Genomic DNA, 57,671 nt, shown 5'->3' on the forward strand with positions numbered 1-57,671 from the left:
ATTTGCCTGGCGGCAACAGCGCGGTGGTCCCACCTGACCCCATGCCGAACTCAGAAGTGAAACGCCGTAGCGCCGATGGTAGTGTGGGGCCTCCCCATGCGAGAGTAGGGAACTGCCAGGCATCAAATTTAGTGTGCTGATATGGCTCAGTTGGTAGAGCGCACCCTTGGTAAGGGTGAGGTCCCCAGTTCGACTCTGGGTATCAGCACCAGTTATGGCATGAGTTCGGTTTAAAAGAATTTGCCTGGCGGCAACAGCGCGGTGGTCCCACCTGACCCCATGCCGAACTCAGAAGTGAAACGCCGTAGCGCCGATGGTAGTGTGGGGGCTCCCCATGCGAGAGTAGGGAACTGCCAGGCATCAAACACGAAAGCCCTGAACATCTGTTCAGGGCTTTTTTGTTTTCCGCGATGACCTTAATCTCAATAAAACGCTCAATAAAATCCACAGACATAAAAAAGCCCCTGCCATGCTGGCAAGGGCTGAATGATGCGGCGAATTGTGTTCGCTTAGTGGATAACCTGCGACAGAAACGCCCGGGTCCGCTCGGATTTCGGATTTGCAAAGAACTCCTCCGGCGGCGCCATCTCCACGATTTCACCGCGATCCATGAAGATCACCCGATCGGCAACCGTACGCGCAAAGCCCATCTCATGCGTCACACACAGCATCGTCATCCCGTCTTCCGCCAGACCGATCATGGTATCCAGCACCTCTTTAACCATCTCAGGATCGAGCGCGGAGGTGGGCTCATCGAATAACATAATCTTCGGTTTCATACACAGCGAACGGGCAATGGCCACGCGCTGCTGCTGTCCGCCAGAGAGCTGCCCGGGAAACTTATGGGCATGCTCAGCAATGCGCACGCGCTGCAGATAGTGCATCGCCAGCTCTTCGGCCTCTTTCTTTGGCATCTTGCGTACCCACATCGGTGCCAGCGTGCAGTTCTGCAGGACGGTCAGATGCGGGAAAAGATTGAAGTGCTGAAAAACCATGCCGACTTCAGTGCGCACGCGTTCAATATTGCGTACGTCATCATTCAGGTGGATGCCGTCTACGACAATCCGTCCCTGCTGATGCTCTTCCAGATGGTTGATGCAGCGAATGGTGGTGGATTTACCGGAACCCGAAGGGCCGCACAGCACGATACGCTCGCGCGGTTTCACCTGCAGGTTGATATCTTTCAGCACGTGGAATTGACCGTACCATTTGTTCACGTTTTCGAGCGTAATCATCATGGCGTTAGCCGCCGTTGTCATTGTTTGTGTCATGTAAAACCTCAGTGCGATTTACGCCCGGTGTGGAAGCGCTTCTCCAGATACTGGCTATAGCGCGACATGCTAAAACAGAAAATCCAGTAAACCAGTGCAGCGAAGACATAGCCTTCGGTCGACATACCCAGCCATGTAGGGTCGACGGTTGCCTGCTGCACGCTACTGAACAGATCGAACAGGCCGATGATGATCACCAGGCTGGTATCTTTAAACAGCGCGATGATGGTGTTCACCAGACCGGGAATGGTCAGCTTGAGCGCCTGCGGTAAAATCACCAGCGCCTGGGTTTTCCAGTAGCCGAGCGCCAGCGACTCTGCCGCTTCGTACTGGCCTTTAGGCAGGGCCTGCAGCCCGCCACGTACCACTTCGGCGACATACGCCGACTGGAACAGGATCACGCCAACCAGCGCACGCACCAGTTTGTCTATCGTGGTGCCTTCCGCCATAAACAGCGGCAGCATCACTGAAGACATGAACAGCACGGTAATCAGCGGTACGCCACGCCAGAACTCAATGAAAATCACTGACAGGGTGCGCACCACCGGCATTTTAGAGCGACGGCCCAGCGCCAGCAGAATGCCGAGCGGCAGCGCCCCGGCAATGCCGACAGATGCGATAATCAGCGTCAGCGTCAGGCCGCCCCACTGGCGCGTTTCCACTCGGTCCAGCCCGAAATAGCCGCCATACAGCAGCAGCCAGACGACGACCGGATAGAGCACCGCCCAGCAGGCGATATAGCGGCCGCGGCGCGGCATGGATTTGATAAACATCGGCACAATCGACAGCAGGCCAATCACCAGCGCCAGATTGATGCGCCAGCGCAGCTCATGCGGATAGAGCCCGTACATGAACTGGCCAAAGCGCGCGTGGATAAAGACCCAGCAGGCGCCCGCTTTCGTACAGTCCGCACGGGTTTCGCCAATCCAGTTAGCCTGGAAGATCAACCAGTTCAGCGCCGGCGGGATAACGCTCCAGATAATCCACAGGCTGAGTAACGTGAGCAGCGTATTCAGCCAGCTGGAGAACAGGTTTTTACGCGCCCAGAGCCAGGCTTTACCCAGTGGATTGCCCGACACCGGCGGCGTTTCGTGTGTGGTCACAGACATAATGGTTCCGTTCTCTTAACGCTCAACCAGCGCAATTTTGCGGTTATAGAGGTTCATCAGCAGCGAAATGAGCAGACTGATAATCAGATAAACCGCCATGGTGATGGCAATGGTTTCAATTGCCTGGCCGGTCTGATTCAGTACGGTGCCGGCAAACAGCGACACCATATCCGGATAGCCGATCGCGGCCGCCAGCGAGGAGTTTTTTACGATGTTAAGGTACTGGCTGGTGAGCGGCGGGATAATCACGCGCATCGCCTGCGGAATGATCACCTGACGCAGCGTAACCGGGTTGGGCAGCCCGAGCGAACGTGCCGCTTCGCTCTGACCATGCGGTACTGACTGAATCCCGGCGCGAATCACCTCAGCAATAAAGGAAGAGGTGTAGATCGACAGTGCCAGCGTCAGCGCTGCCAGTTCCGGAATCATGGCAAAGCCACCGCGGAAGTTGAAACCGCGCAGCTCGGGCACATCCCAGTGCGTGGCGGCACCAAATAGCGTATGGGCGATCAGCGGCAGCAGCACAATTAAACCGGCCGCAGCGGGCCAGGTGCGGCGCAGCTGACCGGTTTTCAGCTGATGCTTGCGGTTGAAGCGGAACAGCGCGGCGCTGGCGGCGATGGCAATCGCCAGCGCGATCAGGAATGGCCAGGTGCCGGGTGCATACTCCGGCCACGGTATATACAAACCGCGGTTGCTGACAAAAGCCAGATCGAACGCGTTCAGCGCCTGACGCGGGCCCGGCAGATTGCGCAGCACGGCAAAGTACCAGAAGAAGATTTGCAGCAGCGGCGGGATATTACGGAACGTCTCGATATAAATGGTCGACAGCTTGCGCAGCAGCCAGTTATCCGACAGGCGCGCCAGACCGATGGCGAAGCCGAGGATGGAGGCGAAGACAATACAGAGCGCGGAGACCAGCAGGGTGTTGGTTAACCCGACCATAAACACGCGCGCGTAGGTATCGCCTTCGCTGTAATCGATCAGATGCTGGACGATGCCGAAACCGGCGTTGCGCTCAAGAAAGCCAAAGCCGGAGGTGATACCGCGATTGGCAAGGTTGATCACCGTGTTGTGGATCAGATAACCCACCACAGCAAACACCGCCACAATCGCGACAATCTGGTAAAGCCAGGCGCGAACCGTAGGATTACCGAACGAAAAATCCCTTTTCACGGTTGGGCGTTGCGACATGTTAAAACCTCAGTGAAGAATACGCGTGGGCACCGCAGGATGCGGTGCCCGACTGGCAGGAGACAATTAACGCACTGGTGGAGCGTACTGGATGCCGCCCTGGTTCCAGAGCGCATTCTGGCCACGTGCAATTTTCAGCGCGCTGTCTTTACCAACGTTACGATCGAACACTTCCTGATAGTTGCCAACCTGCTTGATGATGTTGTACGCCCACTTGTTGTCGAGCTTCAGGTCTTTACCGAAATCACCCTCTGCGCCCAGCAGGTGTGCCATATCTGGCGTGGTTGGCTTCGCCGCCATCTCATCAACGTTCTTCGAGCTGATGCCCATCTCTTCCGCATTCAGCATGGCGAACAGCGACCATTTCACGATGGTGAACCAGTCATCATCACCGCGACGCACGACCGGGCCCAGCGGCTCTTTCGAAATCACTTCTGGCAGTACGATAAAGTCATCCGGCTTGCCCAGCTTGATGCGCAGCGCATACAGCTGTGACTGGTCAGAAGAGAGGGTATCGCAGCGGCCGCTATCCAGCGCTTTAGCGGACTCATCAGAGCGGTCGAAGGTGACCGGCGTGTACTGCATTTTGTTAGCTTTAAAGTAGTCGGCCACGTTCAGCTCGGTATCGGTACCGGCCTGGATACACACGGTGGCACCATCCAGCTCTTTGGCACTTTTCAGACCGGCTTTCTTATGGGTCAGGAAGCCGATGCCGTCATAATAGTTTACGCCGGCGAACAGGAAGCCCATGCCGCCATCACGTGATGAGGTCCAGGTGGTGTTACGCGACAGGATATCCACCTCGCCTGACTGCAGCGCAGTGAAGCGTTCTTTAGCGGTCAGCGGGGTGTATTTTACTTTGCTGGCATCGCCGAAGACCGCAGCAGCAGCGGCGCGGCACACGTCAACATCGATACCGGTGAATTTGCCGCTGGCGTCAGCGTAGGAGAACCCTGGCAGACCATCGCTGATACCGCACTGTATAAACCCTTTCTTCTTAATGGCGTCCAGCGTGGTGCCTGCGTGCGCCTGCTGGGTCATGGCGAACAGCGAGGCGGCAGCAATCAGGGTGGAAAGCATCATCTTTTTCATAAAGCATCCTGTGTGGCGAGATCGTGTGTTGTTATGTTTGCGCGCACTTTACTGTGCGCTTATTTCTTTCTGTGGCGTTTAGCCATCCACGACACTGCAAAGCTGATGCCAGGTTTGCAGAATCCTGAATTCACTGGAAAGATCTTTTAATAAACGGACGTATCCGGAAAGTTGTCGCTACTATCGCGCACCAAAAGGCAGCATGACGAGTCGCCACGATCACAAATAGTGCAAAAAGTTTCACTATATGGAAGCAGTGTGAGCTAACGCTCATGAACAGGTGTACGGCAAAGTGGAATTACCGCTGAAGCGGTTCAGGATCACAAACAAAGCGGGCTGAGGGGCGATCAGGAGGATTTTTTCTGCGCAAAAACAGGGCAGGGCAGCGGCCCTGAGAGAGATGAGCTATCACGCCGGCGATTGCAACTATCGTTACCATTTTGACGATAATCGTTTCACGCGGTGTTAACGCACAAACAGCAGCAACAAAAACGCCAGCCGAAAGGCTGGCGTTATCGCAGCAAGGAACCAGAACGCTTAGTTCATGCCGTATTTTTTCAGCTTCTTACGCAGCGTACCGCGGTTGATGCCCATCATCAGGGCAGCGCGGGTCTGGTTGCCACGGGTATACTGCATCACCATGTCCAACAGAGGCTGCTCGACTTCAGCCAGTACCAGCTCATACAGGTCACTTACATCCTGACCGTTCAGTTGAGCAAAATAGTTCTTCAGTGCCTGTTTAACCGAATCACGCAGAGGCTTTTGCGTCACCTGATCCTGTGAGTTAACGGTAGAAACGGTCAGTACGTCAGAATTTACGCGTTGTTCGAACATAGTTCTTTCAGCTCTTTATTTCGTTTACGCAAGATTTTCGAAGTATGCCTCCAACGCCTCCAGCTGTTCGCTGGCATCCTCTATGGCGTTGAATGTGCGCCGAAACTGGTCGTCAGGGGCACTTTCCTGCAAATACCAGGAAACGTGTTTTCGGGCAATACGGTATCCCTTGCGCTGACCGTAAAAGTCGTGCAGCTCCCGTATGTGTCCAATCAGCATATGCTTCACTTCAGCCAGCGGCTTCGGTGCCAGCAGCTCCCCTGTGTCCAGATAATGCTGGATTTCCCGGAAGATCCACGGTCTTCCCTGAGCAGCGCGTCCCACCATCAGAGCATCGGCTCCGGTGTAGTCGAGCACTGCCCTGGCTTTGTGCGGGTCAGTAATGTCACCATTCGCGATAATCGGAATAGCGACGCTCTGCTTAACTGTCCGAATGCTGTCGTATTCAGCTTGCCCTTCAAACAAACAGGCGCGCGTGCGGCCATGAATGGTCAGGGCCTGAATACCACAGCGTTCAGCCAATTGGGCAATCTCTACACAATTACGATTTTCTTTGTCCCAGCCGGTGCGAATCTTCAGCGTAACCGGTACATCGACTGCGTTCACCACCGCACGGAGGATTGACTCCACCAGCTGCGGATGCTGCAGCAGCGCTGAACCTGCCATCTTACGATTCACTTTTTTAGCCGGGCAGCCCATGTTGATGTCGATAACCTGTGCACCGGACGCAACATTAATGCGCGCGGCGGCAGCCATCTCATCGGGATCGCAACCCGCAATTTGCACGGCGCGAATACCGGGCTCGTCACTATGCACCATACGCAAACGCGATTTGTCACTGGCCCAGACTTCCGGGTTCGATGACAGCATCTCGGAGACAGTCATACCGGCGCCGTTGTCATAACACAGGGTGCGAAATGGCTTGTCGGATACTCCGGCCATAGGCGCAGCGATGAGTCGATTACGTAGCTGGTGATGTCCAATGCGCATGAAAAAGAAGTGACCCTAACTGTTCGCAAGGCGGCGTATATTACGCATTTTTTCCGGAAGATGAAAGGCCAAACTTTGAACAATTCGCCGTTTAAGATCAGGGAAATGGGGCTTAGCAGCGGGGTATTCGTCATTACTTGTTTAAATTCAGTGTATTACAAAAATACGCTGAAATTGTGAGCAAAAGTTTTTCCAAAAATATGCGCTGAATCACAACATAAAAACCGCCACTTCCGCGAATCGGCAAGAGAAATGGCGGTGATTTGATTGAAAAGTGAACGGTTTATTTACGTTTAGTGAGTATTTCGTTACTCAACCACCAGCCGGCCATTGAGCGGCTGCACCGGGCGGCTGTTACCGTGTTCACCCAGCACCGCGCTGAAGGCCTGCAGCTGCTGTGCGGAAGCCGTTACCGGTTGCTTCATCACCAGCCAGCGCACGCCTTCACTGCACGGTGGCGTGGTGAGTGAACCGCTGAAGCGGTAGTAACGGCGATCGGCGGGCAGCAGTGGCGTAATATCGACATCCTGCTGCAGCGTGGCCGGCTGATTGACCTGCGCCGGCAGCGTATCCAGCAGCGTCGTCAACACCGGATTTGCCGCACCGGCTTCGAACATTACCCCGATTACCGCCAGCTGCTGTTGCTCGTCACTGAATACAAAGTGGCCCTCAAGCGGATAGCGTTTGCCGTCGATCAGGTTTTCGCTCGGGGTATGGAAGTGGAACTGCTTCAGCGTGAAGGTCTCGCCGTCCAGCGTCAGCGTATCACCCTGCTGCAGGTTGATCTGCACGGTGTGCCCGTTGTTAACAATGGCGGCCTGGCGCGCCTGCAGTTCCAGCGTCAGCGCCGGCAGACTGGCATGCAGCGCCTGGCGAATATCAATCGGCGACTGATTCACGCCCTGCTTGCAGACGTGAAAATCAGGGGACAGGTCGCCCCACTGCTGTGGCTGAGCATAATCCCAGGCGGCAGCCTGAACGTGAGCAAAAGGCGCTGCTGCCAGCAGCAGAGCGATCAGTGTGTGTTTGCTTTTCATCATCATTTATTCACTAAGCGATATATCAATGTTATGTGCCGCGCACGGCACGGTTAACAGGGATAGCGCTATCGCCTGGTGCAGCAGTCTACTGATTTCAATGTAAAGAAACGGCAGGAAAACGGGGCTGGCGGGGATTTGAGACAGGTCTCAGGCGGGGGAAATCGGGCCAGCAGTTGCTGGCCCATTCGTCGGTTAGCGGCGCACGCCAGTGATGCGGCACCACTCCTCTTTTTCCGCCACGGCGTCCAGCGCAAAGCGCTCCGCATAGGCTTCACACACGCTTTCCGCCTGGCTGGCCAGCACGCCGGACAGACCGAGATGGCCGCCGGCTTTCGGCAGCACGCTAATCAGCGGCGCCAGTTCACGCAGCGGACCGGCGAGGATATTGGCGACAACCACATCCGCCTGCAGGTTTTCCGGCTGCTGGTGCGGCAGATACAGCGACAGGCGGTCGGCCACGCCGTTGCGCTCCGCATTATCGCGGCTGGCCTGGATCGCCTGCGGATCGATATCAATGCCGATCGCCTGGGCTGCACCGAGTTTCAGCGCGGCGATGGCCAGAATGCCGGAGCCACAGCCAAAATCGATCACCGTTTTGCCCTGCAGATCGAGACCATCCAGCCAGCTCAGACACAGCGACGTGGTGGGATGGGTGCCGGTACCAAAGGCCAGACCGGGATCAAGCATCACGTTGACCGCATCCGGATCCGGCACGTCGCGCCAGCTGGGGCAGATCCACAGGCGTTCACCGAAGCGCATCGGATGGAAGTTATCCATCCATTCGCGCTCCCAGTCTTTATCCTCGATCTGTTCGATCTTATGGCGGAAACCCGATCCCAGCAGCGGATGCTGGCTCAGTTCGGCCACTACGTCGTCCATGGCGGTTTCCGCGTCGAACAGGCCAGTCACATCGGTATCGCCCCACAGGCGGGTTTCACCTGGCAGCGGCTCATACACCGGGTTGTCGTGCGTGTCCTGAAAGGTGACCGACACCGCACCGGCGTCCATCAGCGCGTCGCTGAGGGTTTCGGCGTGCTCGCCGGTGCTGTTAATTTTGATTTGAATCCATGGCATAGCGTTTCTCTTTTATTCCAGGGCAGCATCGCGAGCATCAGGCGCGCTGCCGAACAGATTACCCACCAGGAAGGCCAGCAGGCTTAATGTCAACGATGGCACGATAGGGTGAAAGCCCCACAGTTCGATTTTCAGGCTGGCAAGCAGCGTATAGCATCCGGCCCCCACCACCATGCCACTGATGGCGCCCGCCGCATTGGCGCGCTCCCAGTACAGTCCCAGCACCAGCGGCCACAGAAAGACCGCTTCAAGGCCACCGAACGCCAGCAGGTTGAGCCAGATAATCATATCTGGCGGATTCCAGGCCGCCAGCAGCAGCAGCAGACCGAGCACAAAGGTGATGGTGCCGGAGAGCAGCCGCAGACGCGCCTCGTTCTCGCTGTGCTGCGGCGCGATACGCAGGTAAAGATCTTTGATCAGCGTAGCGGACGATTGCAGCAGCTGCGCGTTAATCGTCGACATGATCGCCGCCATTGGCGCCGCGAGGAACACGCCAGCCGCCATCGGTGGCAGCACGGTGATCATCAGCGTCGGGATCACGCGATCCGGAATCGCCAGATCCGGCAGCACCGCGCGGCCGAGTGCGCCGGCCAGATGCATGCCGAGCATCAGTATCACCACCACGATAGTGCCGAGGATGATACCGCGATGCATCGCTTTGCTGTCTTTGTAGGAGATGCAGCGCACGGCGGTATGCGGCAGCCCAATCACGCCAAAGCACACCAGCACGGCAAACGAGCTGAGGAAGGTCGGATTGATGACGTTGCCGACGCCTTCCGGTGACACCAGCTGCGGATCGATACTGCGCAGTTTGGTGACCGCCGTTTCCAGTCCGCCTGCCTGATGGATGACGGCAAACAGCAGCAGGAAGGTGCCAATCAGCATCACCAGCCCTTGCATGGCATCGTTGAGCACGCTGGCGCGGAAGCCGCCAAACGCGGTGTACAGCGCGATAGTGCCGCCAAAAATCAGCAGGCCCGTGTCATAAGGAATGCCGGCAGCGGTTTCCAGCAGGCGCGCGCCGCCGATGAACTGCACCGTCATGGCACCAATAAACGCCACCAGCAGGCTGATGCTGGCCAGCCAGATGAGCAGCGGGCTGCGATAGCGGCCATACAGCATGTCGTTGAGCGTCACGGCGTTGTAGCGTCGCGCCAGAATCGCGAATTTTTTGCCCAGCACGCCGAGCGACAGCCAGACCGCCGGCACCTGAATCATCGCCAGCAGCACCCAGCCCAGGCCGTATTTATACGCCGCACCGGGTCCGCCAATAAATGAACTGGCGCTGATGTAGGTGGTGGTGATGGTCATCGCCAGCACAAAGCCACCCATCGAGCGACTGCCGAGGAAATATTCGGTGAGGAAGTTGCCCTGACGCTGCTTGCGCATGGCGAACACCGACAGCCCGGCGATCACCACCAGATAGGCCAGCAGCGGCAGAATGATTTCAGTTTCCATCGTGGTCCTCCAGAGACATGTCGCGGAACACCACGCGTACCATCAGCCAGCACAGGCCGATGAACAGCAGCGGGGCGAACACGCAGGAGAACTCAAACCAGCGCGGTAAGCCGGTGATACCGCTTTGCGTGCCGCCGAGCCAGGCGGACGCGCCCCAGACGGCGAGGTACGCCAGCGTCAGGTACAGTGACCAGCGCGCCTCTTTGTTAGCTTGCAAAAAACGCCCATCCATCATGCAACCTCAAAGGCAACAAAAATGAAAAAGGCCGGTTTAACCGGCCTCTGCATTGCTCTGCGCTGCGCTTACTTCTCGTGCAGGCCGAGTTTTTTCTCCAGATAGTGGATGTTAGTACCACCCTGCTGGAAGTTTTCGTCGGTCATGATGCGCATCTGCAGATCGACGTTAGTCTTGATGCCGTCGATGATCAGTTCCGCCAGCGCATTTTTCATGCGCGCGATAGCCACGTCACGGTTTTCGCCGTAGGTAATCAGCTTACCAATCATTGAGTCGTAATACGGCGGCACGCTGTAGCCGGCATAGATGTGCGATTCCCAGCGCACGCCAAAACCGCCTGGCGCGTGGAAACGAGTGATCTTGCCCGGGCTCGGCAGGAAGGTGTTCGGGTCTTCGGCGTTGATACGGCACTCGACCGCATGACCGCGCACCACCACATCTTCCTGTTTGATGGACAGCGGCTGACCGGCAGCAATACGCAGCTGCTCTTTAATCAGGTCGACGCCGGTGATCATCTCGGTGACCGGATGTTCCACCTGAATACGGGTGTTCATCTCGATGAAGTAGAACTCACCGTTTTCATACAGGAACTCGAACGTACCGGCACCGCGATAGCCGATCTCCACGCAGGCGTTAGAGCAGCGCTCGCCGATGTAGCGACGCAGTTCCGGCGTGATGCCGGGTGCTGGTGCTTCTTCGACCACTTTCTGGTGGCGGCGCTGCATGGAGCAGTCACGTTCGGCCAGATAGATGGCGTTGCCCTGACCATCGGCCAGAACCTGAATCTCGATGTGGCGTGGATTCTCGAGGAATTTCTCCATGTACACCATGTCGTTGTTGAAAGCCGCTTTGGCTTCCGCTTTCGTCATGTTGATGGACTGCTCAAGATCCTTGTCGCTGCGCACAACGCGCATACCACGACCGCCGCCGCCGCCAGAGGCTTTGATGATCACCGGATAGCCGATGCGCTTAGCGATGGCACGGTTTTTCTCCATGTCGTCGGTCAGCGAACCGTCAGAGCCTGGTACGGTCGGTACGCCGGCTTTTTTCATCGCGTTGATCGCTGACACTTTGTCGCCCATCAGGCGAATGGTGTCGGCTTTCGGACCGATGAAGATAAAGCCAGAGCGCTCAACCTGCTCGGCGAAATCGGCGTTCTCAGAAAGGAAGCCGTAGCCCGGGTGGATCGCAACCGCGCCGGTGATTTCGGCGGCGGAGATCAGCGCCGGGATATTAAGATAACTTTTGACCGACTGCGCCGGGCCGATGCAGACGGTTTCGTCCGCCAGCAGCACGTGCTTCAGATCGCGGTCTGCCGTGGAGTGCACCGCCACAGTCTTGATGCCCAGTTCTTTACAGGCACGCAGAATGCGCAGCGCAATCTCACCACGGTTAGCAATGACAATTTTATCCAGCATGCTTCGCCTCGTTATTCGATGACGACCAGCGGCTCGTCGAATTCAACCGGCTGGCCGCTTTCCACCAGGATCGCCTTCACAACGCCGGATTTATCGGCTTCGATCTGGTTCATCATTTTCATCGCTTCAACGATGCACAGGGTGTCGCCAGCGTTCACTTTCTGACCCACTTCCACAAACGCTTTGGCGTCCGGGCTTGGGGTGCGATAGAAGGTACCGACCATCGGCGAACGCACGATGTGGCCGCTGACTTCAGGTTTAGCCGCTTCTGCAGCGACAGGCGCAGCAGCAGGTGCAACCGCAGCAGCCAGCGCAGGCTGTGGAGCCGGAACAGCATAAGCCTGCTGCATCATAGGGTAACCGACATTGGCAGGTGAACGGCTGATGCGAACCGACTCTTCGCCTTCAGAGATTTCCAGCTCAGCGATGCCGGACTCTTCAACCAGTTCGATCAGTTTCTTAATTTTACGAATATCCATGAGTGTGGTTCCGTACTCTGTTTAATTGGAATGTGACAGGCGTTTTACGGCCGTTTGTAAAGCCCACGAGTAGCCGTCGGCGCCCAGTCCACAGATGACGCCGGCAGATACATCGGAAAGATAGGAGTGATGTCGGAACGGTTCGCGTGCATGCACATTTGAGAGATGCACCTCAATAAAAGGAATGCTAACCGCCAACAGCGCATCGCGCAGGGCAACGCTGGTGTGCGTAAACGCAGCCGGGTTGATGATGATGTAATCGACGTTGCCGCGGGCTTCGTGAATACGATCAATCAGCTGGTATTCCGCATTCGATTGCAAATGACTCAATTTCACATGGTGCTGGTCGGCCTGTTGCGTCAGATCGCTGACAATCTGCGCCAGCGTAGTGTGACCATACTTGTCAGGCTCGCGCGTTCCCAACAGGTTCAGGTTGGGTCCGTTTAACAGCAGTATGTGAAATTTATGCGCCATCTTGCGGCTATCTCCTGCAATCAGTGAGGCATCGCGTAAAATACCGCGACATCCTTCATTTGTCACTCTTCAGAGTGAAAAAGAAGACTTCGCTTGCAATAAAGCCGGGCATTATATCCGTTTCGAGGCAATTCGCAGCAAAATACTGGTCTTATCTGCGAAGTTGATCCGGCGAGGCCCGAAGGCCACACCTTTTAACAGATCTCGCAGCAGGAAAACAACCTTGCGGGGATTATCGGCGCAGAAGTTTACGCAACTTATTGTAACGCCAGCCTAACAGCGCCAGCGCCAGTAGTGCATAAATCCACGGCTGCGGTGACAGCACTTTCACAGACCAAAGATAGTGGACAGGCGCGAGGATCGCGACCAGATAGATGCCGTTGTGCAGCGTTTGCCAGCGGCGTCCCAGTTTGCGCTGGGCGCGCTGAAAAGAGGTGATGGCGAGAGCAAACAGAATAATCCAGCTGATCATGCCCAGTAACAAATAGGGGCGCGAGACAATCTCACTGCCGAGTAATCGCAGATGATCGTAGCCCAGTTCCAGCAGATAGTAGCTGGTGAGATGCAGACAGGCCCAGGCAAAGCACCACAGGCCGAGCAGCCGGCGGGTACGAATCAGCAGCGGCTGCTTCAGATAACGCGTCAGCGGGCTCACCAGCAGCGTCGCCAGCAGCAGCTTCAGCGCCATGCGGCCGGTAAAATGCTGGATATCTTTCGCCGGATCGGCGCTCAGCCAGCCCTGATTTGCCGCCAGAAACAGGTACACCAGCGGCAGAAACGCCGCCAGATGCAGCACCACTTTCAGCAGCGTAACGTGGCGTAATGTCAGGCGCACTCAGTAGTTCTCCCGTAAATCGAGACCGCGATACAGCGAGGCCACCTCTTTAGCATAACCGTTGAACAGCAGCGTCGGCTGGCGTTCCACCTTGAGAATGCCGCCCGCACCGATAAAGCGCTCAGTCGCCTGAGACCAGCGCGGGTGGTTGACGTGCGGATTCACGTTAGCGTAGAAGCCATACTCGTTAGCGGCGATCTGGCTCCAGGTGGTGGGCGGACGATCGTGCGTCAGGGTAATTTTGACGATCGACTTAATCCCTTTGAAGCCATATTTCCACGGCACCGTCAGGCGAATCGGCGCGCCGTTTTGCGGCGGCAGCGCTTTGCCGTAAACGCCGGTGCTGAGCAGCGTCAGCGGATGCATCGCTTCGTCCAGCCGCAAGCCTTCAACATAGGGATAATCCAGCCCGCCGCCGATAAAGCGGTCCTTTTGTCCCGGCATCTGATCGGGCGCGTATAGCGTCTGGAAGGCGACATAGCGGGCATTGCTGGTGGGTTCAGCCAGCTTCAGCAGCTTGTTGAGTTCAAAGCCTACCCAGGGAATCACCATCGACCAGGCTTCAACGCAGCGCATGCGATAGATACGCTGCTCCATGGCGAAACGTTTGAAGATGTCGTCCATATCCAGCGTCATCGGCTTCGCCACTTCGCCCTCAATGCGCAATTGCCACGGGTCAGTTTTCAGCGTGCCGGCATTGGCGGCAGGATCGGCTTTGTCGAGACCAAATTCGTAGAAGTTGTTGTAGCCAGCGACTTTATCAAACGGCGTCAGCGGCAGGTCCGCCTGCCACTGGGCCGGTTTACTGAACTGCAGATCGCGTCCGGCAGGCGCCGGCGGCCTGTCATTGCCCTTAAACCAGCTCAGCACATCGGCCTGTGCGCCGCCGGGCAGACTGGCCGCGGCAGCGCCTAGCCCCAGCGCTTTCAACACCTGGCGGCGGCGCAGATTAAAAATGCTTTCCGGCGTAACATCGGCTTCGGTAAGGATGTGCGTGCGCTTCATGGCGTTCTCCGGCAAATCGATTAACTGCAGCTAGCATGATCAAACGCTGCCCGGCGCGCCACTTTCGCTGGCAAAATGTGAAATTTCCTGGCCGGTGCGTTCTGTTGAGAATAGGACGAAAAAGCCGCCCCGGAAGCCAGCGCTTCACACTTTGACGTTATACTCGCGCCGCAGGGTGGCGAAACCCGGCGCCGGGCGGGCGCTGATTTGGATCGGTAATTGTGATAATTTGCTCAGGTTTGCACCAGCGCGGCTGGCGCGAACCGTGGGCTGGCGTTCATAAACCGCAGTGATACAGGCACAGGGATGCGATTAACAACCAAGTTTTCTGCGTTTATTACCTTATTAAGCTTACTGGCGATGTTACTGATGCTGGTAGGCTGCGCTTTTAGTTTTATCTGGCTGTCGCAGCAGCGCGTAGAGAACCGCGTGCAGACGCTGGCGACGGAAGTCGATAAAGCGCTGGCCAGCCAGTCACCGCAGGAACTGACGCAGTGGCTGACGCGCCTGATGCCCGTCATCAATGCCGAACAGCTGGAACTGCATCACGATGATACCGTGCTGTTCCGCCTCGCGCGTCATGAAAATCCGATGCTGGAAGACGAGCCCAACCGTTTCATTCAACTGGATGTGCCGCTGGTGCACGCGCCGGGCATGGCGCTGCGCGTGGTGGTGCTCGATCCCGCCAAAACCTGGTTCCGCTCGTTCACCGGTGCCTACACGCTGATTATCCTGCTGACGGTGGTGGCGATCATGTCGGCGCTGCTGGTGATGACGCACCGCTGGCTTAACCGCCGCTGGCAGCATATGGAGCGGCTGGAGGCGCGCGCGGAGCGCATTCTGGCTGGCGAGCGCGCGCCACGCAGCGATACCATCGCCGAATGGCCGCCGAAAGCCAGCCGCGCTATCGATCTGCTGCTGGGGGATTTACAGGAAGCCGGTGAGCAGCGTCTGCGTATCGACACCTTAATCCGCACCTTTGCCGCGCAGGATTCGCGTACCGGCCTGAATAATCGCCTGTTTTTCGATAACCAGCTGGCCACGTTGCTGGAAGACCAGGAAGACGTTGGTACGCACGGTGTGGTGATGATGGTGCGGCTGCCGGACCTCGACACCCTGCATGAAACCCTCGGGCCGACGCTGGTCGATGAATACCTGTTCGACCTGGTGAACATGCTCTCCACTTTCGTGCTGCGCTATCCGGGTGCGCTGCTGGCGCGCTATTTCCGCAGCGACTTTGCCGTACTGCTGCCGCACCGCACTTTGAAAGAGGCCAACAGCATTGCCGACCAGCTGATCAACGCGGTGGATTCATTGCCGCCGATGCGCATGGTGGATCGCGATGACCTGATCCACATTGGCATCAGCGCCTGGCGCAGCGGCGAGTCGGTGTCGCAGGTGATGGAGAATGTCGAACTGGCCACGCGCCGGGCGGCGCTGCAGGGCGGCAACAACTGGTCGGTGGGCGAGGGCAATACGCTGGAGATGGGGCGCGGCAGCGTGCGCTGGCGCACCCTGCTGGAAAACACCGTGAACCGCGGCGGCCCGCGTCTGTACCAGAAACCGGCGGTGCTGCTGGACGGCAAAGTGCATCACCGTGAAATGCTGGCGCGCGTGTTCGACGGCGATAAAGAGGTGGTGTCGGCAGAGTTCATGCCGCTGGTGCTGCAGCTTGGCATGGCCGACAGCTGGGATCGCCAGCTGGTCATGCGTATTGCGGCGCTGTCGGAGGTCTGGCCGGATGAAACGCTGGCGCTGCCGGTGAATATCGATTCGCTGCTGCAACGGCCGTTCCAGCGCTGGCTGCAAAAATTGCTGCTGCAGTGCAGTAAATCGCAAAGAAAACGATTTTTATTTGAACTTGCTGAGGCGGATGTTTGTCAACACATCAATCGTTTAGTGCCGGTTTTCCGCATGCTGACCGCGTTTGGCTGTCGGATTGCGGTAGATCAGGCCGGATTAACGGTGGTGAGTAGCGCTTACATCAAGCAGTTCCCGATTGAGCTGATCAAGCTCGATCCGGGCCTGATTCGCAACATTGAGCGCCGTACAGAAAATCAGCTGTTCGTGCAAAGTTTGCTGGAAGTGTGTAAATCCACGCCCACCAAAGTCTTTGCCGCCGGTGTACGCACGCGCGCGGAGTGGCAAACGCTGGCCGGGCTGGGCGTCGCGGGCGGCCAGGGCGACTTTTTTGCCCCTTCGCTGCCGGTGAACAGTAATGTGAAGAAACACTCGCAACGTTACCGGATTTAGCGCGTCAGCCACAGATACGGCAGCAGGCGGCTATTTTTCGCCTTTATGCCGTGCGCAGCCGGCGCGATCGGCGGCGGGAAATGTTAGATTTTATGTCGGAATTCACCCGCGACCGGCGGGTGAATTTGCGTTTAGAGCGGCAGCTTAGCGCCGTTTAACGCCGGTGTCGGACGGCAGCACCGCCGCGAAAAATTATTCAGCCTGGTTTTTCACCGAAGCAGAACGTTTTTGCGCCTTGTAGCGGCTTCGCGTGGTTGGTAAAGTAGGCGGATTTTATTTTCCGCCCCCAGCTTGCAGGATTATCCCTTAGTATGTTTAAAAAATTTCGTGGCATGTTTTCCAATGACTTGTCCATTGACCTGGGTACCGCGAATACCCTGATTTACGTAAAAGGACAAGGCATCGTGCTGAACGAGCCTTCTGTGGTTGCCATTCGTCAGGATCGCGCCGGCTCCCCAAAGAGCGTAGCGGCTGTTGGTCATGATGCAAAGCAGATGCTTGGCCGTACGCCGGGTAACATCGCAGCTATCCGTCCGATGAAAGATGGCGTTATCGCCGACTTCTTCGTGACTGAAAAAATGCTCCAGCACTTCATCAAGCAAGTGCACAGCAACAGCTTTATGCGCCCCAGCCCACGCGTGCTGGTGTGCGTGCCGGTCGGTGCAACCCAGGTTGAACGTCGTGCCATCCGCGAATCGGCGCAGGGCGCCGGTGCCCGTGAAGTGTTCCTGATTGAAGAACCCATGGCCGCGGCAATCGGCGCGGGTCTGCCAGTGTCAGAAGCGACCGGCTCGATGGTGGTGGATATCGGTGGCGGTACGACCGAAGTCGCGGTTATCTCCCTGAACGGCGTGGTTTACTCTTCTTCTGTGCGTATTGGTGGCGATCGCTTCGATGAAGCTATCATTAACTACGTGCGCCGTAATTACGGCTCGCTGATTGGTGAAGCCACCGCTGAGCGTATCAAGCATGAGATCGGTTCTGCTTATCCGGGTGACGAAGTGCGCGAGATCGAAGTGCGCGGCCGTAACCTGGCTGAGGGCGTGCCGCGTGGCTTTACGCTGAACTCGAATGAAATCCTGGAAGCGCTGCAGGAGCCACTGACCGGTATCGTCAGTGCCGTGATGGTCGCGCTGGAGCAGTGCCCGCCGGAGCTGGCGTCTGACATCTCCGAGCGCGGTATGGTGCTGACCGGTGGCGGCGCGCTGCTGCGTAACCTGGATCGTCTGCTGATGGAAGAGACCGGTATTCCGGTGGTGGTCGCAGAAGATCCGCTGACCTGCGTAGCGCGCGGCGGCGGTAAAGCACTGGAAATGATCGACATGCATGGCGGCGATTTGTTCAGCGAGGAGTAATTCCTCTCCGGCTGAGACCGTGGTCAAATTGCGCAGGGAATAGCGACGATACCCAAAATCAGCACAACGGCAGGACGATGGCCATCGCATGCCGCACGGCAGCCTCAGCAGCAGGCACCGGGCAGCAGCGGCACAACGTCGTCACTGCGGTTTGCAGGATGCGGGGTAACTGGCGACGCTGCGCACGACGGCGTATAGCGTCCAGCCCTGGAGGCGTGAGTGCAGACACTCACGCTTCTTCCCTGATGTCGAGGAATTCGCAGAATTTATGAAGCCGATTTTTAGCAGGGGACCTTCCCTGCAGTTGCGCCTGTTTCTGGCCGTGATTGTGGCTATCGCGATTATTGTCGCCGATAGCCGGATCAGCACGTTCTCCCAGATCCGCAACTACCTGGACACGTCGGTCAGTCCATTTTACTTCCTGGCCAACGGGCCACGACAGCTTCTTGACGGCGTTTCCGAAACGCTGGCCTCGCGCCAGCAGCTGGAGCTGGAAAACAAAGCGCTGCGCCGTGAGCTCTTCCTGAAAAACAGTGACCTGCTGATGCTGGGGCAATACAAGCAGGAAAACGCGCGTCTGCGCGAGCTGCTCGGCTCGCCGCTGCGTCAGGATGAGCACAAAATGGTGACCCAGGTGATCTCCACCGGCACCGATCCTTACACCGATCAGGTGATCATCGATAAAGGCAGCGTCAACGGCGTGTATGAAGGCCAGCCGGTGATCAGCGATAAAGGCGTGGTCGGCCAGGTGGTGGCGGTAGGGCAGATGACCAGCCGCGTGCTGCTGATTTGTGATGCCTCGCACGCCCTGCCGATTCAGGTGCTGCGTAACGATATTCGCGTCATCGCCGCCGGTAACGGCTGCAGCGAAGATCTGCAGCTGGAGCATCTGCCGGGCAATACGGATATTCGCGTCGGTGATGTGCTGGTGACGTCAGGCCTGGGCGGACGCTTCCCGGAAGGCTATCCGGTCGGCGTGGTGTCGTCAGTGAAAGTGGATACGCAGCGTGCCTATACCGTGATTCAGGCGCGTCCGACCGCCGGTCTGCAGCGTCTGCGCTACCTGCTGCTGCTGTGGGGTGCGGATAAGAACGGCGACATGCCGATGGCACCGGATGAAGTGCATCGCGTGGCCAACGAGCGCCTGATGCAGATGATGCCGCAGGTGCTGCCGCCCGCGGGCGAAATGGGGCCGCCGGCACCCGCCATGATGCAGCAAAATCAGCAGATGGGGCCGCCACAGCCCGCCGCCAGCAGCCGTTCGCAGGGTAATCCGGCGAACTCGCGCGGAGGCCAGCCTTGAGTCGATATCGCAGCCAGGGGCGTTGGGTGATCTGGCTGTCCTTCCTTGTTGCGCTTATCCTGCAAATCATGCCGTGGCCGGATCAGATTTACATGTTCCGGCCATCGTGGCTATTGCTGATCCTGATCTACTGGGTGCTGGCGCTGCCGCACCGGGTCAATGTGGGCACCGGCTTTTTCCTCGGCGCCATTATGGATCTGGTCGCCGGCTCAACGCTGGGCGTGCGTGCGCTGGCGTTCAGCATTATCGCCTATCTGGTGGCCTTTAAATTTCAGCTATTCCGTAATCTGGCGTTGTGGCAGCAGGCATTAATGGTTATGGTGCTGTCGCTGGCGGTTGATGTGATTGTTTTCTGGGCAGAATTTCTGGTCATCAACGTCTCCTTCCGCCCGGAAATCTTCTGGAGTAGCGTGGTCGACGGTATCCTGTGGCCCTGGCTATTCTTACTGATGAGAAAGATTCGCCGTCAGTTTGCTGTGCAATAAGGAATACAATGATAACCCTCTACCTGGCTTCCGGCTCACCGCGTCGGCGCGAGCTGTTAACGCAGCTTGGCCTGCAGTTTGAGCGCCTGATTACCGATGTTGAAGAGCAGCGTCAGCCGGGTGAGGCGGCGGAGTCTTATGTGCGGCGTCTGGCCAGCGATAAGGCGCGGGCCGGCGTGCGGATAGCACCGCAGGATCTGCCGGTGCTGGGCGCTGACACCATCGTGGTGCTGAATGGCGAAGTGCTGGAGAAACCGCGCGATGCGGCGCATGCCGCACAGATGCTGGGTAAACTGGCCGGGCAAACCCATCAGGTCATGACGGCCGTGGCGCTGGCCGATGCGCAGGGTGAACTGGATTGCCTGGTGACCACAGACGTGACATTCCGCACTATCACGGCAGAGGAAATTTCGCACTATATCGCCAGCGGCGAGCCGATGGATAAAGCCGGCGCGTACGGTATTCAGGGCCTGGGCGGCAACTTTGTGCGCCGCATCAATGGAAGTTATCACGCCGTAGTGGGATTGCCGCTGGTGGAAACCAGCGAACTGCTGAGCCATTTTCAGTCGCTGCGTGCGTTAAGGGGACAAGATGACGGCTGAACTGCTGGTAAATGTGACACCTTCTGAAACCCGTGTTGCCTATATTGACGGCGGCATTCTGCAGGAAATCCATATTGAGCGCGAAGCGCGGCGCGGTATTGTCGGCAATATCTACAAAGGGCGCGTCAGCCGGGTACTGCCGGGCATGCAGGCGGCGTTTGTCGATATCGGCATGGACAAAGCGGCCTTTCTGCACGCCTCGGACATCATGCCGCACACCGAATGCGTGGCGGGTGATGAGAAGAAGAACTTTATCGTGCGCGATATCGCCGAGCTGGTGCGTCAGGGACAGGATTTAATGGTGCAGGTGGTGAAAGATCCGCTCGGCACCAAAGGGGCACGCCTCACCACCGATATCACGCTGCCGTCGCGCTACCTGGTCTTTATGCCGGGGGCTTCACACGTGGGCGTCTCACAGCGCATTGAAAGCGAGGCCGAACGTGAGCGGCTGAAAGCGGTGGTTGCCGCTTACTGTGACGATCTCGGCGGCTTTATTATTCGTACCGCCGCAGAAGGCATTGGCGCAGAAGAGCTGGCGCAGGACGCGGCATTTTTAAAGCGCCTGTGGACCAAAGTCAGCGAGCGTAAGAAGCGCAACCAGACGCGCTGCCTGCTTTACGGCGAGCTGGCGCTGGCGCAGCGCGTGCTGCGCGATTTCGCCGGCGCAGCGCTGGATCGCATCCGCGTCGATTCGCGCCTGACCTGCGATCTGCTGGTGGAATTTACCAGCGAATATATTCCGGAGATGGCCAGCAAGCTGGAGCTGTACAACGGCAAGCAGCCGATTTTCGATCTCTATGACGTGGAGAACGAGATTCAGCGCTCGCTCGAGCGCAAGGTGGAACTGAAATCTGGCGGTTACCTGATTATCGACCAGACCGAAGCCATGACCACGGTGGACATTAACACCGGTGCGTTTGTCGGCCACCGCAACCTCGACGAAACCATTTTTAATACTAATATCGAAGCCACGCAGGCGATTGCGCGCCAGCTGCGGCTGCGTAATCTCGGCGGCATTATCATCATCGATTTTATCGACATGAATAATGACGATCATCGCCGGCGCGTGCTGCACTCGCTGGAGAGCGCGCTGAGCAAAGATCGCGTCAAAACCAGCATCAACGGCTTCTCCGCGCTGGGGCTGGTCGAGATGACGCGCAAACGCACGCGCGAAAGCATTGAGCACGTGCTGTGTGCCGATTGCCCGGTGTGCCAGGGACGCGGTTCGCTGAAGACGGTGGAGACCGTGTGCTATGAAATCATGCGTGAAATCGTCCGCGTCCATCACGCTTACGACTCCGACAGCTTCCTGGTGTACGTGTCGCCCGCAGTGGGTGAAGCGCTGAAAAGCGATGAGTCGCACGCGCTGGCCGAAGTGGAAATTTTTGTCGGCAAGCAGGTCAAAGTACAGGTTGAACCGCTCTACACGCAGGAGCAGTTTGACGTCGTCATGATGTAAGTCGTGAGGTTGAACGCCGTAACCCAACGGAAAGCAAGGAGAGGTGTGTGAGGCGGTTGCCGGGGATTTTGTTACTGCTGCTCGCCGCAATCATCGTCATTGTGGCGCTGCTGGTCAGCGGGCTGCGCCTTGTGATGCCGCATCTCAACAGCTATCGCGGCGAGGTGCTGCACACCCTTTCGCGCGTCAGCGGCGTCACCATCGATGCCAGTGAAATTCAGGGAAAATGGGAGAATTTTGGCCCGACCCTGCAGGTGCGCGATCTGCGTATCGACATGGAAAAAGATGGCGAGCTGCAGATTGGCCGCGTTACGCTGGCGCTCAATGTGTGGCAGTCGCTGCTGCACTGGCGCTGGCAGTTTCGCGATCTCACCTTCTGGCAGCTGCGGCTGGCAACCAACCGTCCGTTGCTCACCAGCGACGAGCAAAAAAACAGCTTCAAACCGGCCCAAATCAACGATCTGTTCTTACGCCAGTTTGACCATTTCGATCTGCGCGACAGCAGCATCCGTTTTCTCACGCCTTCCGGCCAGCATGCCGAACTGGCGATTCCCCGCCTTACCTGGCTGAACGAGGACAACCGCCATCGCGCCGAAGGCGAAGTGAGCCTGTCCAGCTTCACCGGCCAGCACGGCGTGGTGCAGGTACGACTCGATCTTAACGATACTAACGGCTTACTCAACGACGGCCGCATCTGGATGCAGGCCGATGACGTGGACGTGCGGCCGTGGATTGGCCGCTGGCTGCGTGATAATACCAGCCTGCAAAGCGCGCGTTTCAGCCTGGCCGCGTGGGTCAACCTGCGCGACGGCGAGGTGTATGCAGGCGATCTGCTGCTGAGCAAAGGCGGCGCGCGCTGGCGCGGCGAGCAGGGCGATCATCAGCTGCAGGTGGATGGCCTGACCGCGCATCTGGCGCGCTACCAGAATGGCTGGAGCCTGACGGTGCCGCAAACCCGGCTGATGACTGACGGCGTGGCTTGGGATGCCGGCCATATCGCCCTGCTGTGGAAGCCGGAAGATAAACAGATGATCGGCGCGAACAGTGCAGCAGAAGTGCGGGTGCGTGCCACCCGTCTTGATCTGCAGCGTCTGGCACCGCTGGTGCCGCTGTTTGCGCCGCTCTCACCTACGCTGCTGGACAACTGGCGGGCGCTGCAGCCGCGCGGCTATATCGACGCGCTGGCGCTGGATATTCCGCTGGCGCAGCCGGAGCAGACGCGTTTGCAGGCGCGCTGGCGCGATCTGGCGTGGCAGCACTGGCAGCTTTTGCCGGGCATCAGCAATCTGAGCGGCAGCGCCAGCGGCAGTCTGAACCACGGCCAGCTGGATGTGCAGATGGGCCAGGCGGAAGTGCCGTACGGCGATATGTTCCAGGCGCCGTTACAGATTCAGCAGGTCACCGGCAGGATTAACTGGCTGCGCGATGGCAACGGCCTGACGCTGGATGGCCAGCAGCTGGACGTGCAGGCACGTTCGCTATGGGCGCGCGGCGATTTCCGCTATCAGCAAAATGTCGGTAAAGCGCCGCGGCTCGACATTCTTGCCGGGATTCGCGTCACCGACGCCGGTGATGCGTGGCGCTACTTCCCTGAGCCGCTGATGGGCCACGATCTGACGCAGTATCTCAGCGAAGCGGTCAAAGGCGGCCAGGTGGAGAATGCCACGCTGCTGTTTGCCGGCGATCCGCGTCTGTTCCCGTTTAAGCACCACGACGGCATGTTTGAAGTGGCCGTGCCGGTGCGCAATGCTACCTTCCAGTTCCAGCCAGGCTGGCCGGCGCTGCAAAACCTCGATATCGACCTCGATTTTATCAACGACGGTCTGTGGATGAAGGCGGCGCAAACCCGGCTGGGTGCGGTGGACGCGCGCAACGTCAGTGCGGTAATCCCGGATTACCTGAAAGAGAAGCTGATCATTGACGGTGATTTGAGCGGCGAAGGTAAAGATATCGCCGACTATTTCGCCCGCACGCCGCTCAAATCCACGCTGGGTGCGGCGCTGGAGCAGCTGCAGATTGGCGGCAACGTGCGTGGTTCGCTCAACCTGGATATTCCGCTGGATGGGGAACTGGTGCACGCCAGCGGTAACGTGGTGCTGAATAACAACAGCCTGCACATTAAGCCGCTCAACACCACGCTGAAAAACCTGACCGGACGTTTCCGCTACAACAACGGAAACCTGGAGAGTGAAGAGCTGCAGGCCAACTGGTTCGGTCAGCCCACCGGCGTGCGTTTCACCACCACGGAAAATCCCGATGATTTTGGCGTTAACGTCAAACTGCTGGGCGACTGGCAGCCGGCAAAACTGGCCATGCTGCCTGCCAGTGTAAGCAGTAAGCTGGGCGGCAGTCTGGCGTGGCAGGGCAATGTCGACATCACGCTGCCGCATCAGGGTGGGGCGCGCTACAAGGTTGATATCAATGGTGACGGCAAGACAGTGAGCAGTCACTTACCTCCACCACTGGATAAAGAGGCCGGTGAGGCACTGCCCATCGCCATTAATGCCAGCGGCGATTTGCACAGTTTTAACCTCAGCGGCAGCGTGCGTGAGCACCATCGCTTTAACAGCCGCTGGCTGCTGGAGCCGCAGCTGCGCGTCGATCGCGGTATCTGGCTGAATGATGCCAAAAGCACGCCGGCGCTACCGGATCGGCGCGGGATGGTGCTTAATCTGCCGGCGCTGGACGGCGAAGCCTGGCTGGGGCTGATGACCGGCACGACGGGTTCACGCAATGCGCAGGGCGAGACGGACATCGGCGGCGCACTGCTGCCGGGCGATGTGACGTTGCGCACTCCGGCCCTGACGCTCGGCGGCCAGCAGTGGCACGATGTTAATGCCACGGTGACTCAGGGCGCGGGCGGCAGCACGCAACTTCAGCTGGAGAGCCGCGAAGCGCGCGGCAGCCTGCGAACCGCACAACACGCGCCGTGGCAAATCGACCTGAGCTATCTTTATTACAATCCGCAATGGAGTGACGGTGAAGCGGGCAAGGCCTCCTCGCCGTTCAGCGGGGACAGCGGCATTGATTTCCGCAGCTGGCCAGCGCTGCAGCTCAACTGCGCTGAGTGCTGGCTGCGCGGGCAGAAGTTCGGCCACATCCAGGCCAGGCTCCAGCCGCAGGGAGAGACGTTAGCACTCACTAACGGCAGCGTCGATACCGGCAGCTCGAAGCTCAATGTCGCGGGTGAATGGGTGAACAAAGCGGGCGAGCAGCGCACCTCGTTAAAAGGCAGCCTGAGCGGCAAAAATATCAATGATGCCACCAACTGGTTTGGCATGAACACGCCGCTGCGCGATGCGCCGTTTAAAATTGATTATGACCTGCACTGGCGCTCCGCACCGTGGCAGCCTTCAGAAAAGACGCTGAGCGGCACGCTGAAAACTCACTTCGGCAAAGGGCAGATTGCGGATGTGAACACCGGTCGTGCCGGACAGTTGTTGCGGCTGGTGAGCTTCGATGCCCTGCTGCGTAAGCTGCGCTTCGATTTTAGCGATACCTTTAATGAAGGTTTCTGGTTTGATTCGATCAACGGCACGGCGTGGATTGAAAACGGCGTGATGCGCACCGATAACCTGCTGGTGGATGGCCTCGAAGCGGATATCGCCATGCAGGGCAAAATAGATCTGGTGCAGCGGCAAATCGACATGGAAGCGGTGGTGGCACCGGAGATCGGCGCCTCGGTTGGCGTGGCCACCGCGTTTGTGATTAACCCGGTGGTCGGCGCGGCGGTTTTTGCCGCCAGCAAGGTGCTGGCACCGTTGTGGAATAAGATTTCGCTGCTGCGCTATCACATCAGCGGACCGCTGGATAAGCCGGAAATCAATGAAGTGCTGCGCAAACCGCGCGAAGCCGATAAGAAGTGAATTTGACGCCGTCGGGGAATTGCCGCAGGCTATGACTATCCGAGCACATAATGAGTGAGAAACGATGACTCTGAATCTGGTAAGTGAGCAGTTACTAGCTGCGAACAGCATTAATCAGCAGGACCTTTTTTCCCTGTTAGGGCAGCTTTCAGAACGTCGTCTGGACTATGCCGATCTCTATTTTCAGTCCAGCTTCCATGAATCCTGGGTGCTGGAAGACAAAATCATTAAAGATGGCTCTTATCATATCGATCAGGGTGTGGGCGTCCGCGCGGTAAGCGGGGAGAAAACCGGTTTTGCCTATGCCGATCAAATCAGCCTCAACGCCCTGCGCCAGTCGTCCGAAGCGGCGCGCAGTATCGTGCGCGAGCAGGGCAATGGCAAAGCGCACGCGCTCTCCGCGGTGCTTAACCGTTCGCTGTACGCGCCGGTCAATCCGCTGGACAGCCTGACGCGCGAAGACAAAATCGCGCTGCTGCACCGGGTTGATAAAGTGGCACGCGCCACCGATCCGCGCGTGCAGGAAGTGAATGCCAGCCTGAGCGGCGTCTACGAGCAGGTGCTGGTCGCCGCCACCGACGGTACGCTGGCGGCGGATATTCGTCCGCTGGTGCGCCTGTCCATTAGCGTTCAGGTGGAAGATCAGGGTAAACGCGAGCGCGGCGCCAGCGGCGGCGGTGCGCGTACCGGCTACGAATTCTTCCTTGCCGATGAGAGCGGTGATGTACGGGCCGATGTCTGGGCGCGCGAAGCGGTGCGCATGGCGCTGGTTAACCTGTCCGCCGTCGCGGCGCCAGCCGGTACGCTGCCGGTGGTGCTGGGTGCGGGCTGGCCAGGCGTGCTGCTGCACGAAGCGGTGGGCCACGGTCTGGAAGGGGATTTCAACCGCCGCGAGACTTCCGTCTTCAGCGGTAAGATGGGCCAGCTGGTGGCGTCCGAACTCTGCACCGTGGTTGACGACGGTACCCTTCAAGGGCTGCGTGGTTCGCTGGCGGTGGATGATGAAGGCGTGCCGGGACAATACAACGTGCTGATCGAAAACGGCGTGCTGAAAGGCTATATGCAGGACAAGCTCAATGCGCGTCTGATGGGCGTGCCGCCTACCGGTAACGGTCGTCGTGAATCCTATGCGCACCTGCCGATGCCGCGCATGACCAACACCTATATGCTGGCGGGTAAATCGACGCCGCAGGAGATCATTGAGAGTGTGGAGTATGGTCTGTATGCCCCTAACTTTGGCGGCGGCCAGGTCGATATCACCTCCGGCAAGTTTGTGTTCTCGACCTCCGAGGCTTATCTGATCGAGAACGGCAAAGTCACCAAACCGGTGAAAGGCGCGACGCTGATCGGCTCCGGCATTGAGGCGATGCAGCAGATTTCCATGGTCGGTAACGATCTGGCGCTGGATAAGGGCGTCGGCGTGTGCGGTAAAGAGGGCCAGAGCGTGCCGGTCGGCGTAGGTCAGCCCACGCTGAAGCTGGATAAAATTACCGTGGGCGGAACGGCTTAAGGTTCATGCTGGTGCGCATCAGTGCGCACCCTGTCAAAACCGCGCAATGGGTTTGTACAATGCTTGTCAGTTATGAGTAAACAGCACGCACACTTTGGTAGCGGCGCAATTTATTGCGCGAAGCATGGATGGGAACGGTGCTGCTAGTAGTACGCGCGATTAATAGCGCCGCTACGAAATCTGCGGTAATTGAATTTGGTACTTAACTGAGCGGCATTACGCAATTGTTTTGCCAGGTCACCTTTCAGGGTGACCTTGCATGCATAACTGCCCCGCATTTCTCCGTCTGCGTCCTTAAGGCCAGCAATACCCGCGCGCCACCCCGGCTAACTTTTGCGGTGCTGCTGATACTGCCTCGCCACCTGCCTGAAATACTCGGTCAGATAATTGATACACACCTGCACCTTGAGCGGCAGCTTATCCTTCTCGGTATAGACGGCATACACCGGGCGCGGCTCCGAGTGATACTGCGGGAACAAAATATCGATCTCACCGGCGTTAATCTCATCAATCACCCACATCAGCGGCACATAGGCGATACCGCAGCCCGCTTTCAGCCAGCGAATCAGCGTCTGCGAATCATTGGTGACAAAACGGCCCTGCGGTGTCAGGCGCGTCACCAGGCCTTCCGGCGCCACCAGCTCGAAGGTGTTATCCGGGCGCACGCTGTACTCCAGCCAGGAAAAGTTGTCGATTTCAGCCGGCTTTTCCGGCGTGCCGTGCTGGGCCAGGTAACTCTTCGCCGCGCATACCACCATCGGCATGGCGCCCAGCCGGCGCGAGAACAGGTTGGAATCCTGCAGCTCACCGACGCGTATCACCACATCCAGCCCGTTAGCAATCAGGTCCGGCGCCGGTATGCCGGTCATCAGGTTGACGCTCAGTCCCGGGTATTCGTGCAGCATCTCGCTGGTCATGGCAGAGAGGACATTTTGCGCCATGGTGGTTGAGCAGCCGATGCGTAAAATCCCGATCGGCGTGTTGTTGAAGGCGTACAGCTGTTCGTGCACCTGCGAGGCCTCTGCCAGCATGCGGCGGCAGCCCTGATAATAAATCTTACCGGCTTCGGTCAGGCCCAGACTGCGGGTGCTGCGGTTAAGCAGTTTCACCTGCAGCTCATCTTCCAGTCTGGCAACAATCTGGCTGATTGACGAGACGCTGAGCTGCAGCTGGCGTGCGGCGGCGGTAAATGAGCCCAATTCAACCACTTTGGCGAAAATGGACATGCCTTTGAGTCGTTCCATTGTTTACTCTGGCTAAAAAGTGATTTAGCTCACAATATGTAGAAAACGTATAGTCAAGCGCGTTACTATACGCACGCAGGGTCTCTTCACCGCACCTGAACACGGCAGTGTTTACCCGATGATACGCTATGATTAGCTCAACGCGGCCTGAATGTTGTCATCAGATTATCCGTCATCCCACTATCATCAACCCGACGTGCCAGAGGGCATGAGGGCAGGTATCGGTGCAATCCGGCAAGGTCGAACTAAGGAACCGAAATGAGTGTGCTTCCGGTATTTGTCGTATTCGGGCTGTCTTTTCCGCCCATCTTCATTGAACTACTGGTTTCGCTGGCGCTGTTCTGGCTGGTGAAACGCGTGCTGACGCCCAGCGGGATTTACGATCTGGTGTGGCACCCGGCACTTTTTAACACAGCGCTGTATTGCTGTGTGTTTTACCTTGTATCCCGTCTATTCGTCTGAGGTTTTAAGTGAAAGCGCTAATAAGAAAAATCGCGCGTTACGCCATTACGCTCCTGCTGGTTATCATCGCTGTTGTTATTATCTTCCGCGCCTGGGTGTTCTATACCGAGTCGCCGTGGACGCGTGACGCCAAATTCTCCGCCGACGTGGTGGCGATCTCCCCGGACGTGACCGGACTGATCACCGACGTCCCGGTACACGACAACCAGCTGGTGAAAAAAGGCGATACGCTGTTTATCGTCGACCGTCCGCGCTACCAGAAAGCGCTGGATGAGGCGCAGGCGGATGTCGAATATTACCAGGCGCTGGTTAGTGAAAAACGCCGTGAAGCGGCGCGGCGTAACCAGCTCGGTACCAGCGCGATGTCGCGTGAAGCTATTGAGCAGTCGAACAGCGACCTGCAGACCAGTGAACATCAGCTGGCCAAAGCGGTGGCGACGCGCGATCTGGCGGTGATCGACCTCGATCGCACCACCATCAAAGCACCGTCCGACGGCTGGGTCACCAACCTCAACGTCTACCAGGGTGAATTCATCACGCGCGGCTCGGTGGCCGTGGCGCTGGTGCAGCAGCACTCGTTCTACGTGCTGGCCTACATGGAAGAGACCAAGCTGGATGGCGTGCGTCCCGGCTTCCGTGCGGAAATCACTCCGCTGGGCAGCAACACGGTGCTGCGCGGCACGGTTGACAGCATCGCGGCTGGCGTGACCAACAGCAGCAGCAGCGTTGACAGCAAAGGCATGGCCACCGTGGACTCCAACCTTGAGTGGGTGCGTCTGGCGCAGCGCGTGCCGGTGCGTATTCGCCTCGACGATCAACCCGGCAACCGCTTCCCGGCGGGGACCACCGCCACCGTGGTGATCACCGGTGACAAAGACCGCCAGACCAAAGTGTCGCCGATGGCGCAGCTGTTCAACCGCCTGCGTGAGTTTGGTTAAGCGGGGGCGATATGATTGAGTTTTTGCGTTTCCCGGTAAAGCTGACCTTCGCGCTGGTGGCAGCGCTGATGATTGGCTTTCACTTCAATCTGGAAACGCCGCGCTGGGCGGTGATGACCGCCGGCATCGTGGCTGGCGGCACCGCCTTTGCCGCGGGCGGCGATCCTTACTCTGGCGCGCTGCGCTACCGTGGCGTTCTGCGTATTATCGGCACCTTTATCGGCTGTATCGCGGCACTCACCATCATGATTGCGACGGTGCGCGCGCCGGTGGTGATGCTGCTGCTGTGCTGCCTGTGGGCCGGCATGTGCGTCTGGCTCTCATCGCTGATTAAAGTCGAAAACTCCTACGCGCTGGGCCTCGCCGGCTACACCGCGCTGATCATCGTGGTGACCGCCGATGCCAGCGGCGGCCTGACGCTGGCGCCGCAGTTCGCCGTGGAGCGCTGCAGCGAAATTGTGCTCGGTATTCTGTGCGCTATTCTCGCCGACATGCTGTTCTCTCCGCGCTCGATCAAGAAAGTGATTGATGCGGAAGTGGATGCGCTGCTGGTCGCGCACTACCGCCTGCTGCAGCTGTGCGTGGCGCACGAGGATAAAGAGGAAGTCGACAAAGCCTGGAGCGCGCTGGTGCGCCGCACGACCGCGCTCAACGGTATGCGCAGTCAGCTGCTGATGGAGTCGTCGCGCTGGAGCAACACCAGCCGCCGGCTGCAAATGCTCAACACGCTATCGCTGACGCTGATTACTCAGGCCGCTGAGACCTTCCTGATTCAGAATTCGCGCCCGGATTACATCCCGCCGCAGTATCGCCTGCTGATTGAGAAAGAGGTAACCAGCGTCAGTGACGTACATAAGCGCATGAAGCTGATGCGCCGCGTTATCGGCGTCAGCAGTAAAAGCGTGCCGTTTACCCTGGCCAGCTGGGTCGGCGCAGCAACCGAATATCTGCTGCTGATCAATGGCGTCAAAAGTAACAGCCGTATCACCACGCTGGAGGAGAGCATTCTGCAGCGTGAAGTGGTGATCCAGGCGCGTTCAGCGGAGACGCATCATGCGATGATCAATGGCGTGCGCACTTTTGTCGCCACCGCGCTCGGTTCGCTGTTCTGGCTGTATACCGGCTGGACTTCCGGCAGCGGCTGCATGGTGATGCTGGCGGTGATTACCGCGCTGGCGATGCGTATGCCGAATCCGCTGATGATGGCGAAAGACTTCTTCTACGGCATGGCCTTTGCGGTGCCGCTGGGCATGCTCTACTTCATCTGGGTATTGCCGGGCACCCAGCAAAGTGCCTTGCTGTTGTGTATCGCGATTGGCGCACTCGGCTTTATCGGCGGCATCTTTGTACAGCGGCGGCAGATTGGTACGCTGGGCGCGCTGATCGGCACCATCAACGTGCTGGTGCTGGATAACCCGATGAAGTTTGAGTTCAACGTGTTTCTCGACAACGCGCTCGGCCAGTGGATTGGCAGCTTTGTGGCGATGATGGTGATTTTACTGATTCGTGACAAATCCAAAGCCCGCACCGGACGCAAGCTGCTGAATCGCTTTATGTATGCTGCGGTGGCAGCGCTGACCACCAATCAGGCGCGCCGGCGGGAAAACCATTTACCGGCGCTTTATCAGCAGCTGTTCCTGCTGCTTAATTTGTTCCCGGGCGATATCGACAAGTACCGGATTGCGCTCACGCTGATTATTGGTCATCAGCGCCTGCGCAACGCGGAGGTACCGGTCAATGCCGACCTGTCGGCGTATCACCGCCAGCTGCGCGCCACCGCCGACCGCATTATTGCGGCCAGCAGCGATGATAAACGGCGCTACTACTTTGAGCGCCTGCTGCAGGAGCTGGACGTTTATCAGCAGAAGCTGCAGCACTATGCCGCCCCGGCCAGCGTGACGGAACCGGTGAAACGGCTGTCGATGATGCTGGATAAGTACCAGAACACCCTCATCCAAATCTGAAACTGGCCGCTGCCTGGCGCAGCGGCTGGCCTGATGCCACGCTGACCCTCATTGCCCGATTATTGCCATCTATACTTTCCTGACAGGATGCTTACTGACAGGAGAATAACGATGTCCACTTCCCTGCAACAACACGAACTGTTCAACACTGGCTACTTCGCTGACGGCCAGTGGCACACCGCCAGCAGCACCTTTGATGTCACCAATCCGGCCACCGGCGAGGTACTGGCGCAGGTGGCGAAAGCCGGCAAGGCTGAAACCGAACAGGCGATTGCCGCCGCACAGCGCGCTTTTCCGGCGTGGCGCGACAAAACCGCCAAACAGCGCAGCGAAATCCTATATCGCTGGTACCAGCTGATCATTGAGCACAAAAGCTGGCTGGGCCAGCTGATGACCGCCGAGCAGGGCAAACCGCTGCAGGAAGCCGAGGGGGAAGTAGAGTACGCCGCCAGCTTTATTCAATGGTTTGCCGAGCAGGCGAAGCGCGCCAACGGCGAAATTATCCCGCCGGCCAAAGCCGGTTCACGCATTCTGGCGACGCGCGAGCCGATTGGCGTGGTCGCTGCCATCACGCCGTGGAATTTCCCGATGGCGATGCTGACGCGCAAACTCGGACCGGCGCTGGCGGTCGGCTGCACCGGCATCATCAAGCCGGCCAATAACACCCCGCTCAGCGCCTTTGCGCTGGTGGCGCTGGCACAAAAGGCGGGCGTGCCGGACGGCGTGCTGAACGCGGTAGCTGGCGACACGCACGCCATCAGCGACGCCATTATGGCTTCCCGCGCGGTGCGTAAAATCTCCTTTACCGGTTCCACCGCAGTGGGGAAAACGCTGATGCGGAACGCGGCCGAAACCATGAAGAAAGTCTCGATGGAGCTGGGCGGCAACGCGCCCTATATCGTGTTTGACGATGCCGATATCGACGCGGCGGTGCAGGGGGCTATCGCCAACAAATTCCGTAACGCCGGCCAGGTGTGCGTCAGCGTTAACCGCTTCTATATCCACAACGCAATATACGACCGCTTTGTGCATCAGCTGGCTGAGGCGGTGGGCAAACTAAAAGTGGGCAATGGCGTGGAGCCGGGCGTGGTGGTCGGGCCGCTGATTGAGCCGTCTGCGGTGGAGAAAGTGGCGGAGCATGTCAAAGATGCGCTGAGCAAAGGCGGGAAGCTGCTGGTGGGCGGCGAGCGCCATCCGCTGGGCGGCAACTTCTGGCAGCCGACGGTGATTGCCGATGCGCATGAAGAGATGCAGCTGGCGCGGGAAGAGACCTTCGGTCCGGTGGCCGCCTGCTTCCGCTTTGACGATGAAGCTGAGGTAATCGCGCGCGCCAACAACACCGAATACGGTCTGGCGGCTTACTTCTATACGCAGAATCTGCAGCGCGTGTTTCGCGTTTCGGCGGCGCTGGAAGCCGGCATGATTGGGATCAACGAGTGCGCGGTCTCGACCGAGCTGGCGCCGTTTGGCGGCGTGAAAGAGTCCGGACTGGGACGCGAAGGATCGGTGCTGGGCATGGAAGAGTATCTGGAAGTCAAAGCGCTGCACCTCGGCGGGCTGGCGTAGCGAGAGGATGTCACCATGAGAACCGAGCGTTTCGACTTCAATGAAATCGTCGATCAGGCTCATTTCTACCGTCAGTTTTGCGAACGTTTCGCGCTGGCGGATCGCACCATTCAGGATCTGGACGATCTGTGGGAAATGATCATCGGCGAGCAGATCCCGCTGCCGCTGGAAATTGCGTTCATCAATCTGGGAAAAGGGCAGAAACGCCGCTATGGTGCGCTGATATTGCTATTCGATGAGGCAGAAGAGGAGCTGGAAGGCCAGCTCCGCTTTAATGTTCAGTAGCACAACCAAAAAGGGCCCCGGCAGGCGGGGCCAAAGGGTTCGTCAGAATTGACGAGGAATTATTTGTACAGCTCTGCAGTCAGGTGATAGCTGTCACCGGTGCGCGCTTCAATCACTTTATACGCGCTGGCACCCTGCTCATCGGCTTTCTGAGAAAGCTGAGCGCGGTAATCCATAGGTGAGCCGCCTGTTCCGCTAACGGTAATGGTCTGGCCGGTAGATTGCAGATTCTGCGCGGATTCATCCGTTACCAGTTGGGCAGCCGAAGCGCCAAAAGCGAACAGAGAAAGCAGCGTAGCGGTTGCGATGGTTGTTTTGATTTTCATAATTCGTCTCCTCATTAGAATCAACAACCTGCGGCACGAAGAGGGTAAGCGGGTCGTCGATCTTCTCCCGGCGACTGCATAACGCCGGATCGATAGTTAAAGTTTATTTGTACAGTTCAGCCGTCACGTGGAAGGTGTTGTCCTGATTGTTCTCAATGATGCGGTAATGGCTGGCACCCTGAGCATCGGCTTTCTGGGACAGTTCCTGACGAATATTGGTCTGGTCGCCGTCGACGCCGCTCACGCTAATGGTCTGATTCAGCGGCTGCAGATTTTCAGCCTGGGTGTTGGTTACCAGGGTGGCAGCACTGGCGCCAAAAGACAGAACGGAAGCCAGACTCAGTACAGCAATAGATAATTTGGTTTTCATGATTCACTCTCCTGAAATGGGGTGGGCAACCTGAGAGGCAAACGCCTCTCAAACGGGTCGCCGTTCACACTGCATCTTGTTCCGGCAAACTTATTTATAAAGTTCCGCGGTTGCGTGGTAGCTGTTGTCGTTATAAGCCTCAACAACGCGATAGGCTTTAGCACCTTGCGCTTCAGCTTTGGCGTTCAGCTGCTGATGGATATCCATCGGTGAGCCGCCAATGCCGCTGACGCTGATGGTGCCGACCGGCTGCAGGTTCGCTGCCTGTTCGGCATTGATAGAATCTGCGGCGAAAGCACCAAATGACAGGGCAGATAGAACACTCAGGGTGGCGATAGTAGTTTTAACGTTCATGGTATTTTTCCTCGTCTTCTATTTTTCTCTTTTTGATTTCGTGTGATTTGCATCACGAAAAGAAGTATAGATCTAATCACCCATGAAATTAATATCCCGCTAATAATGATTGGTTGTAATTCTTTATCCTTATGGCACATTTTTATAACGCAAAGTTATTAAAACCGCCTGGATCTTAACCAGGAGGGTGTATTTCCATGCAAAAACAATGATCTGCATCAAATTATCTTTTTGTGCGAAACAATGTGGTTGATCAAGCTGGCTGTGAGCTAAAAGCAAGAGATAACCGCTGAGCACTAATTGTAAAGCAGCGTAAAATAGCGCAAAGGGTTAAGCAGGCGAAAAGGTCGTACCAATAATTTCGCGCATCGAGAACCCGGCGGAATATGGCTAAGCAGTTATTTTGTAAGGTGTTGGCGGTAAAACAGCGGGATAAGCGCGGGCGGGCAGGCAAGGTTACCGGCAGGTGAACCGCCGGTAACAGACAGGGTTTTATAGTTCCTGTTCGAATAACACCAGCACGGCGTCATACAGCTGCTTAACCGTAAAGGCGCGCGCTGGCGTAATAAAGATGGTGTCGTCACCGGCGATGGTGCCGAGAATGCCTTCGGCTTTGCCGAGGGAGTCGAGCAGGCGGGCGATCAGCTGGGCTGCGCCCGGGCTGGTATGAATCACTACCAGCGCATCGTTATAGTCGATATCCAGCACCAGATTCTTCAGCGGGCTGGTGGTGGTGGGCACGCCCAGTTCGGCAGGCAGGCAGTACACCATCTCCATTTTGGCGTTACGCGTGCGCACCGCGCCAAACTTGGTCAGCATACGAGAAACTTTTGACTGGTTGATGTTGCCGAAGCCGTCTTCCTGCAGCGCCTGGACAATTTCGCCCTGAGAGCTGAACTTTTCTTCTTTCAGTAAGGCTTTGAACGCCTTTATCAGATCGTCTTGTTTAGATGGGTTTCGCATAAGCTACCAATAAAAGAGGGTTGCAGCAGGCAACAGGCCCGTCGTAGATAAATTATTATGCATTTAGATGAATTTTTATGCAATAAGCGGATGCGTGAATTCACGGCATGCGCGTGTGGGGCGGGCATGATAACAGAGTTTTATCCTGCACCAAAATCGCGCGCTGGCGCGCAAAGCGAAGGTTGCAAAGTTGTTATATTATTGAAGTGGTAACAACAAAACGATGATCATTGCCGTCCATAGTCTTCTGGCTGCGACTGGATCATTCAGGCGACTTCTGAAGTGGAGATGTCTCGGGAGCCGATTGCGGCGTAATGTTATTGCGCGACAGGTGTGTCGCTATCGCCTGAGAAGTTGATTAAACTCGTAACCTGATGGATTTCCGGCATATCTCTGCCCCACCTTAATAAGGAGTTCAGGATGAAAGTTGCCGTTCTCGGTGCAGCTGGTGGTATTGGCCAGGCACTCGCTCTGCTGCTCAAGACCCAATTACCCGCAGGTTCAGCCCTCTCACTGTATGACATTGCCCCGGTGACGCCAGGCGTCGCGGTTGATCTCAGCCACATTCCTACTGCCGTGAAAGTCGAAGGGTTCAGTGGCGAAGATGCCACGCCGGCTCTGCACGGCGCTGATGTGGTGCTGATCTCGGCCGGTGTGGCACGCAAACCTGGCATGGACCGCGCCGATCTGTTTAACGTCAACGCCGGTATCGTGCGTAACCTGATTGAACAGGTGGCGACCACCGCGCCAAAAGCGCTGATTGGCGTCATCACTAACCCGGTAAATACCACGGTGGCGATTGCCGCCGAAGTGCTGAAAAAAGCCGGTGTGTACGATAAAAACCGGCTGTTTGGCGTCTCAACGCTGGATGTGATTCGCGCCAACACCTTTGTCGCTGCCCTGAAGGGCAAACAGCCTACGGAGATTGAAGTGCCGGTGGTCGGCGGGCATTCAGGCGTGACCATTCTGCCGCTGCTGTCGCAGGTTAAAGGCGTCAGCTTCAGCGAGCAGGAGATCGCCGACCTGACGAAACGTATTCAGAATGCCGGTACCGAAGTGGTGGAAGCCAAAGCCGGTGGCGGCTCGGCGACGCTGTCGATGGGCCAGGCGGCGGCGCGCTTTGGTCTGTCGCTGATTCGTGCACTGCAGGGCGAAGCCAATGTCGTAGAGTGCGCCTATGTGGAAGGCGACGGCGAGTACGCGCGCTTCTTCTCGCAGCCGCTGCTGCTGGGCAAAAACGGTATCGCCGAACGCCGTCCGCTCGGGCCGCTCAGTGATTTCGAACAGCAGGCGCTTAACGGCATGCTGGAGACGCTGAAAAAAGATATCGCGCAGGGCGAAGAGTTTGTGAAGTAACTCGCGCGTAAAGAAAAAACGCCCGGCGCATGCCGGGCGTTTTGTTTTACAGGCCACCGGATTTGAAGGTCCGGCTGGCAGTCGAACCGTTGCTGGCCGGCGTTTTGCGCCCCAGCGTTTCCATGCGAACCTGGAACGGCGGGAACGGCATCTCAATGCCATGCTCTTCAAAGCCGCGCAGAATCAGCTGATGCAGCTCATGGCGCAGCGGCATGCGATGACCCATCTCCGCCGCGTGCACGCGCAGCTCAAACAGCTGAATGCCCTGCTGCAGATCCACCAGGAACACATCCGGCGCCGGCATATCCAGCACGTAGGTACAGCGATCGGCCGCCTGCTTCAGGATGGTCGTCACCTCTTCGCTGTTAACGTGGGCCGGTGCCGGAATGGTCAGCACCACGCGCGTCACCGAATCCGACAGCGACCAGTTGACGAACTGCTCGGTGATAAAGGCCTTGTTCGGCACAATAATCTCTTTGCGGTCCCAGTCGGTAATGGTGGTGGCGCGCGTATTGATGCGGGTGATGCTGCCGGTCAAATCGCGAATGGTCACGGTATCGCCGATACGAATTGGTTTCTCAAACAGGATGATCAGACCGGAGATAAAGTTAGCGAAGATCTCCTGCATCCCAAAGCCCAGTCCCAGACCCAGCGCCGCTACCAGCCACTGCAGTTTTGACCACTCCACGCCAATAATCGAGAAGCCAATCAGACCGCCGACCAGCATCAGCGCGTATTTGGTCAGGGTGGTAATGGCGTAACCGGTACCGGGCGACAGGCTGAGGTGTTGCAGCAGCGCCAGCTCCAGCAGCGCCGGCATATTGCGCACCAGCTGGGTGGTAATGATAAAGATCAGGATGGCGATCAGCACGGCACCCAGCGTAATGGGCTGTACGCTCTCAACGCCCTGCACCGTGGTGCTGGCATCCCACAGCGGAATGTTGTCGAGGAAGCTAAACGCGGAGTGGATCTCAGACCACAGCACAATCACCGACACCAGCGCAATCAGCGTCAGAATCGAGCGGACCAGCCGCAGCGACTGCGCGCTGATCGCATCCAGATCGATAATCGGCTCTTCGACTTCCACGGTATCGGTGCTGACGGCAGACTGCTGCTCTTTTTCCTCTTCGCTGCGCGCGCGGTTGGCCAGCATATCGGCACGACGCTGGCGCGCGCGGTCAAAGGCGATGCGGCGGCGCTGAATCAGCATCCAGCGGCGGATGATGTGGTAAATCACCAGCAGGAAGAACCAGATGCCGACCGAGGTTTCCAGACGCGCCAGCAGCGCCTGCGCGGTGGCCAGATAGCCAATGCAGGAGGCCAGCGCCGCTACCAGCGGGATGGCGATCATCAGGTTCCACAGGATCCGGTTAACGAAGTTGTCGCCGTCGCCCTCTTTATCTAAATAGAGCGGGATACCGGCGCGTTTCAGACTGACGGTGACAATGCTCAGCGCCCCGCAGATCAGAATAAAGCACAGGCGCCCCAGCGTGGCGGAGAACTGCGGGTCGTCGAGGTTGGCGAAAGCAATCAGCAGCATAATCAGCGGTACGATCAGGCCGACCGTCAGCGAGTAATAACGCATGGCGCGCGCGACCCGCGCCTGTGGCCAGCGGAAGTGCACGACAAACAGGCCGTCAGGACGGGCAAAAGCCGCGCTGATCATGAATGCCCACAGCAGCGGCAGGGTGGCAGTGATGCCATCGCCAATCGCCACGGCAAACGGGTAAGGCCAGGCGTGCTGCAGGCCAAAGCCGAGCGCGGCCCACAGCACCGGCAGCGGCACCGCGACCAGAATCGACCAGAAGACGGTGCGCAGCGTCAGGCTGAAGCGGTCCTGCGTTACTTTCCCCACGCGGCTGGCCGCGCGCGCCATAAAGGCGTTGTAGTGACGACGCGTGCTGATGCTAAAGCCCACCAGCAGAATGGCACCAATAATCGGCAGCACCGTTTCGCGGTTAGTGAACATCATCGCCAGCGCTTTGCCCAGCTGGCCCAGCGTGTCCAGCGACAGCAGGCGCGTCAGGTCGGTGGCCACATCCAGCGGATATTTCAGGCCAACCGGGCTGACGTCGGCGGTCCAGAACAGATAGCGGTGCGTCGCCTCTTTGACTTCACTCAGCGCGTCCTGCAGCTGCGTATTGGAAACCTTCAGCTTGGTAATTTCCAGAATCAGCGTGTCGCAGCCGGAAATCAGTGAGTTCAGCAGTTCACGCTGGGTTTTCAGCTGGGCATCCAGAATGCGCGTCTGTTCACTGGTGAACGGCGTGCCGTCCGCCTGTTTCTCTTTGCGCAGCGCCTGCTGGCGCTCCAGCAGGTCTTCATAATGCAGCCGCTGCACGCGCAGCTGGCCCATTTCACTGTCGATCTGCTGGGATTTCGGCATCTCCGGCAGGCGCGCCACCTGCGCGCGCAGCGCTTCACCCAGCAGATTTGACACGCCCAGCCACTGTGACTGCTCGCGCAGCGTGCTCAGCGCCTGGCGCACCTGCAATGTCTGATTGGTGGCGAGACGCTGCTGCGAGGCCACCAGATCCATACGCTGCGCCTGCTGATTAAGATCGGCGGAGAGCTCGCGGTTAACGCGGAACTGATCGCTGATGGAGGCCGGCAGATCGCCGCTGTTTTCCGCCAGCTGTTCGGTGCGCTCCAGCGCCAGTTCGGCTTCGCGCTGACGCTGGTTGTTGAGCTGATTGCGCAGCGCCTGCAGATAGTTATCCAGCTGGGTCGCTTTGCGCTGATGCACTTCCGCGCGCATGCGCGCCAGCTCCTGACGGTTATTGGCCGACAGCTGCGCCAGCTCCAGTTCATCTACCCGCGCTTTACTGGCTGCGCTCTCGGTCTGACGCGCATAAATCTGCGCCTGTGCCAGCGGGGTAGCGGCAGCCGCCACGCCCTGTGCGCGCCGTTCACTTTCGGTCATGGCGCGCCGCGCATCGGTCTGCTGCTGCGGCAGCTGCGACAGAGAATCGCTGATTTCGCGGGCGCGATCCTGCTCCTGCTGCGCCTGGCGGCTCTCCTCCAGCAGCTGGCTGCTAACCTGCAGGATCTCCTGATCCAGCTCGGCATTGCTCATGTTGCTGCGCACTGGCTTGCTGCTATCGGTCAGCGTGGCGATTTGCTGACGCAGTTCGCGCGCCAGCCGCGGGAAATCATCGATCACCTGCTGATACTGTTTCGCCCGTTCCAGCGAGTCGTCGCGTTCGGACAGGAAGTTAATTGCTGCTTCCAGCGCCTGCACCTGTTCGGCCTGGCTGGGCGAGCTTTTCGCGGATTTCGCCGTTTCCAGATCTTGTTTCAGCTGGCTGGCGGGTGGAACGGTGGCGGCAAAGACGGTGCTGCTGAGCACCAGGCTCAGCAGCAGAAAAAGAGAGGCGCGCACGGCGGTGTTTCCCGGAATTAGTCGATGAGCGGAGCGCTGTCGCCGGGCTGCGGCAGGGCGACAGCCAGCGGCTGACCTAGGCGGGTTTTGCTTTCGTCTTCAAGGCTTTCAGCCAGCTTGACGCGGTTCGGCGCGAACAGGTTGATTACCGTCGAGCCCAGCTTAAAGCGGCCCATCTCCTGACCTTTCAGCAGCACGACCGCGCCATCATGATCGGCCGATGGGTAGCGCCAGCGTTTGATCACCCCTTCGCGCGGCGGCGTCACGGTGCCGGCCCAGACGGTTTCGATGCTGCCGACGATGGTGGCGCCCACGAGGATCTGCACCATCGGGCCGTGATCGGTATCAAATACGCAGATCACGCGTTCGTTACGGGCAAACAGGTTCGGGATGTTGCGCGCGGTCAGCGGGTTAACCGAGTAGAGATCGCCCGGCACGTAGATCATTTCGCGCAGGATGCCGTTACACGGCATGTGCACGCGGTGGTAGTCGCGCGGCGCAAGGTACGTGGTAACGAACTCACCGTCGACAAATTTTTCCGCCAGATCGTCATTGCCGGCCAGCAGCGCCTGCAGCGAGTAGGTGTGGCCTTTGGCCTGGAAGATCTGATCACCAGCAATACGGCCCAGCTGGCTGATGGCGCCATCCGCTGGCAAGGCCAGCAGCGAAGCGTCCGGATCGATAGGGCGTGCCCCCTCTTTTAACGGGCGTACAAAGAAGTCATTAAAGGTGCGGTAGCTGCCGGTGTGCGGCTTGCTGGCTTCCGCCATATCCACTTTGTAGAACCAGACAAAAATGTCGATGACCGCTTTGGTCAGCCAGCCAGCGCGGCGGCTGGCGCCCCAACCGGCGAGTTCGGTCAGCGCTTTTTTAGGCAGAATGTGATTCAGGCCGAGTTTAAAACGATCAAACACCGTTGCCTCCTGGCTTAATAACGTTTGGTTTACACAAAAGGGGGCGGATTGTAGCAGCGCCCCGGTCAGTTGGCGAATGTGCCGTTGTACCCGTTAATCTTCGCTGGCGGAAAAGTTTTTACGCGTTTTTACCTGCGCCATGCTCTCCAGAATACGGTGGTAGTTATCGAAGCGTGAAATGTCGATGATCCCGTTCTCCACCGCTTCGCGGATGGCGCAGCCAGGGTCGTTGTCGTGCTTGCAGTCACGGAACTTACAACCGCCGAGAAATTCACGAAATTCGACAAATCCCTGGGTAATTTGTTCCGGCTCCAGATGCCACAAACCGAACTCGCGCACGCCAGGCGAATCGATGACATCGCCGCCGTGCGGGAAGTGATACAGCCGTGAGGCGGTGGTGGTGTGCTGGCCGAGGCCGGACACGTCCGACACATCATTGGTCAGGATCTCATCGCCTGCCAGGTCAAGGCCGAGCAGGTTGTTCAGCAGGCTGGATTTACCCACGCCCGACTGGCCGGCAAAAATGCTGACCCGGCCGGTGAGCGCCGCTTCCAGATCCTTCAGTCCATCTTTGGCGCGGCTCGACACCATCAGTACGCGATAGCCAATGTGGCGATAGATATCCATCTGCTCATCGACAAACGCCCGCGCGTCGTCATCCAGCAGATCGGTTTTATTCAGTACCAGCAGCGGTTCCACGCCGAGCGTTTCGCTGGCCACCAGATAGCGATCGATAATGTTCAGCGACAGCTCTGGCAGGATCGCCGACACAATTATGATCTGATCAATGTTGGCGGCGATTGGTTTCACGCCGTCATAGAAGTCCGGACGCGTCAGCACCGTCTGGCGCGGGTGTACGGCTTCAACAATACCTTTGCCACCGTTTTCGCCGGCGGCGCGCCACACTACGCGGTCGCCGGTGACCAGCGAGCGAATGGTGCGGCGGATATTACAGCGATGCACCTCGCCGGCGCTGTCTTCCACATCCGCGTGCATGCCAAAGCGGCTGATCACTACGCCTTCAGAGGCTTCACCAAACAGGCTGTCGTCCGGTTCCGGCTTTTCGTTCCGTTGCTGCAGACGACGCTGATGGTTGGCGCTCACGCGACGTTGTTGACCCTTCGACAATTTATTTTTGCTCACGCATCCTCTCACGCTTTCGCCAGGCTTCGCCCCGCTGGGCAAAACGTCTATGATACACCTTAATTCAGGCTAATGACGACTTTGGCAACAGGCGGGAAATGCATGACAGCGGGAAATGAAAACAATCTGATTTGGATCGACCTGGAAATGACCGGACTGGATCCGGAGCGCGATCGCATTATTGAGATCGCCACCATTGTAACGGACGCCAACCTCAACATTCTGGCCGAAGGTCCGGTACTGGCGGTGCATCAGTCCGATGCGCAGCTGGCGCTGATGGATGACTGGAATGTACGCACCCACACCAATAGCGGGCTGGTTGCGCGCGTGAAGGCCAGCCAGCATGACGATCGTGCGGCGGAGCAGGCGACGATTGCGTTTCTGCAGCAGTGGGTTCCGGCCAACACCTCACCGATTTGCGGCAACAGCATTGGCCAGGATCGCCGCTTCCTGTTTAAGTACATGCCGGAGCTGGAAGCCTATTTCCACTACCGCTATCTCGATGTCAGCACGCTGAAAGAGCTGGCGCGCCGCTGGAAGCCAGAGATTCTGCCAGGCTTTAAAAAGGCCGGTACGCATCAGGCGCTGGACGACATTCGCGAGTCCATTGCCGAGCTGGCCTACTACCGCGAGCACTTCCTGCAGCTGTAAATCAACGCGGGTGCGCAGGAAAGCAGCAGTTTGCCGATTAAAACAGCAAACGCGCGCAAAGCGCAAAATTTTGCTTTGCAACGCTTGCGGCGGGAAGGATTTCTCGTATAATGCGCACCCCGTACCGGTGAAGAATTTACAGCAGGTACGGAGCAGTAAAAGTAACAAATGTTCTGAATCAGGTAGTTCAGTTGCGCTAAGGCGGTCAATGCCGCAGCAGATTGAAAGACAATGATGCGGGAATAGCTCAGTTGGTAGAGCACGACCTTGCCAAGGTCGGGGTCGCGAGTTCGAGTCTCGTTTCCCGCTCCAGAACGTGCAGTAAAAAGTAATGCATCAGAATCAAGGATTTCAGCCGCGTCCAGGCCGTTAACGCCGCAGCGCAATGAAAGACGACGATTATGCGGGAATAGCTCAGTTGGTAGAGCACGACCTTGCCAAGGTCGGGGTCGCGAGTTCGAGTCTCGTTTCCCGCTCCAGTCTCTGTTGCAGTACGCCATCCAAATCACGGATTTAGTCTTTTTGCGGTTGTTGTGACTTAAGAATGCCGGTACATAATCGAGTATTTGAGTTTGCAACAAGGCGGCAACTGAGCGAATCCCTGGGAGCTTACACGAGTAAGTGACCTGGGTGAGCGAAGGCAGCCAACGCCGTGGCAGACTAAAATACGAAGATTATGCGGGAATAGCTCAGTTGGTAGAGCACGACCTTGCCAAGGTCGGGGTCGCGAGTTCGAGTCTCGTTTCCCGCTCCAGATTTTCATATTCACTAAAGTTATTTGCCCCCGGGCACAATCAGACATACAACTGCTGCAGTCGTTTTACCTGTGCGGTTCCGTTTGTTATCTGGAAATTTTGCACGCCGCGTCAGTGGCCGTGATGTCTGTCTCTGTTGCAGTAATCTTACAGGTTATCCACAATGCGCCCGCAACGTGCTGGCGGCGTTTTACCCTATCTGCAAAACCGTTTTGAACAGAGTTATCCACAAGCTCTGGACAAGCCCCTGCGCGCAAAACGCTACGCAAATGTTTACAGTAATCATCTAACATTTTGAATATATTCAGGTAAATGATATTTCAGACTGTGAATGGCCTCGCTGGACGAAATAACGATCCACGTCACTATTCGGGGAAATAATTTTATTCACAGCATGTGGAAAAGCATAATATCCTGCGCGATTGCTCAATCATGCATCACGCGGTAACCCTTTCTCGACGGCGCGCACCAGCCGCTGCTGCTGTGCCGATTGCACCTCTACCACCTGCGCCGCGCGCTTTTGCCGCTGCTGCGCTATCGCCCAGTCAATGTGCTCATCCAGCAGCGGATGTTCACCGCGCCGCTGTTCTAATGCCGTGAGATTCGCGGGTGCCCAGGGCGCATTACCCAGCGCCACCGCCACGTTACGCAGCCAGCGCAGATGGCCGATGCGGCGAATGGCGGAGCCTTCCGTGACGCGCAGAAAACGGGCTTCATCCCAGCCGAACAGTTCGACCAGCTGCGGCGCGTGCAGCACCGCGCGCGGCGAAAAATCCTCTTCATCGGTCAGCTGACCATAGCGGTTCCACGGGCAGATCAGCTGGCAGTCGTCACAGCCGTAAATGCGGTTGCCGATCAGCGGGCGCAGCGCTTCGGGAATGGCGCCTTCCAGTTCAATGGTGAGATAGGAGATGCAGCGGCGCGCATCAACGACATAAGGTTCGACGATAGCGCCGGTCGGGCAGATGGTCATGCAGGCGACGCAGCGGCCGCACTGCTCTTGCTGCGGCTCATCCACCGGCAGCGGTAGATCAATCAGCAGTTCGCCGAGGAAAAACCACGAGCCGGCTTCGCGATTAAGCACCAGCGAATGTTTGCCGGTCCAGCCGAGTCCGGCTTTGACGGCAATCGGCCGCTCCAGAATCGGCGCGGAGTCAACAAACGGACGAAAATTGAGTTCGCCGCAGTGGGCCTGGATTTTTTCTCCGAGCTTTTTCAGTCGATTGCGCAATACTTTGTGGTAATCGCGGCCCAGCGCGTAGCGGCTGACATAACCCAGCTGCGGGTTTTTTAACGTGCTGGCAAACGCGGCTTTGGCCGGAAGATAGTTCATGCGTACGCTGATCACGCGCAGCGTGCCGGGCAGCAGTTCATGCGGACGGGCGCGCATCATACCGTGACGCGCCATCCAGTCCATCTCGCCGTGATACTGTTTCTCCAGCCACTGCTGCAGTTTCGGCTCTTCGGCGCTCAGGTCGGTATCGCAAATACCCACCTGCTGAAAGCCGAGTTCGCGCCCCCACTGTTTAATCTGTTGAGCGAGCTGTTGAAGATCGAGAGGGTATGACATGAGAGACCAGGCAATTGAAGCAAACGCACGCAGTTTACCACACTCTGTCTGGCCTGCGCAGGCCATGCCGCAACTGGAGTGCGACGCCGCCGATAGCCTGGGCCTGACGCTGTATGAACTGATGCAGCGCGCCGGGCAGGCCAGTTATGAACGGATTCGCCAGCAGTGGCCGCAGGCGCAGCACTGGCTGATTTTATGCGGCCACGGTAATAACGGCGGCGATGGCTACGTGGTGGCGCGGCTGGCGCAGGCCGCCGGGCTGAGCGTGACGCTGCTGGCCTGTGACAGCGAACGTCCGCTGCCGGAAGAAGCACAGCAGGCGCGCGACGGCTGGCTGGCGGCGGGCGGCGTGATTCATGCCGCCGACGCTGCCTGGCCGGAACACATCGACGTGATTGTTGATGCGCTGCTGGGCACCGGGCTGAATCGCGCGCCTGCCGCGCCTTACCAGTCGCTGATCGAACAGATCAATGCGCACGCCGCGCCGGTGTTTGCCGTCGATATCCCTTCCGGGCTGGTGGCCGCGACCGGCACCACGCCGGGAGCGGCGGTCGTGGCGGACTGCACGTTAAGTATGATTGCGCTGAAGCCCGGTCAGCTCACCGGCAAAGCGCGTGACCACGTCGGCGTGCTGCATTGCGCGACGCTTGGCCTGGACGCGTTTCTGGCTGGCGAGCCGGCGCCGATTCATCGCTACGCTGCAGCGGATTTACCGCGCTGGCTGAAGCCGCGTAAAGCCACCTCGCATAAGGGCGATCACGGCCGTTTACTGGTGGTCGGCGGCGACAGCGGCACGGCCGGCGCGATCCGCATGACCGGCGAAGCGGCGCTGCGTAGCGGTGCCGGGCTTGTGCGGGTGTTAACGCATGAAGATAATATTGGTCCGATTCTCAGCGCACGACCGGAGCTGATGGTGGATGCCCTGAGCGACGCGCGGCTGGACGACGCGCTGGCGTGGGCGGATGTCATCGCCATCGGCCCCGGTCTTGGCCAGCGTGAATGGGCTCAGAAGGCACTGAAAAAGGTGGCACTGAGTGAAAAGCCGATGCTTTGGGATGCTGATGCGCTTAACCTGCTGGCAATCAATGCAGATAACCGTCAGAATCGCATCATTACGCCGCATCCCGGCGAGGCAGCACGCCTGCTCGGGGTGAAAACCGCTGAGATTGAGAGTGACCGCTTACATGCCGCGCAGACCCTGGCAAACCGCTACGGCGGTGTGGTGGTGCTGAAAGGTGCCGGTACGGTAATTGCCAGCGCGGCGGGCGACATGGCGATTGCGGATGTCGGCAATGCAGGCATGGCGTCCGGCGGTATGGGCGATGTGCTGAGCGGTATTATCGCCGCCCTGCTGGGCCAGCAGGCCACCCTGTTTGACGCCGCCTGTGCGGGCTGTGTCGCGCACGGTGCCGCGGCGGATGCGGTAGCGCGACAGCGCGGGACGCGCGGCATGTTAGCCACTGATTTGTTCGCACTGCTGTGGCAGTTTGTTAATCCAGAGATGATCCAACAATAAAGCATGAAGACCTGTGTTATTCCTTTGCCCGATGAGGCGGCAACCCTGAATCTGGGTGCGCAACTGGCCCGCGTTTGCAGCAGCGCGGTGGTGATCTATCTGTATGGCGATCTGGGTGCCGGTAAAACCACCTTCAGCCGCGGCTTTTTGCAGGCGCTTGGCCATCAGGGCAACGTCAAAAGTCCAACCTATACGCTGGTTGAGCCCTATCAACTGGGCGACCGCAGCCTGTACCATTTCGATCTCTATCGCCTCGCCGACCCGGAAGAGCTGGAGTTTATGGGCATCCGTGACTACTTCAGCGGCGACGCGCTGTGCCTGGTTGAGTGGCCGCAGCAGGGCGCGGGTGTGCTGCCAGAGCCGGATCTGGCACTGACGCTAAGCTACGTTGCCAGCGCGCGCGCAGCGGAAATCCGCGCGCATTCGCCGCTCGGCGACACGCTGCTGCAGCAGTTTCAGCAGGGCAGGGAACCGGCATGATGTCACGCGTTACCGGGATGATGCTCGCCCTGCTGTGTCTGTTCTCCTCGTCGGCGCTGGCCGCGACACTATCGGATATCAAAGTCGATAACGGCGACAGCCAGGCGACGGTGACCCTGAGCTTCAACGGTCAGCCGGTGTATGGCTTCTTTCCGCTACACAACCCGAACCGGGTGGTGCTGGATATTCGCCAGAGCGGCAATATTCAGGGGCTGCCGCTCAACTTTAGCGGCGAAAACATCGTTAAACGGATTCGTAACAGCCAGCCAAAGGATAAGCAGAGCATCCGGCTGGTGTTTGAGCTGACCCAGGCGGCGAAAACGCGCGCCAGTACGCAGCGCGACGGCAATCAGTATCGCGTGGTCTTCACCATCAGCGGCACTCAGCCGGCCAGGCGCAGCACCGCGGCGGCACCGGTGACGCGTGCGCGCCAGAGCGACAGCGCCACAACCAGCCAGGGCAATCCGTTCAACGCCAATCCGGTGACGGCGGTGACCAGCAGCAACACCACGGTACGTCCGGGCGGTGCTGTCAGCCGTAATGATGCGGTGATCGTGGCGATTGATGCCGGACACGGCGGTCAGGATCCTGGCGCGTCGGGCCAGCACGGCTTACATGAAAAGAATGTCACCATCGCCATCGCGCGGAAGCTCAAGGCGCTGATGGATCAGGACCCGATGTTTAAACCGGTGCTGACGCGTAACGGCGACTACTTTATTTCGGTGATGGGCCGTTCCGAGGTGGCGCGTAAAGAGAACGCTAACCTGCTGGTATCGATTCACGCCGACGCCGCACCGAATCACTCTGCCACCGGGGCTTCGGTTTGGGTGCTGTCCAACCGTCGTGCCAACAGCGAAATGGCTAACTGGCTGGAGCAGAAAGAGAAACAGTCTGAGCTGCTGGGCGGCGCGGGCGATCTGCTGGCGAACAGCCAGGCCGATCCCTACCTGAGCCAGGCGGTGCTGGATCTGCAGTTTGGCCATTCACAGCGCGTCGGCTATGACGTGGCGGTTAAAGTGCTGCAGCAGCTGCGCGGCGTGACGCCGTTGCACAAGCGTCTGCCGGAACATGCCAGCCTCGGCGTGCTGCGTTCGCCGGACATCCCTTCTTTACTGGTTGAAACCGGCTTTATCAGTAACGCCGGGGAGGAGCGGCTGCTAGGCAGCAGCGCGTATCAGGAAAAGATTGCCCAGTCGATTTACAAAGGACTGCGTAACTATTTCCTTGCACATCCGCTGCAATCGGTCCCAAAGGAGGAAAACCGGCCGCTGGATCGCGCACCAGCGGTTAGCGTCGCCAGCAACCCGGCGACCGGCACCGTGCAGTACACCGGTGCTACCCAGCGCCATACCGTGACGCGCGGCGAGACGCTGTCCGGCATTGCCGCGCGATACGGTGTCAGCATGGCGACGCTGCGCGAGCTGAATAACCTGAAGCGCGATGTGGTGTGGGTCGGCCAGCGGCTGAAAGTGCCGGCCGGTTCCAGCGTCAGCAGCGCGGCCAGCCGTCCGGCGCGGCACAAAGTGGTGCGCGGTGATTCGCTGACGGCGATTGCCGCGAAGTACGGCGTCAGCCCGAAAGCCATCATGCAGGCGAATAACATGAAGTCGAGCAACGTGATGCTGGGGCAAAATTTAAAGATTCCACAATCCTGATGAGGGGCTGCGCGCAGCCCATACCTGATAAGGATCACCACCATGCCAATACAGATTTTACCGCCTCAGCTGGCGAACCAGATTGCCGCTGGCGAAGTGGTTGAGCGCCCGGCCTCGGTCGTAAAAGAGCTGGTGGAAAACAGCCTTGATGCCGGAGCGACGCGCATTGAGGTCGATATTGAGAAGGGCGGTGCAAAGCTGATCCGCATCCGCGACAACGGCTGCGGCATTGCCAGAGATGAACTGGCGATGGCGCTGGCCCGCCACGCCACCAGCAAAATCGCCTCGCTGGATGACCTGGAGGCGATTGTCAGCCTCGGCTTTCGCGGCGAAGCGCTGGCGAGTATCAGCTCGGTGTCGCGCCTGACGCTAACGTCGCGCACTGCCGATCAGCAGGAAGCCTGGCAGGCCTATGCCGAAGGGCGCGATATGGCGGTGACGGTCAAACCCGCCGCCCACCCGGTGGGAACCTCGCTGGAAGTGCTCGATCTGTTCTACAACACGCCTGCCCGCCGTAAATTCATGCGCACCGAAAAGACCGAGTTCACCCATATTGATGAGGTGATTCGCCGCATTGCGCTGGCGCGTTTCGACGTTGCCATTTCGCTGACGCACAACGGCAAGCTGGTGCGCCAGTATCGCGGCGTGACGCAGGAGGCGCAGCGCGAGCGGCGTCTGGGTGCCATCTGCGGAACGCCTTTCATGCAGCACGCGCTGCGCATTGACTGGCAGCACGACGATCTGGCGCTGCGCGGCTGGGTGGCCGATCCGGCGGGGTCGCGTCAGGTTACCGACCTGCAGTACTGCTACGTTAACGGTCGCATGATGCGCGACAAGCTGATTAATCACGCCATCCGCCAGGCCTATCAAACCCAGCTCGGTGAAGATCAGCAGCCAGCCTATGTGCTGTATCTGGAGATTGACCCGCACCAGGTGGATGTCAACGTGCATCCCGCGAAGCATGAGGTGCGTTTTCATCAGTCGCGTCTGGTGCATGACTTTATCTGGCAGGGCGTGATGAGCGTGCTGCAGGCCAGTCGCAGCACCGAATTGCCGCTGGCCCATGCCGAAGAGCCACCGCCGCAGTGGCAGCCTGAGAACCGCCAGGCCGCCGGGGCGAATCACTTTGCCCAGCCGGCAACCGGTGCGCGCAGCGGTGGCAGTGCGGCATCTGGCGGCACGGGCGGCCAGTGGCAGCCGAAAGAGTCGGGCTATCGCGCGCGTGAAGGGGCGGTTTATCAGCAGCTGATAAAAACACCGGCGGCGGAGACGCCACGCGCACCGGCCGCTGAACCCGCGCCCGCGCCACGCCCGGCACCCGCGCGTGAAGCGCCGCTGGCCGCCCATATGCAAAGTTTTGGCCGGGTGCTCAGCGTGGTGCGCGAGCGCTATGCGCTGCTGGAGCGCGGGGAGACGTTGCAGCTGCTGTCATTAAGCGTGGCGGCGCGCTGGCTCAAACAGGCCCAGCTGCAACCCGGCGATGAGGGGCTCAAACCGCAGCCGCTGCTGATCCCGGTACGGCTGAAAATCGCTCACGAAGAGTTAAGCGTGATTGATGCCCAGGCGGCGCTGTTAAGCCAGATGGGCATTGATTTACAACGGGAAGGACAGCATGTGACGCTGCGCGCTGTCCCTTTACCGTTACGAACACAAAATTTACAAATCTTGATTCCAGACCTGTTAGGCTATCTCGCCCGGCAGCAAGAGGTTTCTGCTTCCGCACTGGCCCAGTGGCTGGCGCGACGCGACGATGCGGCAGAACCTCACTGGAATCACTCGCAGGCGATCACGCTGCTGGCAGAGCTCGAACGGCTCTGTCCGCATCTGCTGAAATCGCCGCCTTCAGGTCTGTTACAGACCCTTGAGATTGAGAGCGCGCTAAACGCGTTGAAGCATGAGTGAACTGAACCAGGCTAGCCGGCCAAAGGCAATTTTTTTGATGGGGCCGACCGCCTCCGGTAAGACGGCATTAGCCATTGCGCTGCGCCAGCAACTTCCGGTGGAACTTATTAGCGTTGACTCTGCCTTAATCTATCGCGGGATGGATATTGGCACGGCGAAACCGTCGGCACAGGAGTTGGCGCAGGCACCCCATCGCTTGCTGGACATTCGCGACCCGGCGGAGAGCTATTCCGCTGCTGAGTTTCGTCGCGATGCGCTGGCAGAAATGGCGGAGATTACCCAAAAAGGTAAGATTCCGCTGCTTGTTGGTGGAACCATGCTTTACTTCAAAGCGTTGCTGGAAGGATTGTCGCCGCTGCCCTCGGCCGATCCGGAAGTGCGTCAGCGAATAGAGCAAATGGCGGCGGAAAAAGGCTGGGAAGCCCTGCACCGCCAGCTGTGTGAAATCGATCCGGTCGCCGGTAGTCGTATTCATCCGAATGATCCGCAGAGACTTTCGCGAGCACTGGAAGTTTTTTTTATTTCGGGTAAAACTTTAACGGAACTGACAAAAACGGCCGGTGAAGCGTTACCCTACGATGTGTACCAGTTTGCTATCGCTCCGGCGAGCCGTGAACTGTTACACCAGCGCATCGCGTTGCGTTACGACCAGATGTTAGCGTCAGGTTTTGAAGCGGAGGCTCGGGCACTGTTTGCACGAGGTGATTTGCATACGGACATGCCTTCCATTCGCTGTGTTGGTTACCGTCAGATGTGGTCTTATCTGTCTGGCGAAATCGATTACGACGAAATGGTTTATCGGGGAATTTGCGCCACCCGGCAGCTCGCTAAACGCCAGATGACCTGGTTACGTGGCTGGCCCGACGTCCACTGGTTAGACAGTGACGCGCCAGAATTAGCGCGTAATGCGGTGCTTCAGGTTGTTAGTGCGTAGCAGGGATGATTGTGTACAATTGGTCCGTTATCGTGCGCAAATTTTTACGCAGTTTTTCTGAACCACGGTTCACAAAGTAACAAACAACAAGCATATAAGGAAAAGATAGAATGGCTAAGGGGCAATCATTACAAGACCCGTTTTTGAACGCATTGCGTCGTGAACGTGTACCGGTTTCGATCTATTTGGTGAATGGTATTAAGCTGCAGGGACAAATTGAATCCTTTGATCAGTTCGTCATTCTGTTGAAAAACACGGTAAGCCAGATGGTGTATAAGCACGCCATCTCTACAGTGGTTCCTTCTCGTCCGGTTTCGCACCATAGCAACAACGCGGGCGGCAGCGGTGGCAGTAACTACCACCATGGCGGAAGCAACCAGGGCGCTCAGTCGCAGCCACAACAAGACGGCGATAACGCAGAGTAATTCTGCACGGCCGTAAAGCCAGGGCTGGGGAGCGAGTGCGTTTTCCCGTCCTGGTTATTTTATTTTAGCGAGGTTATAGCTTGTTTGACCGTTATGATGCCGGTGAGCAGGCCGTACTGGTACACATCTGGTTCTCCCAAGACAAAGAGCTGGAAGATTTGCAGGAGTTTGAAACTCTTGTCTCTTCTGCGGGCGTCGATGCGCTGCAAGTGATTACCGGCAGCCGTAAAGCGCCACATCCCAAATATTTTGTCGGTGAAGGAAAGGCAGTTGAAATTGCCGATGCGGTGAAAGCGAGTGGAGCATCGGTCGTTTTATTCGATCATGCCTTATCCCCTGCTCAGGAACGTAATCTTGAGCGGCTGTGCGAATGTCGCGTAATCGATCGCACCGGCTTAATTCTCGATATTTTTGCCCAGCGCGCCCGCACCCATGAAGGGAAATTGCAGGTCGAGCTGGCACAGTTACGCCATCTTGCCACCCGTCTGGTGCGCGGATGGACACACCTTGAGCGGCAGAAAGGCGGTATCGGCCTGCGTGGACCGGGTGAAACCCAGCTGGAAACCGACCGTCGCTTACTGCGCGGCCGCATCAGCCAGATTCTGTCCCGCCTTGAACGCGTGGAAAAACAGCGTGAGCAGGGACGTCAGGCGCGTGCGAAAGCCGATGTGCCGACCGTCTCCCTTGTGGGCTACACCAACGCCGGCAAATCCACCCTGTTCAACGCCATCACTTCAGCCAACGTATATGCTGCCGACCAGCTGTTCGCCACGCTGGACCCGACGCTGCGCCGCCTGAATGTGGCCGATGTCGGCGAAGTGGTGCTGGCGGATACGGTAGGCTTTATCCGTCACCTGCCGCATGACTTAGTGGCGGCGTTTAAAGCCACCCTGCAGGAAACCCGTCAGGCGTCGCTGCTGCTGCACGTGATTGACGCCGCGGATTTGCGCGTCAATGACAACATCGACGCCGTAAACGAAGTGCTGGCAGAGATTGAAGCCGATGAGATTCCGGTGCTGCTGGTGATGAACAAGATCGATATGCTGGATGGCTTTGAGCCGCGTATCGATCGCGACGAAGAAAACCGGCCGACGCGCGTGTGGCTGTCGGCGCAGAGCGGTGCCGGTTTGCCGCTGCTGTGGCAGGCGCTGTCCGAGCGCTTAGCCGGTGAAGTGGCGCAGTATGATTTACGTCTGCCGCCGGAAGCGGGCCGCCTGCGCAGCCGCTTCTATCAGCTGCAGGCGATTGAAAAAGAGTGGAATGAAGAAGATGGCTGCGTAGGTTTGCAGGTGCGAATGCCGATTGTTGACTGGCGCCGCTTGTGCAAGCAGGAACCGCAGCTCGCCAGTTATATTGTTTGACCGTTGCCCAACTCATTTACCCCAAGACGTGCCCGGCACGTGGCAGGGTAAACTTATATACAATAAATGGAGTAGAGACATGGCGTGGAATCAGCCCGGAAATAACGGACAGGACCGCGACCCGTGGGGAAGCAGCAATAACCAAGGCGGCAACTCTGGGGGAAATAAAGGAGGTCGCGATCAGGGACCTCCTGATCTGGATGATATCTTCCGTAAGCTGAGTAAAAAACTCGGCGGACTGGGCGGTGGCAAACAGAGCGATAACGGCCAGCGCAGCGGCGGCAGCGGTGGCAAACTGGTTGGCATTGTCGCCGTGGCGGCAGTGGTCATCTGGGCAGCCAGTGGTTTCTACACCATTAAAGAAGCGGAACGCGGGGTCGTGACGCGTTTCGGCAAATTCAGCCATCTGGTTGAGCCTGGCCTCAACTGGAAACCGACCTTTATCGATCAGGTGCGGGCCGTCAACGTCGAAGCGGTGCGTGAGCTGGCGGCGTCTGGCGTGATGCTGACTTCGGACGAGAACGTGGTGCGCGTGGAGATGAACGTGCAGTACCGCGTGACCGATCCGGAGCGCTACCTGTATGCGGTGACCAGTGCCGATGACAGCCTGCGTCAGGCTACTGACAGCGCGCTGCGCGGCGTGATTGGCCGCTCGACCATGGACCGTATCCTCACCGAAGGCCGTACCGTCGTGCGTAGCGATACCCAGCGTGAAATCGACGAAACCATTCGTCCTTACAACATGGGTATTACGCTGCTTGACGTCAACTTCCAGGCGGCGCGTCCACCGGAAGAGGTCAAAGCCGCGTTTGACGATGCGATTGCCGCCCGCGAAAACCGCGAGCAGTACGTGCGTGAAGCTGAAGCGTACGCCAACGAAGTGCAGCCGCGTGCTAACGGCCAGGCGCAGCGTATTCTTGAAGAGGCGCGAGCCTACAAAGAGCGGACTGTGCTGGAAGCGCAGGGTGAAGTGGCGCGGTTCGCGCGTCTGCTGCCGGAGTACAAAGCCGCACCGCAGATCACCAAAGAACGTCTCTACATTGAAAGCATGGAGCGCGTGCTCAGCCATACCCGCAAAGTGCTGGTTAACGACCGTGGCAACAGCCTGATGGTGCTGCCGCTGGATCAGCTGATGCGTGGCGGCCAGGCAGGCGGCCAGAGCGGTCAGAACAATGCCAATCTGATGAAGTTACCGTCGTCACCGGGCAGCAATGCCGGCCGCGGCGACACTTCATCCTACAGTCCGGACAGCATCATGGATCAGCGTCGCGCCAATGCGCTGCGTAACGATACCCAGCGCGAAGGGAGGGAGTAATCGATGCGTAAGCCAATCATCGCCGTAATTATTGTTGTTCTGGTGGTGCTGTACGCCTCACTGTTCGTGGTGCAGGAAGGCCAGCGCGGTATCGTGCTGCGCTTTGGTAAAGTACTGCGTGATGATGAGAACAAGCCGCAGGTGTACGCACCGGGCCTGCACTTCAAAATTCCGTTTATTGAAACCGTGAAGTCGCTGGATGCGCGCATCCAGACCATGGATAACCAGGCCGATCGTTTCGTCACCAAAGAGAAGAAAGACCTGATTGTGGACTCTTACATCAAGTGGCGCATCAGCGATTTCAGCCGTTACTACCTTGCGACCGGCGGTGGCGACGTTTCTCAGGCGGAAGTGCTGCTGAAACGTAAGTTCAGCGACCGTCTGCGTTCAGAAATGGGCCGTCTTGATGTGAAAGACATCGTCACCGACTCGCGTGGCCGTCTGACCACCGACGTGCGCGATGCGCTGAACACCGGCAGTGCCGGCAATGACGACGAAGTGCAGACGCCAGCCGCTGACGATGCGATTGCCAGCGCGGCAGCCCGCGTTGAGCGTGAGACCAACAGCAATGAGCCGGCGCCAAACCCGAACAGTATGGCGGCGCTGGGTATTCAGGTGGTCGACGTGCGCATCAAGCAGATCAACCTGCCGACCGAAGTGTCGGACGCGATCTACAACCGTATGCGCGCCGAGCGTGAAGCGGTAGCACGTAGTCAGCGTTCACAGGGTCAGGAAGAGGCGGAAAAACTGCGCGCTCAGGCCGATTATCAGGTAACCCGTACGCTGGCAGAAGCGCAGCGTCAGGCGCTGATCAGCCGTGGTGAAGGGGATGGTGAAGCGGCCAAGCTGTTCGCTGACGCCTTCAGCCAGGATCCTGATTTCTATGCCTTTATCCGCAGCCTGCGTGCCTATGAGAACAGCTTCGCGGACAATCAGGACGTGATGGTGCTGAGCCCGGATAGCGATTTCTTCCGCTATATGAAGGCGCCAACTAACGTCTCGCGTTAATAACTGTTATAACCTTGAGGCCGACACTGATGTCGGCCTTTTTTTTGGGAAAACAGAATGAACACAACCGTCTGGATGGCGCTGGCTTTGGTGCTGGTGCTGGAGGGATTAGGACCGATGCTGCTGCCGCGTCTGTGGCGTCGCATGATTCTGGCGATGACGCAGTTACCGGACCGTATACTGCACCGTTTTGGCGGCGGGCTGGTGGTGGCGGGCGTGGTGATTTACGCCATGCTGAGCACGCACGCGAATGGCTGAGCAATAATCTGCGCGCTGCCGCACGGCTAAATTGTGTCTGCTGCAGAGCATTGCCCCCAACATGTTGTAGTGATCAAAACTCAGGCAAAAAACAGCGCAATCGTATGCTAAAAGTGCTGAAAGAGTGAAAATCCGATGGTAGAATCCATTTTTAAGCAATCGGTGATTTTAGAAAATGGGTAAGAACGTCGTCGTACTGGGCACCCAATGGGGTGATGAAGGTAAAGGTAAGATCGTAGACCTTCTGACTGAACGCGCGAAATATGTTGTGCGTTACCAGGGTGGCCACAATGCAGGCCATACACTTGTCATCAACGGTGAGAAAACCGTCCTCCACTTAATTCCCTCTGGCATCCTGCGTGAAAACGTCACCAGCATCATTGGTAATGGTGTTGTGCTGTCGCCTGAAGCCCTGATGAAAGAGATGAACGGTCTGGAAGCGCGCGGTGTGCCGGTACGTGAACGTCTGCTGATCTCTGAAGCTTGTCCGCTGATTCTGCAATACCATGTGGCGATGGACCTGGCGCGTGAAAAAGCGCGCGGTGCCAAAGCTATCGGTACCACCGGTCGTGGTATCGGCCCAGCCTACGAAGATAAAGTTGCCCGTCGCGGTCTGCGCGTCAGCGACCTGTTCAACAAAGAAACCTTCGCCGTGAAGCTGAAAGAGATCGTTGATTTCTACAACTTCCAGCTGGTGAACTACTACAAAGAAGATGCAGTAGACTACGATAAAGTGCTGAGCGATGTACTGGCGGTGGCCGACATCCTGACCGGCATGGTCGTTGACGTGTCTGAACTGCTGGACGGCGCGCGTAAGCGTGGCGACCTGATCATGTTCGAAGGCGCACAGGGTACGCTGCTGGATATCGACCACGGTACGTATCCGTACGTGACTTCGTCCAACACCACTGCTGGTGGCGTGGCGACCGGTTCAGGTATCGGTCCTCGCTACGTGGATTACGTGCTGGGCATCGTCAAAGCTTACTCGACCCGCGTCGGTGCCGGTCCATTCCCGACCGAACTGTTTGATGAAACCGGCGAGTTCCTGTGTAAGAAAGGTAACGAGTTCGGTGCCACCACCGGCCGTCGTCGTCGTACCGGCTGGCTGGATGCGGTAGCTGTGCGCCGCGCGGTGCAGATCAACTCCCTGTCCGGCTTCTGCATGACCAAACTGGACGTGCTGGATGGCCTGAAAGAGGTGAAAATCTGCGTCGGTTACCGTATGCCGGATGG

General features: G+C 58.1%; 50 protein-coding genes, 4 tRNA genes and 2 rRNA genes (1 of these 56 running past the window's edge). 32 read left to right on the forward strand and 24 right to left on the reverse strand.

Going from position 1 to position 57,671, the window contains the following annotated elements; all coding sequences use genetic code 11:
• The first annotated feature begins 5 nt into the window (after positions 1 to 5).
• From rrf (C1Y43_RS10510) to rrf (C1Y43_RS10520), 3 genes are all read left to right on the forward strand, one after another.
• A 5S ribosomal RNA gene (gene rrf / locus C1Y43_RS10510) occupies positions 6 to 121 on the forward strand.
• 14 nt (positions 122 to 135) lie between these two features.
• Positions 136 to 211, forward strand: a tRNA-Thr gene (locus C1Y43_RS10515).
• A gap of 32 nt (positions 212 to 243) precedes the next feature.
• Positions 244 to 359 (forward strand): 5S ribosomal RNA (rrf, locus tag C1Y43_RS10520).
• Between the two features lie 150 nt (positions 360 to 509).
• Here the strand turns inward: rrf (C1Y43_RS10520) and C1Y43_RS10525 are convergent.
• The 15 genes from C1Y43_RS10525 to msrP form a co-directional block, all read right to left on the reverse strand.
• A complete protein-coding gene (locus tag C1Y43_RS10525) occupies positions 510 to 1,271 on the reverse strand; it encodes an amino acid ABC transporter ATP-binding protein (protein ID WP_058759889.1) in 762 nt (253 codons plus the stop codon).
• 8 nt (positions 1,272 to 1,279) lie between these two features.
• Positions 1,280 to 2,380, reverse strand: coding sequence for an amino acid ABC transporter permease (locus C1Y43_RS10530; RefSeq protein ID WP_058781108.1), 1,101 nt, complete (start codon positions 2,378 to 2,380; stop codon positions 1,280 to 1,282).
• Between the two features lie 15 nt (positions 2,381 to 2,395).
• On the reverse strand, positions 2,396 to 3,574 hold the full coding sequence (locus tag C1Y43_RS10535; protein ID WP_021508165.1) for an amino acid ABC transporter permease: 1,179 nt from the start codon (positions 3,572 to 3,574) through the stop codon (positions 2,396 to 2,398).
• Between the two features lie 66 nt (positions 3,575 to 3,640).
• Positions 3,641 to 4,666 carry an amino acid ABC transporter substrate-binding protein gene (locus tag C1Y43_RS10540; RefSeq protein WP_021508164.1) on the reverse strand — a complete coding sequence of 342 codons (1,026 nt, stop codon included), beginning with the start codon at positions 4,664 to 4,666 and terminating at the stop codon, positions 3,641 to 3,643.
• Positions 4,667 to 5,203: 537 nt separating this feature from the next.
• Positions 5,204 to 5,500, reverse strand: a complete 297-nt coding sequence (gene fis / locus C1Y43_RS10545; RefSeq protein WP_003855228.1) for a DNA-binding transcriptional regulator Fis — start codon at positions 5,498 to 5,500, stop codon at positions 5,204 to 5,206.
• A 24-nt stretch (positions 5,501 to 5,524) separates the two neighbouring features.
• Complete coding sequence (dusB, locus tag C1Y43_RS10550; RefSeq protein ID WP_040679767.1) at positions 5,525 to 6,490, reverse strand: tRNA dihydrouridine synthase DusB; 966 nt, start codon at positions 6,488 to 6,490, stop codon at positions 5,525 to 5,527.
• 308 nt (positions 6,491 to 6,798) lie between these two features.
• Positions 6,799 to 7,527: a carbonic anhydrase gene (locus C1Y43_RS10555; RefSeq protein ID WP_031279827.1), complete on the reverse strand. Its 729-nt coding sequence runs from the start codon at positions 7,525 to 7,527 to the stop codon at positions 6,799 to 6,801.
• A 195-nt stretch (positions 7,528 to 7,722) separates the two neighbouring features.
• Positions 7,723 to 8,604, reverse strand: coding sequence for a 50S ribosomal protein L11 methyltransferase (gene prmA / locus C1Y43_RS10560; RefSeq protein ID WP_058759886.1), 882 nt, complete (start codon positions 8,602 to 8,604; stop codon positions 7,723 to 7,725).
• 12 nt (positions 8,605 to 8,616) lie between these two features.
• Positions 8,617 to 10,062: a sodium/pantothenate symporter gene (gene panF, locus C1Y43_RS10565; protein WP_104188180.1), complete on the reverse strand. Its 1,446-nt coding sequence runs from the start codon at positions 10,060 to 10,062 to the stop codon at positions 8,617 to 8,619.
• Positions 10,052 to 10,294 (reverse strand): YhdT family protein, encoded by a 243-nt coding sequence (locus C1Y43_RS10570; RefSeq protein WP_104188182.1) that lies wholly within the window; start codon positions 10,292 to 10,294, stop codon positions 10,052 to 10,054. The genes panF and C1Y43_RS10570 overlap by 11 nt, the downstream gene beginning before the upstream one ends.
• Before the next feature lie 71 nt (positions 10,295 to 10,365).
• On the reverse strand, positions 10,366 to 11,715 hold the full coding sequence (accC, locus tag C1Y43_RS10575; RefSeq protein WP_021508158.1) for an acetyl-CoA carboxylase biotin carboxylase subunit: 1,350 nt from the start codon (positions 11,713 to 11,715) through the stop codon (positions 10,366 to 10,368).
• Positions 11,716 to 11,726: 11 nt separating this feature from the next.
• Complete coding sequence (gene accB, locus C1Y43_RS10580; RefSeq protein ID WP_058759883.1) at positions 11,727 to 12,194, reverse strand: acetyl-CoA carboxylase biotin carboxyl carrier protein; 468 nt, start codon at positions 12,192 to 12,194, stop codon at positions 11,727 to 11,729.
• 21 nt (positions 12,195 to 12,215) lie between these two features.
• Positions 12,216 to 12,668, reverse strand: a complete 453-nt coding sequence (aroQ, locus tag C1Y43_RS10585; RefSeq protein ID WP_021508156.1) for a type II 3-dehydroquinate dehydratase — start codon at positions 12,666 to 12,668, stop codon at positions 12,216 to 12,218.
• A gap of 232 nt (positions 12,669 to 12,900) precedes the next feature.
• A complete protein-coding gene (gene msrQ, locus C1Y43_RS10590) occupies positions 12,901 to 13,503 on the reverse strand; it encodes a protein-methionine-sulfoxide reductase heme-binding subunit MsrQ (protein ID WP_021508155.1) in 603 nt (200 codons plus the stop codon).
• Entirely contained in the window at positions 13,504 to 14,508 is a 1,005-nt protein-coding gene (gene msrP, locus C1Y43_RS10595; RefSeq protein WP_021508154.1) for a protein-methionine-sulfoxide reductase catalytic subunit MsrP, read from the reverse strand.
• Positions 14,509 to 14,814: 306 nt separating this feature from the next.
• Here msrP and csrD point away from each other — a divergent pair, with 306 nt between their 5' ends.
• From csrD to tldD, 8 genes are all read left to right on the forward strand, one after another.
• Positions 14,815 to 16,761 (forward strand): RNase E specificity factor CsrD, encoded by a 1,947-nt coding sequence (gene csrD, locus C1Y43_RS10600; protein ID WP_058759881.1) that lies wholly within the window; start codon positions 14,815 to 14,817, stop codon positions 16,759 to 16,761.
• Positions 16,762 to 17,072: 311 nt separating this feature from the next.
• Positions 17,073 to 18,116, forward strand: a complete 1,044-nt coding sequence (mreB, locus tag C1Y43_RS10605; protein WP_003855260.1) for a rod shape-determining protein MreB — start codon at positions 17,073 to 17,075, stop codon at positions 18,114 to 18,116.
• Between the two features lie 268 nt (positions 18,117 to 18,384).
• The gene (gene mreC, locus C1Y43_RS10610) at positions 18,385 to 19,419 is read left to right on the forward strand and encodes a rod shape-determining protein MreC (RefSeq protein WP_021508152.1); all 1,035 of its coding nucleotides are present in this window, start codon (positions 18,385 to 18,387) and stop codon (positions 19,417 to 19,419) included.
• On the forward strand, positions 19,416 to 19,904 hold the full coding sequence (mreD, locus tag C1Y43_RS10615; protein WP_031279826.1) for a rod shape-determining protein MreD: 489 nt from the start codon (positions 19,416 to 19,418) through the stop codon (positions 19,902 to 19,904). The genes mreC and mreD overlap by 4 nt, the downstream gene beginning before the upstream one ends.
• Before the next feature lie 8 nt (positions 19,905 to 19,912).
• The gene (locus tag C1Y43_RS10620; RefSeq protein WP_021508150.1) at positions 19,913 to 20,506 is read left to right on the forward strand and encodes a nucleoside triphosphate pyrophosphatase; all 594 of its coding nucleotides are present in this window, start codon (positions 19,913 to 19,915) and stop codon (positions 20,504 to 20,506) included.
• Positions 20,496 to 21,965, forward strand: a complete 1,470-nt coding sequence (gene rng / locus C1Y43_RS10625; RefSeq protein WP_021508149.1) for a ribonuclease G — start codon at positions 20,496 to 20,498, stop codon at positions 21,963 to 21,965. The genes C1Y43_RS10620 and rng overlap by 11 nt, the downstream gene beginning before the upstream one ends.
• 47 nt (positions 21,966 to 22,012) lie before the next feature.
• Complete coding sequence (gene yhdP, locus C1Y43_RS10630) at positions 22,013 to 25,831, forward strand: AsmA2 domain-containing protein YhdP (protein WP_104188183.1); 3,819 nt, start codon at positions 22,013 to 22,015, stop codon at positions 25,829 to 25,831.
• Positions 25,832 to 25,895: 64 nt separating this feature from the next.
• The gene (tldD, locus tag C1Y43_RS10635; protein ID WP_104188185.1) at positions 25,896 to 27,341 is read left to right on the forward strand and encodes a metalloprotease TldD; all 1,446 of its coding nucleotides are present in this window, start codon (positions 25,896 to 25,898) and stop codon (positions 27,339 to 27,341) included.
• A 326-nt stretch (positions 27,342 to 27,667) separates the two neighbouring features.
• Here tldD and aaeR read toward each other — a convergent pair whose 3' ends face one another.
• Entirely contained in the window at positions 27,668 to 28,585 is a 918-nt protein-coding gene (gene aaeR, locus C1Y43_RS10640; RefSeq protein WP_058771467.1) for an HTH-type transcriptional activator AaeR, read from the reverse strand.
• A 258-nt stretch (positions 28,586 to 28,843) separates the two neighbouring features.
• On the opposite strand from aaeR, the gene aaeX reads away from it, so the two are divergent.
• From aaeX to C1Y43_RS10665, 5 genes are all read left to right on the forward strand, one after another.
• Positions 28,844 to 29,047: a p-hydroxybenzoic acid efflux pump operon protein AaeX gene (aaeX, locus tag C1Y43_RS10645; RefSeq protein ID WP_021508145.1), complete on the forward strand. Its 204-nt coding sequence runs from the start codon at positions 28,844 to 28,846 to the stop codon at positions 29,045 to 29,047.
• A gap of 8 nt (positions 29,048 to 29,055) precedes the next feature.
• Positions 29,056 to 29,985 (forward strand): p-hydroxybenzoic acid efflux pump subunit AaeA, encoded by a 930-nt coding sequence (gene aaeA, locus C1Y43_RS10650; protein ID WP_058759877.1) that lies wholly within the window; start codon positions 29,056 to 29,058, stop codon positions 29,983 to 29,985.
• Between the two features lie 11 nt (positions 29,986 to 29,996).
• Positions 29,997 to 31,949, forward strand: coding sequence for a p-hydroxybenzoic acid efflux pump subunit AaeB (gene aaeB, locus C1Y43_RS10655; RefSeq protein WP_021508143.1), 1,953 nt, complete (start codon positions 29,997 to 29,999; stop codon positions 31,947 to 31,949).
• A 111-nt stretch (positions 31,950 to 32,060) separates the two neighbouring features.
• Positions 32,061 to 33,515, forward strand: coding sequence for an NAD-dependent succinate-semialdehyde dehydrogenase (locus C1Y43_RS10660; protein WP_104188187.1), 1,455 nt, complete (start codon positions 32,061 to 32,063; stop codon positions 33,513 to 33,515).
• 15 nt (positions 33,516 to 33,530) lie between these two features.
• Positions 33,531 to 33,800 (forward strand): hypothetical protein, encoded by a 270-nt coding sequence (locus tag C1Y43_RS10665; protein WP_104188189.1) that lies wholly within the window; start codon positions 33,531 to 33,533, stop codon positions 33,798 to 33,800.
• 59 nt (positions 33,801 to 33,859) lie between these two features.
• Here the strand turns inward: C1Y43_RS10665 and yhcN (C1Y43_RS10670) are convergent, their stop codons facing one another.
• The 4 genes from yhcN (C1Y43_RS10670) to argR all read right to left on the reverse strand — a co-directional run bounded on the left by yhcN (C1Y43_RS10670) (position 33,860) and on the right by argR (position 35,813).
• On the reverse strand, positions 33,860 to 34,126 hold the full coding sequence (yhcN, locus tag C1Y43_RS10670) for a peroxide/acid stress response protein YhcN (protein ID WP_021508140.1): 267 nt from the start codon (positions 34,124 to 34,126) through the stop codon (positions 33,860 to 33,862).
• A 103-nt stretch (positions 34,127 to 34,229) separates the two neighbouring features.
• Entirely contained in the window at positions 34,230 to 34,496 is a 267-nt protein-coding gene (locus C1Y43_RS10675) for a YdgH/BhsA/McbA-like domain containing protein (protein WP_021508139.1), read from the reverse strand.
• A gap of 90 nt (positions 34,497 to 34,586) precedes the next feature.
• Complete coding sequence (gene yhcN / locus C1Y43_RS10680; protein WP_021508138.1) at positions 34,587 to 34,850, reverse strand: peroxide/acid stress response protein YhcN; 264 nt, start codon at positions 34,848 to 34,850, stop codon at positions 34,587 to 34,589.
• A gap of 492 nt (positions 34,851 to 35,342) precedes the next feature.
• Entirely contained in the window at positions 35,343 to 35,813 is a 471-nt protein-coding gene (argR, locus tag C1Y43_RS10685) for a transcriptional regulator ArgR (protein WP_021508137.1), read from the reverse strand.
• Between the two features lie 420 nt (positions 35,814 to 36,233).
• Here argR and mdh point away from each other — a divergent pair, with 420 nt between their 5' ends.
• Positions 36,234 to 37,169, forward strand: a complete 936-nt coding sequence (gene mdh, locus C1Y43_RS10690) for a malate dehydrogenase (RefSeq protein ID WP_021508136.1) — start codon at positions 36,234 to 36,236, stop codon at positions 37,167 to 37,169.
• Between the two features lie 46 nt (positions 37,170 to 37,215).
• Here mdh and mscM read toward each other — a convergent pair whose 3' ends face one another.
• From mscM to rsgA, 3 genes are all read right to left on the reverse strand, one after another.
• On the reverse strand, positions 37,216 to 40,551 hold the full coding sequence (mscM, locus tag C1Y43_RS10695) for a miniconductance mechanosensitive channel MscM (RefSeq protein WP_058771346.1): 3,336 nt from the start codon (positions 40,549 to 40,551) through the stop codon (positions 37,216 to 37,218).
• Between the two features lie 17 nt (positions 40,552 to 40,568).
• Positions 40,569 to 41,465, reverse strand: coding sequence for an archaetidylserine decarboxylase (asd, locus tag C1Y43_RS10700; protein WP_104188191.1), 897 nt, complete (start codon positions 41,463 to 41,465; stop codon positions 40,569 to 40,571).
• Positions 41,466 to 41,558: 93 nt separating this feature from the next.
• A complete protein-coding gene (rsgA, locus tag C1Y43_RS10705; protein ID WP_031279822.1) occupies positions 41,559 to 42,608 on the reverse strand; it encodes a small ribosomal subunit biogenesis GTPase RsgA in 1,050 nt (349 codons plus the stop codon).
• Between the two features lie 102 nt (positions 42,609 to 42,710).
• Here rsgA and orn point away from each other — a divergent pair, with 102 nt between their 5' ends.
• The 4 genes from orn to C1Y43_RS10725 all read left to right on the forward strand — a co-directional run bounded on the left by orn (position 42,711) and on the right by C1Y43_RS10725 (position 44,013).
• Complete coding sequence (orn, locus tag C1Y43_RS10710) at positions 42,711 to 43,259, forward strand: oligoribonuclease (protein WP_021508132.1); 549 nt, start codon at positions 42,711 to 42,713, stop codon at positions 43,257 to 43,259.
• Positions 43,260 to 43,495: 236 nt separating this feature from the next.
• Positions 43,496 to 43,571, forward strand: a tRNA-Gly gene (locus tag C1Y43_RS10715).
• Positions 43,572 to 43,662: 91 nt separating this feature from the next.
• Positions 43,663 to 43,738, forward strand: a tRNA-Gly gene (locus C1Y43_RS10720).
• A gap of 199 nt (positions 43,739 to 43,937) precedes the next feature.
• Positions 43,938 to 44,013 (forward strand) — tRNA-Gly (locus C1Y43_RS10725).
• A 431-nt stretch (positions 44,014 to 44,444) separates the two neighbouring features.
• Here C1Y43_RS10725 and queG read toward each other — a convergent pair.
• A complete protein-coding gene (gene queG, locus C1Y43_RS10730) occupies positions 44,445 to 45,584 on the reverse strand; it encodes a tRNA epoxyqueuosine(34) reductase QueG (protein WP_104188193.1) in 1,140 nt (379 codons plus the stop codon).
• Here queG and nnr point away from each other — a divergent pair.
• From nnr to C1Y43_RS10785, 11 genes are all read left to right on the forward strand, one after another.
• A complete protein-coding gene (gene nnr, locus C1Y43_RS10735; protein WP_104188195.1) occupies positions 45,583 to 47,100 on the forward strand; it encodes a bifunctional ADP-dependent NAD(P)H-hydrate dehydratase/NAD(P)H-hydrate epimerase in 1,518 nt (505 codons plus the stop codon). The two genes, queG and nnr, sit on opposite strands and share 2 nt — an antisense overlap.
• Before the next feature lie 3 nt (positions 47,101 to 47,103).
• The gene (gene tsaE / locus C1Y43_RS10740; RefSeq protein WP_058775731.1) at positions 47,104 to 47,580 is read left to right on the forward strand and encodes a tRNA (adenosine(37)-N6)-threonylcarbamoyltransferase complex ATPase subunit type 1 TsaE; all 477 of its coding nucleotides are present in this window, start codon (positions 47,104 to 47,106) and stop codon (positions 47,578 to 47,580) included.
• Complete coding sequence (amiB, locus tag C1Y43_RS10745) at positions 47,580 to 49,235, forward strand: N-acetylmuramoyl-L-alanine amidase AmiB (protein ID WP_369974312.1); 1,656 nt, start codon at positions 47,580 to 47,582, stop codon at positions 49,233 to 49,235. Before tsaE ends, amiB begins: the two co-directional genes overlap by 1 nt.
• A 42-nt stretch (positions 49,236 to 49,277) precedes the next feature.
• Positions 49,278 to 51,137: a DNA mismatch repair endonuclease MutL gene (gene mutL / locus C1Y43_RS10750; RefSeq protein ID WP_104188199.1), complete on the forward strand. Its 1,860-nt coding sequence runs from the start codon at positions 49,278 to 49,280 to the stop codon at positions 51,135 to 51,137.
• On the forward strand, positions 51,130 to 52,071 hold the full coding sequence (gene miaA / locus C1Y43_RS10755; protein ID WP_031280158.1) for a tRNA (adenosine(37)-N6)-dimethylallyltransferase MiaA: 942 nt from the start codon (positions 51,130 to 51,132) through the stop codon (positions 52,069 to 52,071). The genes mutL and miaA overlap by 8 nt, the downstream gene beginning before the upstream one ends.
• 110 nt (positions 52,072 to 52,181) lie before the next feature.
• Positions 52,182 to 52,496 (forward strand): RNA chaperone Hfq, encoded by a 315-nt coding sequence (gene hfq / locus C1Y43_RS10760; protein WP_010618006.1) that lies wholly within the window; start codon positions 52,182 to 52,184, stop codon positions 52,494 to 52,496.
• Positions 52,497 to 52,576: 80 nt separating this feature from the next.
• The gene (hflX, locus tag C1Y43_RS10765; protein ID WP_021509763.1) at positions 52,577 to 53,857 is read left to right on the forward strand and encodes a ribosome rescue GTPase HflX; all 1,281 of its coding nucleotides are present in this window, start codon (positions 52,577 to 52,579) and stop codon (positions 53,855 to 53,857) included.
• A 79-nt stretch (positions 53,858 to 53,936) separates the two neighbouring features.
• Positions 53,937 to 55,172 carry an FtsH protease activity modulator HflK gene (gene hflK, locus C1Y43_RS10770; protein WP_021509762.1) on the forward strand — a complete coding sequence of 412 codons (1,236 nt, stop codon included), beginning with the start codon at positions 53,937 to 53,939 and terminating at the stop codon, positions 55,170 to 55,172.
• A gap of 3 nt (positions 55,173 to 55,175) precedes the next feature.
• Complete coding sequence (hflC, locus tag C1Y43_RS10775; RefSeq protein ID WP_021509761.1) at positions 55,176 to 56,180, forward strand: protease modulator HflC; 1,005 nt, start codon at positions 55,176 to 55,178, stop codon at positions 56,178 to 56,180.
• Between the two features lie 57 nt (positions 56,181 to 56,237).
• Entirely contained in the window at positions 56,238 to 56,438 is a 201-nt protein-coding gene (locus C1Y43_RS10780; protein WP_031280157.1) for a DUF2065 family protein, read from the forward strand.
• A gap of 175 nt (positions 56,439 to 56,613) precedes the next feature.
• Positions 56,614 to 57,671 carry the 5' portion of an adenylosuccinate synthase gene (locus tag C1Y43_RS10785; protein WP_104188201.1) on the forward strand. 241 nt of this gene lie beyond the right edge of the window, so the window shows 1,058 of its 1,299 coding nt (coding positions 1-1,058); it begins with the start codon at positions 56,614 to 56,616; the stop codon falls past the right edge of the window.

The organism is Pantoea sp. ICBG 828 (assembly GCF_002928355.1).
Classification (GTDB): Bacteria; Pseudomonadota; Gammaproteobacteria; order Enterobacterales; family Enterobacteriaceae; genus Pantoea; species Pantoea dispersa.

What these genes read in the sequence shown, in the direction of transcription:
- C1Y43_RS10525 (WP_058759889.1), bottom strand. Translation starts at nt 1,271, where the DNA reads ATGACACAAACAATGACAACGGCGGCTAACGCCATGATGATTACGCTC.
- C1Y43_RS10530 (WP_058781108.1), bottom strand. Translation starts at nt 2,380, where the DNA reads ATGTCTGTGACCACACACGAAACGCCGCCGGTGTCGGGCAATCCACTG.
- C1Y43_RS10535 (WP_021508165.1), bottom strand. Translation starts at nt 3,574, where the DNA reads ATGTCGCAACGCCCAACCGTGAAAAGGGATTTTTCGTTCGGTAATCCT.
- C1Y43_RS10540 (WP_021508164.1), bottom strand. Translation starts at nt 4,666, where the DNA reads ATGAAAAAGATGATGCTTTCCACCCTGATTGCTGCCGCCTCGCTGTTC.
- fis (WP_003855228.1), bottom strand. Translation starts at nt 5,500, where the DNA reads ATGTTCGAACAACGCGTAAATTCTGACGTACTGACCGTTTCTACCGTT.
- dusB (WP_040679767.1), bottom strand. Translation starts at nt 6,490, where the DNA reads ATGCGCATTGGACATCACCAGCTACGTAATCGACTCATCGCTGCGCCT.
- C1Y43_RS10555 (WP_031279827.1), bottom strand. Translation starts at nt 7,527, where the DNA reads ATGAAAAGCAAACACACACTGATCGCTCTGCTGCTGGCAGCAGCGCCT.
- prmA (WP_058759886.1), bottom strand. Translation starts at nt 8,604, where the DNA reads ATGCCATGGATTCAAATCAAAATTAACAGCACCGGCGAGCACGCCGAA.
- panF (WP_104188180.1), bottom strand. Translation starts at nt 10,062, where the DNA reads ATGGAAACTGAAATCATTCTGCCGCTGCTGGCCTATCTGGTGGTGATC.
- C1Y43_RS10570 (WP_104188182.1), bottom strand. Translation starts at nt 10,294, where the DNA reads ATGGATGGGCGTTTTTTGCAAGCTAACAAAGAGGCGCGCTGGTCACTG.
- accC (WP_021508158.1), bottom strand. Translation starts at nt 11,715, where the DNA reads ATGCTGGATAAAATTGTCATTGCTAACCGTGGTGAGATTGCGCTGCGC.
- accB (WP_058759883.1), bottom strand. Translation starts at nt 12,194, where the DNA reads ATGGATATTCGTAAAATTAAGAAACTGATCGAACTGGTTGAAGAGTCC.
- aroQ (WP_021508156.1), bottom strand. Translation starts at nt 12,668, where the DNA reads ATGGCGCATAAATTTCACATACTGCTGTTAAACGGACCCAACCTGAAC.
- msrP (WP_021508154.1), bottom strand. Translation starts at nt 14,508, where the DNA reads ATGAAGCGCACGCACATCCTTACCGAAGCCGATGTTACGCCGGAAAGC.
- csrD (WP_058759881.1), top strand. Translation starts at nt 14,815, where the DNA reads ATGCGATTAACAACCAAGTTTTCTGCGTTTATTACCTTATTAAGCTTA.
- mreB (WP_003855260.1), top strand. Translation starts at nt 17,073, where the DNA reads ATGTTTAAAAAATTTCGTGGCATGTTTTCCAATGACTTGTCCATTGAC.
- mreC (WP_021508152.1), top strand. Translation starts at nt 18,385, where the DNA reads ATGAAGCCGATTTTTAGCAGGGGACCTTCCCTGCAGTTGCGCCTGTTT.
- C1Y43_RS10620 (WP_021508150.1), top strand. Translation starts at nt 19,913, where the DNA reads ATGATAACCCTCTACCTGGCTTCCGGCTCACCGCGTCGGCGCGAGCTG.
- rng (WP_021508149.1), top strand. Translation starts at nt 20,496, where the DNA reads ATGACGGCTGAACTGCTGGTAAATGTGACACCTTCTGAAACCCGTGTT.
- tldD (WP_104188185.1), top strand. Translation starts at nt 25,896, where the DNA reads ATGACTCTGAATCTGGTAAGTGAGCAGTTACTAGCTGCGAACAGCATT.
- aaeR (WP_058771467.1), bottom strand. Translation starts at nt 28,585, where the DNA reads ATGGAACGACTCAAAGGCATGTCCATTTTCGCCAAAGTGGTTGAATTG.
- aaeX (WP_021508145.1), top strand. Translation starts at nt 28,844, where the DNA reads ATGAGTGTGCTTCCGGTATTTGTCGTATTCGGGCTGTCTTTTCCGCCC.
- aaeB (WP_021508143.1), top strand. Translation starts at nt 29,997, where the DNA reads ATGATTGAGTTTTTGCGTTTCCCGGTAAAGCTGACCTTCGCGCTGGTG.
- C1Y43_RS10660 (WP_104188187.1), top strand. Translation starts at nt 32,061, where the DNA reads ATGTCCACTTCCCTGCAACAACACGAACTGTTCAACACTGGCTACTTC.
- C1Y43_RS10665 (WP_104188189.1), top strand. Translation starts at nt 33,531, where the DNA reads ATGAGAACCGAGCGTTTCGACTTCAATGAAATCGTCGATCAGGCTCAT.
- yhcN (WP_021508140.1), bottom strand. Translation starts at nt 34,126, where the DNA reads ATGAAAATCAAAACAACCATCGCAACCGCTACGCTGCTTTCTCTGTTC.
- C1Y43_RS10675 (WP_021508139.1), bottom strand. Translation starts at nt 34,496, where the DNA reads ATGAAAACCAAATTATCTATTGCTGTACTGAGTCTGGCTTCCGTTCTG.
- yhcN (WP_021508138.1), bottom strand. Translation starts at nt 34,850, where the DNA reads ATGAACGTTAAAACTACTATCGCCACCCTGAGTGTTCTATCTGCCCTG.
- argR (WP_021508137.1), bottom strand. Translation starts at nt 35,813, where the DNA reads ATGCGAAACCCATCTAAACAAGACGATCTGATAAAGGCGTTCAAAGCC.
- mdh (WP_021508136.1), top strand. Translation starts at nt 36,234, where the DNA reads ATGAAAGTTGCCGTTCTCGGTGCAGCTGGTGGTATTGGCCAGGCACTC.
- orn (WP_021508132.1), top strand. Translation starts at nt 42,711, where the DNA reads ATGACAGCGGGAAATGAAAACAATCTGATTTGGATCGACCTGGAAATG.
- nnr (WP_104188195.1), top strand. Translation starts at nt 45,583, where the DNA reads ATGAGAGACCAGGCAATTGAAGCAAACGCACGCAGTTTACCACACTCT.
- queG (WP_104188193.1), bottom strand. Translation starts at nt 45,584, where the DNA reads ATGTCATACCCTCTCGATCTTCAACAGCTCGCTCAACAGATTAAACAG.
- tsaE (WP_058775731.1), top strand. Translation starts at nt 47,104, where the DNA reads ATGAAGACCTGTGTTATTCCTTTGCCCGATGAGGCGGCAACCCTGAAT.
- amiB (WP_369974312.1), top strand. Translation starts at nt 47,580, where the DNA reads ATGTCACGCGTTACCGGGATGATGCTCGCCCTGCTGTGTCTGTTCTCC.
- mutL (WP_104188199.1), top strand. Translation starts at nt 49,278, where the DNA reads ATGCCAATACAGATTTTACCGCCTCAGCTGGCGAACCAGATTGCCGCT.
- miaA (WP_031280158.1), top strand. Translation starts at nt 51,130, where the DNA reads ATGAGTGAACTGAACCAGGCTAGCCGGCCAAAGGCAATTTTTTTGATG.
- hfq (WP_010618006.1), top strand. Translation starts at nt 52,182, where the DNA reads ATGGCTAAGGGGCAATCATTACAAGACCCGTTTTTGAACGCATTGCGT.
- hflK (WP_021509762.1), top strand. Translation starts at nt 53,937, where the DNA reads ATGGCGTGGAATCAGCCCGGAAATAACGGACAGGACCGCGACCCGTGG.
- hflC (WP_021509761.1), top strand. Translation starts at nt 55,176, where the DNA reads ATGCGTAAGCCAATCATCGCCGTAATTATTGTTGTTCTGGTGGTGCTG.
- C1Y43_RS10780 (WP_031280157.1), top strand. Translation starts at nt 56,238, where the DNA reads ATGAACACAACCGTCTGGATGGCGCTGGCTTTGGTGCTGGTGCTGGAG.